Below are 40,424 nucleotides of genomic sequence, written 5' to 3' on the forward strand. Positions count from 1 at the left end.
TTACAACATCTATAGATATCAATGGAATTTTAAAAAGATAACTCCTGTTCAATACGGGAATCATCTTCTCAAAACAGCATAGTCTTTTTTTTATTGTCCTTGACAACGGGTACATTTTACTTTGCTTCTCGTACTTTAATTTAGGTACTCATTCTATCAACCGCCACTTTACTTATTGCACCAAATATGTCACAATAAAGTATAGGTTCTTAACCACTTTATAAATTCATCTGATTAGCGGCTATCACATTAACGATAGTCGCTGTATGTTTATGCGATGACTAAACCGCTCTAAGACTCCACCTTGTACAAGTGCGAGTTAAGAGCGTCTTAGTCCCTGCATAAGTGTGACTAAGACTGGCGGTGGAGTTAACACTCCTTTTGAATCAAGTCTTCTTTATGCAAAGTTATCAATTAATTCTGTAAATTTTATTATAAAGGAGCTGGTAACTATTTCAAAAGAAATTTTTATTACTAATTTGGACAAGAAGAAATTGCAAAGGCTAATTGTATTGGAAGAGGAATTTCAGCCAGGTAATAAAGATTACGTAGACGATCTAACCTATGAACTGGAACGAGCGGTTGTCACGCAGCCGGAAGAGATTCCTGCTGATGTCATCACAATGCATTCTCAGGTAGTATTAAAAGATTTGGATAATGATGAAGAATTGATCTATACTTTGGTGTACCCGGATGAAGCCAATATAGCTGAAGATAAAATTTCAGTACTGGCACCTATCGGGACAGCGATCTTAGGATACCGAGTCGGGGATACACTGGATTGGAAAATTCCCAACGGCACCTTAAGGCTGAAAGTGGATAAAATCCTTTTCCAACCTGAGTCTAGCGGTAATTTTGAACTATAATAGATATAAGGGACTTATTTGTTATAGGAATAGAAAAATCCCTGCCAAATTCTAAAATGAATGTGGCAGGGATTTTTCTATTCCTCTATTTACAGCTTTCCACTGTGTCATTGGTGGTGTTCTGCATCATCCCATGATTTTTCCTGATTTTCTCCATAATAGGAGCCACCTTTTCCATGCTTTCATTTAAGGTAGCAGCCTCATTGCTAGAAATAGTACCATCTTTCACAGCTTGCTGTATCATCTGCTGATGGTTGCCATTTACCGGCCCACACTGCTCCTCAGCCTGATCAGTGGTAGCTGCGAAAACTGGCACCGCAATCAATGCTGCTAATGCTGTTATGATTAACATTTTCTTTTTCATTGTCAACCCTCCTGTTGATTTAGTGTACTCTCGGAAAACAAGTATATCCTTTGCCGTCGTCCTAAATGAAACTTTCCGAGAGACTAATTTTATTTATATCTTACATCCTTATTATAAACAAAGATTGTGGATTTCTTATGAAGATCATATTACTTATTCTGCTTATCCCCGGCTGGGAGCTGCCGACCCACTCTTGGAAAAAACCTTGGAGTCACTGCCGCATAGGCGGCATAGTCCTCACCAAATTGTTCCAGTGACTCCCGTTCTTCTTGCCTGGCCAACCAAATATACATGCGCACAAGAATAGGAAACATAACCAGTGTTAACAACGTCGGCCACTGCAACAGGAAGCCTAACAGGATCACGATAAAAGCAACATATTGAGGATGGCGAACATAGGCATAAGGTCCATTCACTGCGATTACGCCTCTACGCTGGGCGCTGTGCAAAAATCTCCATGTAAAACCAAGAAAGATAAGCCCCCCCAAAATAAACCAGTTACTTAGTTCGTGAATAGGATTGTGGTGCGGGTCACCTGTCAGCCCTAACAACGTATACCAAAGGTGACCGGCATCGTGAGAAAAGAGATTGATTTCCGGATAGTGGCTGCCCAGCCATCCGGAAAGTAAATAAATACTCAAAGGAAAACCATACATTTCTGCAAATAGCGCTACAATAAAGGCTGAAAAGCTACCGAAGGTACGCCAATCCCGACCAGAACGCGGACGAGTAAAACTAAACGCAAAAATAATAAAGATAAGTGAATTGATGACCACAATTGGCCATAGTCCATAGTCTGACATGTTATTCAGTCTCTCCTTTCCGATACCACAGCCATAAGCTACTAGCAAGCATTGCCGTTAACAGCGCCGTCATTTGCGCCACTTTAAGACCGCCAAATACTAGACTATCAGTACGTAAAAATTCCAAGCCGAACCGAGCCAGCGAATAGAGAATGAAGTAGGTTAGTGCCACCTGTCCATCAAACTGTTTTCGACGGAATATATACAGTAGGATGGCTAGAATCATGAGATCAAGCCCAGCCTCAAATAATTCGGCCGGCACTAAGGGCATTGCTCCCCATGCTTGATATGCCGATGTTCCCGGCTGATAGACAACGCCATACCAGGCAGTTGTCGGTTTTCCATAGGCATCACCGTTTAATAAACAGCCAATACGTCCAATAGCCTGTCCTAGGATAAGACCTGGGGTGCTAATGTCGGCAAAACGTCGGAAGGATAACCCTTTGCGCCGAAAATACCATCCAGCCAGCAGTAAATTGGCTATCACCGCTCCCTGAATGGAGAGACCTCCTTGCCAAAACATCAAGGCATGTAGAGGATTGCTGGTATAGTCTTGCCAAGAGAAGACAACTTCCCAAAGGCGTGCTCCCAAAAATCCTGCTATTACGCCATATAAAACATATTCTTGCAACATCTCTGGCGAAAATTCACTGTTTTTTGCAAGACGCATCACCAGCCACAAACCGGCGAATACCCCCAAAGCTACCATAAGTCCCCAGGCGCGAAATTCAAAACTACCAATACTCAATAAGATGGGATACATAGTTCTTCCCCCCGTTCTATATCCTTCGCCTATTCTAGGCTACGTTAATTTCATCTATAATCAGGTGGAGTTATGCCCGGTTCCACCAGGAATACCGGACATCTCCATGTATATAAACGACCTCCTGGCAAACCAAGATAATCTGTCATGTCCATTACTATCAATCCACCGATTTCATTCCAAGATGGCGCTTTGCAACGCCAGCTTAGATGGACAAAGAAACTAGGATGAGTGGTGAGCATTATGATCCACAGCATTGGGTGCATTAGCTGGTGTACTGGACTGTGGAACGGGATTATCATTTTGGTCATTGGCGTCTACCGAATTAACCAAGTCACGCATGATCTTCCGCAGTGCTGGATCACTTGCAAGCATTTGCTTCATCGTGGCTTGCATTTCTGGTTCCTTCATCATCCCTTTCATTCTCTCTTGCATATCACTGCTTTTCATCATATCCAAGCATTGTTTTTGGATTTCAGGCGAGTTCATCATTTCCATATTATCCTTTTGCCCGCTTTCCATCATCTCGCCTTGCATAACTGGCGGTTTGTCAGCGTTTTTCTCCGCTGCACTCCCCATATTAGTGCCAATTAGAAAGCCAGCGGCAGAAATAGCAAATACCCCACTCATAATCCAGCCTGTCACTCTTTTTTTCATAGTTACTATATCCTCCTTCAAAATCTAACGTTTATTATTAATCAACTAAGCCCATAGTTATGGGCATACGGTAACTCAGATCAAAATTAGGTTCCCGCCAAACCATATTGAAACAAAAGGCCTCTGCGCTCTAAAATTCGCCGTACCTGTCCAGTAGTAATCAGGGTACGCGGGTCATACAGCGAATAGCGTTTTTTTAGCAAGCGCTCCAGTTTTGTTGTAATATCAAAGAAATACTTTGATTCTGCTTTTTCATACGCTTCAACAATTAATTCTTCCATAACCCTTTCCAACTCCCTTACGTCTTATATTTAATAATGTCCGTGTTCCAATCACTAACTAGATTGCTTTTCACCCTCCGCTTTTTTCCCCATGCTCCTCATCATGACAAAATGCATCAACGGACACATTAGAAGCACCAGGTAATTGGCTGATCCGTCATAGCCATTTTGTTTGAGCAACAGAACCAGACCTAGGGGAGCCAAACAGCATACCATCATCATCACCATATGCTTCCAACCACCACCGCAGCCCTGATGCTGCACGTGGCTGGGACCTTGTCCTTTGGCTAGAGGTACTTGTTTACTTTGTTCCATCGGTTTTCCTCCTTTAGTTAGAATGCATTATCATCACCATGGCTATAAAAACTGTGCCCCATGCACCCCATTGCAACAATGTCAGCACTCCCTTTTGCCATAGAGTATATTCTTCTACATTACCTTCGGTTATTTCCGGCGGTTTATTGTTTTCCATTTTGTATTCCTCCATCTAGCCGAGAACTTAGTATCTGCTTTTATTTTACCATGCTGTTATGAAGAACCTGTGAAGAACTCTTGAAGAACTTCTGATTTTTTAGGCTATTAAGAAAAACACTGTACTTTCTTTATAGAAAAGCCTCGGCAAGCCGAGGCTATGTTTTTGCAATATATATACTATGGAAACAACGAACCTATATTCACCAAACTCAGCGTAAAACTCTTCGTGCACCGATATAGCGCGGTCCCCATCACCCCAAAAAAAATGGGTTCCTCCGTACCTATAGGATTCGGCGTTATATCGATAAAATTACTAAATTCACCTCCTTTTTAAAGTACTGACTATCTTAGCAAAAAAAATCCTGGCACCAGAAGATGCCAGGTAGCTACGGTTTTTGCCTCAACCCAACACATGGATTTACCGGTTAAGGATTCTATACAACTAAGGAGCACTTTAATTATACACATAAATTATGAAGATCTTGTGAATTAGTTATGAAATATGTGTACTATTGATAACAATCATGTACATCCCACCTGTTAGTTTATTATGTTAGGGAGGCTCTTATTGATCTCAGTTAGTTGTTGTTTAAGATTTTCTGCATTTGCCCCTGTAATTCTTTTATTTGTTTTTGCACATCCGATTGCGTTTCTTCTTTCTGCACAACCAATGCTTGTTCTTGCGCAACTATCATTGTCATTAATGTTCCTACTGCGGCTAAGAAATTACCTAATACATTTGTTTGATTTCCATCTAATGATTTAGAAAAACCCAAAGCGACAAGAGCAGCTAATATTGTAAGTTCATCAGGAGACAATTCAAAAAAAAGCATTTGACACTCTGTTGTTTCCATCATGCCACCACTTTAATTTTTTTTTGCCAGTATTAAATTTAGCCTCTCGCTCAATTCATCTACATACTTTCGTGTCTTTTGTAGCTCAATTTCTATTTCTTGCATTTCAATCTCTACTTCTCTTATTTGTTGCCATTTAATCTTTTCTTCGTTTGGAAAGCACGAGAGTTTTGTTAATATACTTCCGATAACAATAAAAGCATTACCTAATATCTCCCGCTCATTGGCATCAAGTTCTTTTGCTACTATTATTCCAGTTTTACTAGCAGATTCCAGGGCTTGTTCTGGTTCTAATAATTTTAAATAGGCTATTATCGCTTTTATTGATTTCATTTGAGCAGAGAGTAAATCTATCATTGTTTAAACCGCCACCTTTTACCAATAGTTCGTTATCAGTAAATAATATTTAGAAAAATTATATAGTATTCCCATTTTATATTTTCACTGAATTTTAACAAAATGCTATAATGTAAAAATAGAGGCTGCGGTGGGCGATTGCCCTTTTATTATATAGGAAAATAAACGTCGCCAGCCGAAAGGTTGGCGACGTTTGCAGTTTATTAAATGAGTATTTAGTACCCACAAAATCTTGCCCTTCTATGTTAGGACTCCAAACAGACCGAGTATAGGTAAAACCACATTATTTGCGGATGCGGACATTTCAATAAAGGGTATAACTCTGGAAGAGTAAGTCCATAAATGATAATAATTCATTATCAGTATGCTTTGGCTAATGACAGTGACAACGAAAGAATCGACATTAAAACCGTTAGGATATAGAGGGGTTCTTCCAACCTATCTATTATCGACCTTGCCGGCTATACTGGGTTTTACTATCGGTAAATGACTGCTAGAGACACTCCTAACGTCCTTGATGACATAACGGTTACACTCGCGCCTTCCTCAACGAGCTGGTTTACAATCTGGTTATTAAATTTCCTGGAGTACTACTTTGCCCCCACTCCTCGTCACTTCCCAGTCAAAAACCCGGCATTATACTGGTCCACTGCAGGATGTTATGAAACATTATCACACCAGTCGCAATTAGGTTTTCTTTAACAAAGCTATTTCTTTATATAATTCTTGCAATTCCTTTTTTAGAGCTCGTTCTTTTTTATTATTCGCAGCTTCAGTTTCTCGCTGTCTTTTTTCACTTTCTTTTCGGCTTTTTATTGTTACGATAATTGCTAATAGAGTCGACAGTAATGAAAGGAACAGTGATAGTAATAGCAATCGATGGGTTTCGCTAGACGGGCTAATACTTTCATCAACCTCCAATTGCCTGCAAGACGGGCTAACCCCTTCAGGAAGCTCCAACTCCCTAGAATTTAGATCGTTAATCATTGCTCCTCCCCCCCCCTACACCATATCATATGCCAAGTTAAATTAGTGTGAAACCAAACTCAAGACAAATGGGTGGTATAACCACATTATTTGCAGGTGAGGACATCTCAATGAAGGGTAAGTCCATAAATAATAATAATAATAATTCATGGCAAGGTGACACCATGTACAGCATTGCCCTTTGTCAATTTTTGCGTCACTTAATCGAAGGTCTAACCGTTGTTGCAGTTTATAAATTAACTTGCCCTTGTAATTCCATCCGGGGCTGGAGTTATAACGGCGGCATTCCTAGCCAGACGATTAAAGTACAGCCTGGCGACTATGTAAACATCAGGGTATATAACTGCCGGAACCGACCAGCGTCCACTGGCACGGCATGGACGTTCCAGTCACAATAGATGGCGTTCCTGATGTGTACCCTCCCCCTAAAATTAAGCCTAACAATTATTTCGATTACCATTTTGAGATAACCAATCCCCCTGGCGTCCATATGTACCAGGCGCACCACAATACTGCCAAACAGGAAATGCTAAGGCTGGCTTTTTTTGTTGTTCCCCTCATCCTAAAAAGTAAATTGCCGTTTCCGCAAAAAGCTTGAGTAATGCAAACTATACGGAACCTATGAAGTTTGTCCGCAATCTAAGTCATATTGTCTGTATAACAGGACGCCGTTGGAGGGAATAATACTATCTGCAAATACTTAATTTGCGGAGGGGGAACCCGTATACCATGGAAATGAAAGAACTACTTCATACCATATCCGGAACACTACACATTCTGGCTGCCGTTACCTGGATTGGCAGCATAATATATAGCGAGTTTGCCGTGAAACCAGCGTTAAAGCCATTATCAGATATGAAAATCCATGCGATTAATGGCCTGGCCATGAAAAATTTCTCGACTCTTACCTGGACCAGCCTTATCGTTCTCATTCTAACTGGCAGCTATGCGATCTTCGACAAGCAAAAGGAACTCACCCCACTTCTTGAAGAACCGTCAGGTATTGTTTTGACGATAAAACTTATTTTAGTAGCAATCATGATTGGCATTCTGCTAATTCAGGTTTTTAGCTTAGGTCCCAAAATGAGCAGTCTGATTAATCCGTCAACACCGCAAAATCAAGAAAGTCAAATAAAAATGACGCAAGTCTCCAACACAGCCACCACTTTATCAAAAGTTCATTTATATGCCGGGGTTCTCATTGTCATTCTGGCGGTAATTCTGTCAGCGTTACTGGAAAAAAGTTAATGAACTACCGTTCGCTGATTTAGGGGGAAATGCTTTGGAATGGAAGTCCTTTTGGGAAGGAAGTAAGGATCTATCTACCTTAGCCTTGGTTATCCGGGCTATTATCCTTTATATTGCTCTGATTGTTGCTACTCGAATGATGGGTCACCGCCAGGTGGGCATCTTATCAGGTCATAACTATCTGGTCGCAGCCGGCATAGTGAGTTTGGCTGCCGTGCGGATGGTTTCACCGGAATCCTCGCTCATTTCCGGTATAGTAATTGTTTTTGTCTATGCCGGCGTGAATGTTTTATTATCCTATTTGGATACAAAATGGCCGAGAGGCATCGATCGGCAACCCACTGTCCTTATGCAAGGCGGACGATTGCTCAAAGCAAATTTGCTGGACTGCCATGTGACGCTTGACAACCTGTTAGGACAATTAAGACTTAAAGGAGCCCATAATCTTTCAGAAATTGATACGATTGTTTTAGAGCCTTACGGCAAAATCAGCGTTGTTAAGAAACCTGAGGCATTACCTGTTACCAGAAAGCAAATGAACCTGCCGCAGCAGCCAGCAGCACTACCCACTATTCTTATCTATGATGGAGTAATCGACGAAGTAAACCTTCATCAGTTGGGACTAGATCACAAATGGTTGTTAACAAAACTGGGAGAACAAGGCATCACTAGTCCGCAAGATGTATTTCTGGTCATGCTGGAGACCAATGGAACAGTCTACATAAGTGTATAAAGAAGGGATGAATTTGGAGCTATTAAAAGATGTATTCGGAACAGCTGAGAAAATTAGTCCGTTTATCTTTGTTCTACGGACAATTGTAGTGGGTGTCATGTTATATATTGAAGGTAAAGTGCTGCCCCACCGATCGGGCGGGCAGTTTGCCGGGTATGATTTCGCCTTTTTCTGGATGATGGGCGGTCTTACGGCAGCGCCCTTGTTTGAACCTAAGATAAGCATTATCAATACCGTTGCAGTCGTAACGGTGATTTACCTTCTGCACTATCTTATCTCCTATATTGCCGTAAAAAACAGGGTCTTTGCCAAATATGTGCTTGGACAAGCGGTGCCTTTAATTTCGGGGGGCAAGCTCCTTCGTCACAACATGGCTCAAAACTACTTTCCGCTGGAACTTCTGCTGTCGGACCTGCGAACGGTGGATGCCCCCAATCTCAGTGAGGTAGAGGTTGCCGTTCTGGAGACAAGCGGCCATGTAAGCGTTCTCAAAAAATCCGATTACCAGCCGGTAACTCCCAAGGACTTAACGATAGCAACCGGGGGAGGCGGGCTGCCGACAATTCTTGTGAATGACGGAAAGGTGATCAGAGAAAACTTACACAAATTAGGCTATGATGAGAAATGGTTAAGGGACCAATTACTGAAAAAGGGCATCACCGACATACAGGAGGTTTATGCCGCTATGGTTGATTCCGCCGGTGAATTGTATTATTCCGTAAAAACGCAAGGCTAAGGAGGTACATAACATGCTGACTGAACAGGAAATCATGAACAACGCTTTTAAAGAAATGCTCTCTCACGAAGAAAGTATGGCCAAAAAGTATGTCCAGCTTTCCGAACAAATTACCGACCCCAAGATCCAGCAAATGCTGAAAGGAATGGAGCAAGGAGCGCGCAATCATTACAGTACATTGTCACAAGCAATGTCTAAGCAGGGAATTGTGTAAAAAGGAGTGGTTCAAGATGAACACCATTGATATGTTGAATGATGCCCTCCAGGATGAGAAGATGCTGCAGTCCATGTACAATAAGTATATGACTGATATCAGCAACCCGGAAGTACGGCAGCTTTTTACCCAGTTAAGGGACGCTAAAATGCAGAACCTTTCGCAATTGCAGCAGGAAATCCAAACGTTGATGGGACAAGGTCAGAACCAATAAATTCTGCAGGAAGTACACTAGTGTCGAGAAGTATAGCAGGGTAATCAAATTAACTGCCAAACGCCAGTTTCTCTCCTGTCGCTCACCAGGCTAGCTAGAACCATGGTGGGCAGGAAAAACATTGTCTGAGCTAACCGGCTCGGACATCCGTAACACCGTCCATCGAAAATAATAATAATACGTAGTAGTATCTAAGTAATATAAATAATCAGCCAGTGAATGCGATTTTCACTGGCTGATTATTGTCTACGCCATACCTTGAATTTGTTTCAAGGAAAATTGACATTCCTCTATACATAGATCGAGATGATGAGCGCCTTCGGCCAACATCATACTTACTTGACTATTTGTTTCCTGACTTGCCATGGAACGTAGCTGTTGGGCCGTTTGCTGACATTGTTGGACGCACTGTTGAACATCATTAGCAGGATTAGTTGCCATAAATGATTCACCTCTTTTCTTTTGCAACTGCGATAAATTTTTCTATTATTGAGTTTGCATCGAAGCGTGTTCGCATTGACGAATACACATCTCAATGTGGGTTGCCCCAAATGTCATCATTTCCCTGGCACCGGCTTTGGGAACAGCATTAGCTGCCGTCCGAAGCATGTTGGCCGAGTTAGTGCAATTAGTAATACATTGTTGGATCTGCTGTTTATTTGCCATGGTATCACCTCCTCGACATTAGTATAATCAGAAGAGGAATCTTTATGTAGAACGTATCCACACCAGGACTCACCCACCACCCCAGCGATTTGTTCAAAGGCCTGTCCGGCGGTATTAACAACTTTTGATCCTGGATTTACTGAAAAAATTCCCAACAAAAAAGATGTCATCATTGACATCTTTTTTTATACCTACAAGCATGAACAGGTGCAGAAGATTTCTCTGAGCAGAACCGGCAAAACGGCGCAGCACCTATTTGGGGAGTATTTCTTAGATAATACTAGAAAAATAACACAAGTTCTTCATAGGTCCTTCACTAGATATTCATATTATTTGGGTAATATATGGGTAATAAGACTTAAGGGGGAATTAAAATTGAAAAAAACTTTTATAACTGCATCCTTATTGGTAATGAATGTGCTGGGGGTAAGTATGGTTTCCGCTAATGAGATTCTTCCGGAAATTGATCCCATTAAACCAGGCATTGAAACAATCGTTAGCGGAAGCGAAAACAGCCGACAATATACCATGATTGATCACAATCCTACTCTTTACAATAAACAGGTAGTTGGTGGTCGTACAATGGAAAGCTGGGTTAAGAACAATGTAGTCAATACCGCAGTTAACGGTATTGTCACAAAGTCTTATCCTATTAATGGGGATCTTGAAACGATCGTTAGTGGTAGCAAAAACAGCCGGCAATATACCGTGATTGATCACAATCCTACCCACTACACTAAAAAGGCCGTCGGCAATCATACGGTGGAATCCTGGGCCAAGGATGGTGTAGTCAGCACCAGAGTGGACGGAGTTGCTACTAAATTTTATCGCATCAATAAGGATCTTGAAACGATTGAAAGTGGTAGCAAAAACAGCCGACAATATACCGTGATTGACCACAACCCTACCCATTACAGTAAAAAGATCCTCGGCGGTCATACGGTGGAAGGCTGGATGGAAAATGGTGTAGTTAACACTAGAATTGACGGTGTTCTCTCTAAGCATTAAACTTCCATACATAAACTCTAACCACTCTATCATGAACTATGATAGAGTGGTTAGTTTTTATATTCATACATATTACTAATTGGTTATTTCTCAAACGATCTGTATAATCACTGGCTGGATTTTATCATCCATCCGAGCACGATTCACCCTATTGGGATCGCTATGTAACAGTTCAAGAATTTCCCAATATATTTTGTATTTTGCTAATACCAACTATAAAGAAGATCAGGCAACCTTTGGAGTGCCTGATCTTCTTTATCACAATACTCGTTTTGCACCATAATAGCGCTGCACAAAATATGGATCATTCATGTCACCAATGGCGACTACACCTTTTGAAAAAGAGGTATGAATAAATTTATCCCTGCCGATGTAAATCCCCACATGAGATGCGCCTGGTTCATAGGTAGTAAAATACACTAAATCTCCTGACAGTAAGGAAGCTGGCGATACGGTTCTGCCAACTAGAAACTGTAGATCAGCGGTACGAGGTAAATTGATCCCCGCTTGCCGATACACATATTGCACTAATCCGGAGCAATCAAACCCCTGGGCAGGTGAGGCTCCTCCCCACACTACTGGCTGACCAAGCATACCGCTGGCAAGTGTCAATATTTGTACTGACTGTCCAGACTGACCTATAGACAGAGCAGGTGAGCGAGCTGCTATCTGCTGCTCATCCACTACCGGCATGGTCGTGCCTACTATAGAATCTAACGACTGCATGAACTGATTATAACTAGAGGTTGGAGAAGCCTGAACCACTCCTGTGCCGTTAAAAAGAATCCCGGCAAATAGTATAACTATCCATCTTTTCATGAGCTGCTTCTCCTCTCCAGCCAACCTTTTTTAGTGTTGCATGGTTTGCAAGTGGGACATAGTTGTCTTCATAACATCTTGCATCGTCTTCACTTTACTTTCCATAGCACTCGGGTCCATTTTTCCGGAGTTAACAGTATTTTTAATGTCACCTGCCGCTTTGCGCAAACTGTCTTTTAAATTGGCATCCATCATATGGGGTACAATTTTTTCCACAGTACTCACGAGTTGTGCTGCACTCTTTTGCGCATCCATCGTCTGTCCAGCTTTGGCTTGTTTGACCACATCTTGTAAGGATTTATCCAAATCCTTCATCATCGGCATAGGGTCTTCCTTTGGCATCGCTGCGCTGTGCCCTTCATGTCCAATTGCTTGCTCTTGACTGGCAGTTGTCGGCTGAACAGTTGTTTTTTCACTCGATCCACACCCCGCCACTAGAAAAACAACTGCAATAATGGCTAGCATGCTAAAGAGTACTTTACTTTTTTTCATAATCTAAAACCTCCAATGATTGTCATTGCTTTATATTCTAATTTTTGCTGTAGTGAGATCATTTTACCACCACAGCTTCTTGCCATTAATGGCCTTTACTCAGTAGTATGGGATTTGCTAGATATAGCTGGATTCCTGCGCTCTTGCCACTGGTTCCACACCAGATAGATGCAAGGCAGTACGATCAATGTCAAAATGGTGGAAGTAACCAATCCTCCCACAACAACTGTAGCCATTGGTCGCTGTACCTCGGCACCAGTCCCTGTGGCAAAGAGTAATGGAAATAACCCTAAACTCGCAACTAATGCGGTAATCATAACCGGACGCAAGCGGGTAAATGCACCCTCGGTGATAGCTTCTTCCAAGGTTCGGTGATCCCGCAGATGCTTAATATAGGTAACCATGATGACCCCATTTTGCACAGCGATTCCAAAGAGAGCGATAAAACCGACAGCTGCAGCTACCGTCATGTAGGTGCCAGTAACATACATAGCTACAATACCACCCACTAAAGAGAAGGGAATGTTCATCAAAATGAGGAAAGCATCGCTGGCGGACTTAAAGGTCATATAGAGCAAGAAGAATGTGAGCACGATGACCGCTGGTACTACTAAAGAGAGTCGATCTTTCGCCCGCTGCTGATTTTCATACTGACCAGTCCACTTTAAGGAATAACCGGCAGGCAAGTCGACTTTTTCCTTAATGACTTGGTTGGCCTCATTCACAAAACTTACGACATCCCGTCCCCGGGTGTTCATCTGAACAATCATTCGATAGACCCCGTTTTCACTGCTGATCATCGATGGACCGTCCACAACCTGGAACTGAGCTACTTCACCCAGCTGTACATAAGCACCGCTACTAGCCGGTGCCGCTGCAGCAGTTGCGCCGCCACCCATACCTGCGCCCATTCCGCCACCGCTACTTTTCGCCGCGGCGCCGCCACCTGTTACCGGAATGAGGATGTTTTCCATAGCGTCAATGGTTTCTCGGTTTTCCCGATTGTAACGCACTAAGACATTAAAGCGTTTGCGTCCTTCAATGGTAGTGGTGGCATTTTTACCGCCTACCGCTAATTCAACAGCGTCTTCCACATCGGCAATGTTAAGTCCATACCGAGCTGCTTTTTCCCGGTTGACCTGAATCTCTAGATAGGATGCGCCAAAGACCCGCTCAGCCAAGAGATCGCTAACTCCTGGCACGGTCGCAAGTGCCTTTTCAATCTCAAAGGCCTTTTGCTGAAGCACCTGCAGGTCTTCTCCATAAAGTTTAATACCTAGTTCCGTACGAACTCCCGTTGTCAGCATGGATAACCGTCCGGCAATCGGCTGGGTAAAGGCTAAGTTAAGCCCAGGCATATTGGCAAGCTTAACCATCATTTCTTGTTCAATTTTTTGTTTTGTCATGCCGTCCCGCCATTGTTCTTTCGGTTTTAACGTGACAATCGTTTCAATCATACTAATCGGTGCCGGGTCCATAGCAGACTCAGCACGACCTACCTTCCCTACGGACATGTCGATTTCCGGAATATCCATAATGACTTTATCCATGGTTTTAGCTGCTTCCAGAGCCTCAGTTAAAGACACGCTAGGCAGCATGGTCGGCATGACTAGGAACGTTCCTTCATCCAATTCCGGCATAAAGGTAGTGCCAATGAGAGGCAGCAGAGAAAATCCGGCAATCATTACGACGACTGCGATACTAATCGTGATTTTACTGTGTTTTAATACTGATTTCAAAGTCGGTACATACCACCGATGTAGTTTAGCAACAACCCAGGTATCCCTTTCCTGAATTTTTCCTTTGAGCAGCAAGGTACACAACACAGGTACCAAGGTGAAAGCTAGCAGCAGTGACCCGCTCATGGCAAAGGATTTCGCCCAGGCCATCGGGGTATACATCTTGCCCTCCGTCCCAGTCATCGTAAATACGGGCAGGAAGGTAACAATGATAATCGTAATCGAAAAGAAAATAGGTGCGGCTACTTCCTTTGCCGCTTCCAGGGTCACATCCACAATGCTGCGTCGACCGCCGTCCTCTGCCAAATGGCGATAAATATTTTCCACCATAACAATAGCCGCGTCGGTCATGACTCCAATACCAATGGCAATGCCGCCAAGTGACATTAGGTTAGCCGACAGATGAATCTGCTTCATGGCAATCAGTGCAATTAGAATACCTATTGGAATGGCACTTGTTACAATCAGGCTAGACCGAACATTCCCTAAAAAGAGAATGACAATGATTGAGACTAAAATAAATTCTTCAATTAATGCCCGGGTCAGCGTATTGACTGCTTTTTTTACCAGATCCGTCTGGTCATAAAAAGGCACAATCCGCATGCCTTCCGGTAAGGTTGGCTGGATTTCAGCAATCTTGGCTTTCACCTGGTCAATTACGTCGAGGGTGTTTTCGCCCATACGCTGAATGACGATGCCCCCAGCCGCTTCATAACCAGATTTGGTTAGCACGCCCCGGCGAAAATCCGGCCCAGCAGTTACGTTGGCTACATCCTTGATGTAAATAGGTACATTGTTATTTTGAGAGATCACAATATTTTTAATATCATCAGGAGACTGGATTAATCCTAATCCTCGGATAATAAATTCTTGACCGTTTTGCTCGACAACTTTCGCACCAATATTAGCGTTGTTGGCACCAAGGGCACCAAATACCTGATTGAAGGTAATCCGATAGTTTTGCAGAAGATGAGGATCCAGGTTGATCTGGTACTGCATCACATAGCCGCCAATGCTGGCGACTTCTGCAACTCCAGGCACCGCACTGAGCTGCTGCTTGATGGTAAAATCCTCAATCGTACGCAGATCAGCCAGATTATGACGATCGCTTTCTATTGTATACATAAATACCTGCCCCATCGGCGTGCTGACTGGTCCCAAGGCAGGCTGCACACCCCGTGGCAATTGAGGAATGGCTTGCTGCACTTTTTCGTTTACCACTTGGCGGGCAAAGTAAGGCTCTACACCGTCTTCAAAGATGACGGTTATGAGTGACATCCCGAATGAGGAAGCTGAGCGTACTTCTTTCACCTTAGGCAGCCCCCGCAAGGCAGTCTCCAATGGATACGTGACCTGATCCTGGATTTCCTGAGGCCCACGCCCCATCCAGTCCGCCGAGACAAGCACCTGGTTTTCACTAAGATCAGGGAAAGCATCGATAGGGGTCTCCCGTACGACGAAGATTCCCCAGATAATAACCAATGCAGATAACACTAGGATAATCACGCGGTTTTTCAAGGAAAATTCGATTAATTGATTTAGCATGTTGCTCCTCCTTACTGACCGCCATGGCCGCTGTGTTCGCTCCCGGCAACAGGTGCCGGAGCAGCCGGGCCGCTATTTGTACCGTTCACGGGTGCTGGTGCACTCGTCTCTTTAGCGGCCCCGCCACCGTGACCGGCATGAGAGCCAAAGCTGCCTAATTTCGTTTGGGAATCAATGAGGAAGGTGGCGGCTGTTACTACTGTTTCACCTGCCTGCAGCCCAGAAAAGATCTGAACATAGCCATCGGCGTATTGCCCCGTGACTACATCCCGTTTGACAAATGTATCTTCACTTTGAGCGACAAAGACAATTTTACGGCTGCCAGAATCTAAGATGCTGGATTCCGGTATCACCACACTGTCCCCTAAAGGCAGTTGAACATTGGCATTAACAAACATATTGGGCTTCAGTATGCCCCCAGGATTATCCATTGCCACCCGAACTTTCACTGTTCGGGTGGCATCATCCAGCACCGGGTTAATAAAGGTTACTTGTCCGCTAAAAGTTTCTCCCGGATAGGCACCGCTGTTCACCACAACTCTTTGACCTAGTTTAATGCCTGCTATATCCTTTTCATAAATATCAATATACAGCCAAAGAGTAGATAAATCCGATAGACTGTACAGTTTATCCCCTGGCATAATGAATGCTCCTGGCAGCACTTGTTTTTCCAAAACCGTACCGCCAAACTGGGCATAGATGATCATATGATCCTTGGGTGTTCGGGTATGTTCCAGATGAGCAATCTCACTGTCTGGTACATTTAACAGCTGCAATTTGCGCTTTGCCGCCTCCCGCAGGCGATTATTGATCTGAACTACATCTTTGCCAGCGTTTTGCAGCTTCTGAACATTTTCCAGTGTTAATAAATATTCTTCCTGGGTCGCAATATAGGTAGGGCTGTATACAGCGGCGATGGCCTGCCCCGGGGCAATATATTCACCATCGGCAGTCACATATAGTTCATCAACCCGCCCTTCCACCCGGGAGGTAAGGTACGTACGTCCACTTTCATTCATAGCAAGTTTACCCGTGGTCTTAATTTCCTTCATAATATCTTTTACGACTGCTTGCGCCGTTTGCACTCCGGACAATTGCCTAGCCTTGGCATCCAGAGTAACAGTGTCACCCATAGCCATAACCGGAGTCGTTGTTTGATGACCGGTATGATCCACAGTCGGCTTTGCGTGCTGCGCAGCATAATAGTAACCGCCACCGCCAAATACTAGAACACCCGCTGTCACACCTATGATCATCTTTTTCTTAGTCTGTAGTTTTTCAATCATGCTGTCCTCTCCTTTTGCTTGCACATTATGGCTGGGTTCCACTCGTAAATAAAGGTTTTCCTACCGCTTTTTCCAGATCCGCCACTGCTTTCTCATAATTCACGCGGGCTTTATAGTAATCCAATCGCACATTACGGAGAGCATTTAGACTATCCAGGACAGCCATGAAATCCACTTTGCCATTTGTATAGCTCACAACTCCGGCTTGATAGGTTTGCTCCGCTTGGGGAATCACGGTATTCTTATACAGGTCAATCTGGCGCCAGGCAGACTGCGCTTCGGTCAGTGCCATCTGCAAATCCAGCTCCGTCATACTCTGCATAGTAGCCAATGAAGCCTGAGCTGCCTCCAAACTAGCTGCAGCAGATTTAATTTCTGCTTTATTTTTTCCCTGCCAAATAGGCAGCATGACCATAACTTCCATTTTCCAGGTATCAGGTGTCGTATCCATCATCGTTTGTTTTCTATCTTTATAGCCAATGCTGAATTGATAATCTGGTAACTGCTGTTTTTTTGCCAATTCCACACCATTCTTTGCCATTTCCACTTGTTGTTCCATGCCAACAACAGCTGGTTTTCCAGCTTGGACTTCTGTCTGCAAACTGGTCAAGTCAAAGTCAGGAGGCGGGGCACTGAACTCTTCTTTCACTGTGAAGGCGGTATCGGCTTTACGGCCGATAACAGTATTGACTTTCGCTTTTGCTACTGCCGCCATGGATGCCATGCTCAAAAGATCAGTAGTCATTTTAGAAAATTCAGTCTGAGCTCGCAAGGTATCTTGCAGAGGTACCATTCCAGTAGAATAGTTAACCTGAGCAATCTGCACCAGCTGGCCCATGAGTTGCTGATTTTCCTTGCCGATTTCTAGAGCTTTATCAGCATAGAGTAGATCATAATAGGCAGTTTTCGCCGCAGCATAGGCTTCCATCTGCTTATCTTGGTAATTCGCTTTAGTCATTGCAGCATCACTGCCAGCCATTTTACCCATGGCTTTCAATTTAGACGGATTCATAATGTCCTGGGTAAAAGTGTATTCCGTCATCATTGCATCAAAAGGATTTAAGGTACTCTTGGGTATATCATCTTTCATAATCCCAAACTGAGGATTCGCCCAGGCTTTTGCCAGGGGAATGCGAGCCTCTTTTTCTTCCCAGCGCTTTTGACTCTCAATGACCGCTGGATTATTCTTGACGGCAGTATCCACTATCTCTTTTAAAGACAGAGTCTCTTGGGCTTGTTCCGCCATAACTGGTATTATAATTCCCAATACGAGCATAGCAGTCAATGATAATACTTTGCATCGAAACCATTTTCCTACGTTCATATATCCCCCTTCGTCCCCTTATTGAAGACAATCATAACAAACTGACCTTAGATATTTTGGTTTATCCTTATTCTTCTTTAGCAACTAGCCCCTCAGCTCGATTTGTAAGATAGCACCATAAATACCCCATCACTGCCAATTCGATCATAAGTAAGTCCCACATTGTATTTCACCTCGATTGCATCTTTATATTGATGTCTATCATATCCAACTAATGTGAAGATTTTATGAAGAAAGTTTGAAGAACTCATATTATTTGTATTTCATAACGAATCAGTACTCTTTTCTTACTCATTGATATACAAGGGGCTGTCGCACTAAAACAGCCCTAAAAAAAACAAAAGACGGCAACCAGCAGTAGCCGGAAGCCGTCTTTTGTTGTAAAATCATGTTTGTGAAAAATCATCTTCTCTATGCCATGTTGCCATCTCACACCTCCATTAAAAAGTTACATATCCTCATTATAACCGCATAGCTTGAGTTTTAAAAAAATACCATATTTTCTCTCATAAGATTACAAAAGTATAAATGAGCCCCCACCAGCCATACTATTATTAGTTCCACAATGTATCAATGGAAGGAGATCCTTATGAGAGCCAAAAAAATGAATCAGACTATTTCTGTCGTCGTTATATTGGCGATAACGCTGATGCTTGCCGGTTGCTCCCAGCCTCAGAAAAAACCCGATCAATCACCAACAGCACCACAACCCCAGACCAACATGATGAACCAAGTCGACCCATCATCGATGATGCATAACAACCCTGAAGCCATGCAAAATGCCATGTCTGCTCCAGAAAACCGTCAAGCCATGATCAATATGATGAGTTCGTCCCAAATGCGCCCCGCCATGGTTGATATGATGAAAGACCCAGCCATGCAAAAAGCCATGACTGACATCATGGCCGACCCGACTATGAAAGACACTTTCGCAGCCATGGTGAAAGACCCACGCCTAGCCCCCACCGCTCGAGAAGCATTAAAACAATAACCGGATATTAAAATCCTAAGAATACACGGTGTTATATCCGTCATCTATTCTTAGGATTTTTTTGTACCGAATACCAGCTATCATTCATCTTTTTTGTGACCCAGTCATATAATAAAATCTACCATTTCCGATCAGCGCCGCCGCCCCTGATCCACCAAATTCTCTCATCATCTGCGTCCATGAAATGGCCAAATTCCCGGCAACAATTCTCTCGCTACAGGTTCAGCTACTAATTCAAAGCATTTTACACCATGCCGTATAACATAGGGTAGATTCAACAAATCCGGACTAGCGACCATTTTTTGCCACTCTCCTTATGCATTTACCCTATGCTATGCTCATAATGCTAAAAACGGCATCTCTCACCAACTAGTGGAAGAGCTGCCGCTAAACCAAAAAGACCAGGATTTTTTCCTGGTCTTTTCTCACATTACTTAGTGCTAGTGTTATTGCAATTCCCCGTCGCACCATTGTTTTGCATCATACCGTTCATCATACCGCCATTTTGCATAATTTTTTGCATAACAGGAGCCATTTGCTGCATATGCTCATTCATCTGAGTCGCTTCCTCAGTAGTAATAGTACCATTATCCACGGCTTGTTGCATCATTTGCCGATGATTCTGAGACATCTGATTGAACCAATCATTTTGTGTCTGAGTCTTGTCAGTCGTTGCGGCAAATACCGGCACAGCCATCAAGGCTGCTAACATCGTAAATATTAGAATTTTCTTTTTCATAGGGATTCCCTCCTGTTTCTTATTTGTCTTCATTGTATCCCATGATTGTGGAGAAATTATGGAGCCACTGTGAAAAATTTGTGTGGTTTTTATTCCAGTTCTTTTTTTATGTGCTGATACTCATCGGTAGTAATTTCTCCTTTGGCATACCGCTGTTTCAATATCTCCAAAGCGTCAGTCCGTGGCTCATTTTGGCTGCCACTACGGAACAACGTCTTAAATAGCCAAATCGCCGCCATAATAACAAGAGCGGTAAACGCCAAATGAACGAGTATCCCCAGGCCCATGCCCAGCCAACCGAAGGGACCGCTAAAACCGTACCCCATCATCATAGTTCATGCACCTCCTTTGTGTTAAGCATAGTATAACCTAACATTGTGGAGTTTTTATGGAGAAACTGTGCGTTTTTGATGGAGATCAGCCGGCAGCAGGACGGTAAAAGTACTACCTTTGTCTATTTTACTTTTGACCTTTACCTGTCCGCCATGGGCCAAAGCCATTTGCTTGACAAGAGCTAGGCCTAAACCAGTACCGCCGCTTGCTTTAGTCCTAGCCGGGTCGACGCGGTAAAAATAATCAAAAACATGTTCGACATCTTCTACTGCAATTCCAATTCCCGTATCCGTAACCGCAATTTCAATCATGCCATTTTTTGTGGTTGCCGCTATGGTAATCTGCCCACCGTCAGGTGTATATTTGATAGCATTTAAGACAAGATTATACACCATTTGGTTAACCATATCCCCATCCGCCCAAATAACTGATACCCTATCATCTGTTTCTATGCGCAGGCTGATGCGTTTTTCACTAGCTAGAAGCTTAATTTTCCCTACAATCTGACGTAGCAGTTGGGTTAAGTCTAAAAGAGCAAATTCCGGCTGTAGTTGTCCTGCCTCTAATAAAGAAAGATCTCTGAGTTCTCCGACCAACTTTGTCAGTCGGTCCACTTCCTCAGTCAGCGAACTCATCTGCTCCACGTCCGGAGTAATAACACCATCGGAGATTCCTTCCAGATTAGCCTTCAGTATTGTCAGCGGTGTTCTAAGCTCATGAGCTATCCCAGCCAGAAAGCGTTGACGCAAGACAGTATTTGATTTTAATTTGGCCGTCATGGCGTTAAACGCCATAGCCAATTGCCCCACTTCGTCTTGTCTTCCAACGGTAACGGCTGCATCCAGATTTCCTGCTGCCACTGCATTCACTGCTCGGTTCAAATCAATCACCGGAGTCGCAATATTACGGGCCAAATAATAGCTAACGCCAGCACCAATTAGTAGCATCCCGCCTGCAGCCAATAATAAAGACTGCTTTAACGATATCATAAACTGTTTTTCTGGTAACCCCATCATAGAAGCCATATTGCCATGATTCATCATCATGCCATGCATACCGCTCATATATAAATAGGAATTAAAATTTTCGGATACCTGATAGTTGACGACTAAGATGAGTCCCACCACAACAGTTACCGTTGTTACAAAGAAAGTGACCATTACCCGTATCAGAAGACTACCCATGCGGATCACCTGCCAATTTATACCCAACACCATAAACGGTTTTGATATAACGAGGCTCGCCAGAGGAATCGCCCAGCTTTTTGCGGAGGTTTTTAATATGAGAATCAACCGTCCGTTCATAGCCCTCATAGGCATAACCTTGTACCTTTTCAATCAACTGCAGCCGAGATAGGACCTGGTTTGGATGGGTCAAAAACAGTTCTAGTAGTTTATGCTCGGTAGGCGTTAGTTCGATAGGGTTACCTTGAACTGTTAAAGTGTGGTTATGCTGATGCAATGCTATCTCTCCAACCCGCAATTCATTCCCAACCTTGTCTCGCCGCCCTTCAGGCTTAACCCGCCGCAGGATCGCTCGTATCCGGGCAATCAGTTCCCGGGGACTAAAAGGCTTTGCTACATAGTCGTCAGCCCCGATTTCCAGCCCAATGACCCGATCATTCTCGGCATCCCGCGCCGTGAGCATAATAATCGGCACATCGCTATCCCGCCTAATTTCCTTGCATACTCCCCAGCCATCTAGTTCTGGCAGCATCACATCCAGCAATACCACATCAGGCTCCCATTGCCGTACCTTCTCAACTGCACTCCTGCCATCCATAGCTGTTTCCGTCATATATCCCTCTTTTGTCAGATAGGTTACCAGCACTTTTACAATTTTCTCATCATCATCCACTACTAACACTTTCATTTATCACACCTCCGCACCCATGACAACCAGTATAAAACCAACCACATCCTATAAGATACAACACGCTTATTGTAAAAAATATTATTTGCTCATATTGATGCTATTGTACCGCATTTTCTATTCTTTCTGCAATATCGGCAGTTACTGGCAGATATAATTGAGTAAAACTAGCCGTCCTTTCAGCCACTAAAGTGGAAAGGGCCACCAAGTAGACAAAAAAGCAAAGCAGCCCTTCCTGTAGGAGGGGCTGCTTTGTTGTCAATGAATTATCCCAAACTTCTATTGTCCCATATGCTGCATATGTTGCATATTTCCACCAACAGCATTGGGATTCCACCCCATAATCGTCGGATCCACCATCCCGAAAATCATAGCTACGTGAGCAACAACGAGAAATACGGTCAATAAAATGAAATGGAGTTTCATCTTTTCATCATCCGATTTCCCCTTGCCAATTACTCCGAGTTCCAATAAAGCAATACTAAACAGCGGAATTACACCACTGAGATAAGAACCTACTGCAAGTATATCAGCAATACCGCGCCATTGAATCGTAGGAATAACAGTGGTTATTAAATTGAGAAAGACTCCCAGGAAGTAAAATCCCAGAAAAATACCAATTGCCTTATTGGCTGTTTTCCATCCACCAGCATTGGATCCACGAAGGAAAACCGTAAAAAATTCAGTTGCAACAAGCGCTTCTGCCAGGGCTACAGGAATAACCATATACAAAATTAAATTCCATGGCTGGTTAACAGCCAGCAATTCCATATAGTGTGTCATAACCATAATCAACACTCTCCTCATATAAACTTATATTGATAGTATACAAAGAAAATGTGAAGATCTTGTGAAGATACTATAAAGAATTTATGAGAATTTCATCCTGCTGAACTTACCAAAGCACATAGTACTCTCTCATGTTCTTTGCATGTCTTCGCATCCTTTAAAACATATAAAACAGAATCGAACCGCAGAGACACAGAGAACACTGATAGGTCCAAATAATTCCCCTGGAAATATTTTAATAATATCGGCACCAGCCTCCATACCTTCCACGACTTCTTTAATCGTCATCGCTCCTGGCATTATCGGTACACGTAGCGATTACACATTTTGACTGTATTAATGTTCAAACAAAGAGAAACAACATATTGAGCACCGCTTAAAATTGCGATTCTAGCGGTCTCAGGATCAAGTACGGTACCCACTCCCAGCAGTATTTCCTCGGCGATTATAGTTTTGCCATAGTTTTGCCAATTCGCTGATGATCTCGTGAGCACCAGGAACCGTAAAGGTAAGCTAATCTTTATTGTATTTCTCTGTAGAAACCAGAACTCCTGTAAACAAAATATTTTGTAAGTTGACACCACCTGCTAACTTTGATACAATAGTCAAAATTTATATAGGAAGGCGGCAGTGTAACAATGGCATTCTATTATAAGGAAGTTTCTCGAACTTTTAGTGAATATCTTCTTGTACCTAATCTTACAAGAAAAGATTGTATCCCCAGCAAAGTGAATTTAAAAACACCCATTGCAAAATTTAGAAAAGATGAGCAGCCCCCAATTGAAATCAATATCCCTTTTGTTTCTGCAATCATGCAATCTGTATCCGATGACAATCTAGCCATCGCTCTTTCTAAATGCGGAGGCTTATCCTTTATTTTTGGATCCCAGCCTATTGAAGAGCAGGCAGAGATGGTGAGCAGAGTAAAGAATTTCAAAGCTGGCTTCGTGGTTAGCAATGCGAATCTATCACCAGATCAAACCTTAAAAGATGTTGTAGAATTAAAATCAAAATTAGGACATGCCACCATTGCCATTACAGAGGATGGAACGCTTAACACTAAATTAGTGGGAATCGTTACTAGCAGAGACTATCGAATGAGTCGGGATTCTTTAGACAGGAAAATCAAAGAATTCATGACACCATTTTCAAAACTCATCGTTAGTTCCATTCATACCAGCCTTAAAGAAGCCAATGATATTATCTGGGAGCATAAGCTGAATTGTCTGCCCATCATTGACGATCAGCAGCATTTGGTGTATTTTGTCTTCCGAAAAGATTATGAGGATCACAAAGAAAATCCTCTGCAGCTTTTAGACTCTGAAAAAAGATATATGGTGGGCGCAGGTATTAATACAAGAGATTACAAAGATCGAGTACCCGCATTAGTTAAGGCTGGAGTGGATGTATTATGTGTAGATTCTTCCGACGGCTTTAGCGAATGGCAGGCAGAAACTATAAAATATATAAAAGAAGAATATAAGGATACCGTTAAAATCGGCGGCGGAAACGTAGTCGACAAAGAAGGGTTCATGTACTTCGTAGAAGCCGGTGCGGATTTTGTAAAGGTTGGAATCGGCGGAGGGTCTATCTGTATTACAAGGGAAACCAAAGGGATTGGCAGAGGACAGGCTTCTGCCGTGATTGAAGTTGCACAGGCAAGAGATGATTATTTTAAAGAAACAGGCATCTACATTCCAATCTGTTCCGACGGCGGAGTCGTTCATGACTATCACACGGTATTAGCTTTAGCCATGGGCGCTGACTTTATTATGATGGGAAGATATTTTGCAAGATTCGATGAAAGCCCTGCTCCTAAAACAAAGCTTGGCAATAATTACGTGAAAGAATATTGGGGCGAAGGCTCAAAGCGTGCCCGTAACTGGGAACGGTATGACCTCGGAGAAGGCAGCAACCTTAAATTTGAAGAAGGTGTGGACAGCTATGTACCCTATGCAGGAAAACTAAAAGATAACATTGATGTTACTTTAAGCAAAATAAAATCAACCATGTGCAGCTGCGGTGCCATATCCATTAAAGAACTGCAAAGAGTTGCAAGAATAACTATCGTTTCCTCTACCAGCATTGTAGAAGGCGGAGCCCATGATGTAATACTAAAAGAAAACAACTACTAATATAGAAGTAAAACGGATTGAACCACAAAGACGCAAAGGACACAAAGGGTTTTATACTCTTCGTGCCCCCTTCGTGTGCCGCACAGCGGCATTGCGCCTTTGTGGTTCATTGTTTTTTGTCATTCTGTTCGCAATTTGGACTGATGATACTTCCCTAGTAATACCAGCAAAATGCTAATAAAGGATTTTTTTAGCGGCCAAATAGCAGCAACAGCCCGCCAAATATGGGTACAGCTACCATGGAAATCTTTAAAATAAATGGATCTAAGCGCCTGGTAAATTTTGCTCCAATATAAGTTCCAACGATCAGTCCTATGGTTACTTTAAAAAGCAGCATTACATCTAAGTGACCAGCTGTTAAATAGCCCAAGCCGCCCAATAATGCAATCGGCAGAATGACAAGCATGGTTGTACCCGCCGACTGGTGGATAGACATATGAAAGAAGATCAATAAGCCAATTTGAATAAACGGAGTAGCACCAATTCCAAAGGTTCCCGATAAAACTCCTGTAACAAGACCAAGACCGGAGGCCGTTAACCAGAAAGACATTCCAGTGGGACCAGCTTCACTTTCACTTCGAGAAAAAATTCCCCTATTAGCAAAAAAGATTCTTAGCCAAAGCAAAAGAGCTGATAACAGCAGCATGCAGGCCGTCATCCATTTAAGTTCTTTCGCCGGTAATCCAGCTGCAATCTGCGCTCCAATAAAAGCACCTATAGCACCAAAGATACCAATTGCTACGCCATTTTTCACCACCACATTCCCTTCTCGAAAATGGCTGTATGCACCAGATATCATAGTAAAAATCATAGCGCTAAGCGACGTTCCCAAAGCAGTATGTATAGGAATACCGAATACTACGGTTAAAACCGCAATCACCACACCGGCACCCCCGGCACCAATAAAACCAAGTAATAACCCTAATGCAAACATTACAAGAACAATCAGCATAATTTTAGACTCCTTAGATATAGCTAGTACCTCATCTGTATAGTTTTAACGCAGATGAGATACTAGTTGCTTATTATTTCTTTAATTTATCATTAAATAGAAAATTCCTGCACGATTTTCCTAAATGATAATTTGCTGCATTATATAATAACAATATCAAAATAATTGAGCAAAAATTCCCACTCACCAGACAAATAAGACCACAATTTGTTTTTAATGACAAAAGTGATCTTATTTATCATGAATTTTATAGAGTTGCACCATATTGCCTATTAGCCAATATACAAATGAAACCTATAAGCACCATCAGCGGAAGGGTCGCTCCAGCGGATCTTCAACGGGCTCAACAATCGTTGAAACAATTAACAGACAAATCATCGAACCAACAGCCATTGAGGCAAATACCGCATCCCAACTGAATTTGTCCAAAATGATTCCGACAATAAGGGGAAAACAAGCTCCGCCAAGCTGACCGCCCGTGTTAACAATCCCCCATGCGATTGGATAATTCTCTTTATCAACCCGTCCCATAGGATAGCAGGCAAAAGCCGAATATCCTAAGCTAAAGAACACGCCCGTGATAAAGAGCAACATAGCCAACAAAATAGGATCATTGGGCGCATGCACCAATGAATACATCATTAGACTTGCGGAAAAGGCGGTAACCATCATCAACGGCTTACGACGTTTATTTAAATATTTATCCGATAACCAACCACCAAGAAAATTACCTACTACTGTCCCGGCAAAAGGTGATGCCGCAACAAAAGCAGTTTTCATAATCGCGAATTTTTTTATAGTAACCAAGTATGTCGGCAGCCAAGACATCATAATGCTGGAAATACCAATAATAAAGAAATACCCCAGTGCTGCACCATATATATCCCAGGAACGAAACACCTGCCTAGAATTATTGAGCGGCACAACCTTTTTTGCACGAACCATTTTATCTAGCCACCAGAGTTTGTACTCTTTTTTTCGCACCGCCTTCGCTACAGCCGTTTCTTCTGTTTGTATATATTGAAGTTCTGACGCTGAAACAAATTTGCTTTCTCCTGGCTGACTTCTGACCATTAGATACCAGAATATCGACAACAACACTCCTGGTATCATGAAGAAAAGAAAAATTTCTCGCCAACCAAAGGTCATAATAATCCAAGCACATAATGGAGGAACAATCAAAGGACCTACTTTAGATCCCGCCAAAAATATCCCCGTAGCCGTTCCCTTTTCTTTTGCAGGGAACCAATTGTTGATCGTTGCTGTGCAACCAATCACAACTGGAGATTCTGCCAACCCCACCATCGTACGAAGAATTTTGAGATGAAAGGCAGAGTCTACAACTCCCATCATTCCTGTAAAGGCAGACGTTAAAAACATGCCCGCAGTAAACATTTTGCGAATGCCAAATCGGCTCGTCAAAAATCCTGAAGGGATTTGCCCAAGGGAATATCCGATAAAAAATAAACTAATAAGAGCTCCCGCCTCCGTATTGCTCATGGCAAACTCTTCGCGGATATAGGGTAGAGCAAAACCGATATTTGCCCTGTCAGCATTGGCAACTGTGTAGATTACAAAGATAAACATCATCACCCACCAGCGATAATTTGTCATTTTTCCCATAGTCGCTTTTGCTGTGGTAGTCGTTTTTTCAGCTAGGGCCATTATGAATCCTCCTCTTATAATTGCACCAAATGCATTTTTTTATATATCATCATATTGACGGGCATATGCCATGTGCCCCGTCAACACGGCTTGAATTCTTTCTCGCACCATTTGAACCACGGTTAAATATCGTTCCAGATGGATACCAGTAGAGATCCCCATACCATGAAACATATTTACCAAATCTTCTGTAGCTGTATTGCCAGCAGCTCCCGGAGCAAAGGGGCATCCGCCTAAACCGCCGATGGAAGACTCAAATATGGTAATGCCAGCATCCAGACCCGCCAGCGTATTGGCAAGCCCCATACCACGAGTATCATGAAGGTGCAGACCAAAAGATACATCTGAGAATCTATTTTTCACGGTTCTCGCCCGCTCATATACCTGCTTAGGATGGGCAACTCCAATGGTATCGCATAAAACTACTGACTGCACGCCAATTTGTAGCGCCGACTCAATCAGGCTAACTACCATTTCATCGTCTACCTTCCCCCCCAGAGGGCAGCCGAAGGCTGTCGCAACATCCAGCCTCACTGCCAGCTCCGGTACTTGAGTAACAATCTTTTGAAGATCTTCCAAAGACTGTTCTCTTGTTCGATTTATATTCGCAAGATTGTGCTGTTCACTTGCCGATATCACATAGGTAACTTCTCCAATGCCGCACTCATAGGCTTTTTTTGCCCCTGTTAAATTAGGTACAAGAGCGAGTCCCTTAAAGGTGTCTCCCGCTGCCTGAGCAGCTGTTTTTGCTATCTGGGCCGCATCCACCATCTGAGGAATCGCCTTAGGATGGACAAAAGACGTCACTTCCATAACTTGTACTCCCGCAGCGATCATACCGTCTATTACCTGTTGCTTCACTTTTGTTTCAATAAAAGTTTTAATATTTTGAAAACCATCCCGAGGACCAACCTCAACGATTTGAACTTGGTTAGGAAACGCTAACATATCCTTACCTCCTCTCTTATAATAGACCATCGTTTTTCATAGCCGCGATTTCATCTGCATTCAGACCTAGAAAATCCTTATATACCTCTTCATTATGCTGACCAAGCAGGGGAGCCGGTGTTTTAATACAAGGTTTCGTATCCGAAAGTTTTATATGGCTGCCCGTGATTTTCATCTTGCCAGCCTTGGGATGATCCACTTCTACAAACATTTCCCGAGCACCAGCAATATGCGGATCATTGACAACTTGTTCGATATTATTAATTGGAGCTGCTGGAATACCAACTGCAAGTAATGCATCAACAATTTCCTTCACAGGTTTAGTAATTGTCCAAGCTTCGACAAGGACTTTTACCTCCTCATGCCGCTGTACCCGTTTCCAGTTTGTATCAAATTCAGCCTTTTCCCCTAATTCCGGCTGTCCCATAATGACACATAGTTTTTGCCATAACTTATCATTGGCAGCGCCAATAACCAAACTCCCATCATTTGCTTTAAAAGAATCATAGGGATAGGTGGACTCATATCGATTGCCAATCCGCTGAGGCAGACGCCCTTCTACTAAGTAAATTTGATTAATAATTTCCATGCTTGCCACTGTTGCATCCACTAAGGAAACATCTACTTTCTGCCCATGTCCTGTAACATCTCGATGACGCAAGGCAGCTAAAAGACCGATAGCAACGGAAAGTCCAGCCAAAATATCCGACATAGCAGTCCCCGTCCTTGTTGGTTCACCACCAGGCCAGCCTGTCGTACTCATAAGCCCGCTCATAGCCTGACCAATGATGTCATATCCCGCCCGATCCTTATACGGTCCATAATGACCAAACCCAGACACCGCTCCATAAACAATCTTTGGATTAATTTTTTTCAACTCTTCATAGCCAAGCCCAAGCTTTTCCATGGTTCCTGGACGATAATTTTCTACTACAATATCAGCCTTTTTTACCATCTCTAAGAAAATCTCTTTGCCCCGTCCCTTTAAGTTCAAAGTGACACCTTTTTTATTACGATTCAAATTCATGTAATAAGAACTTTCTCCATTAACAAATGGTCCAAATTGTCTACTATCATCTCCACTTCCGGGAACCTCAATTTTTATTACCTCTGCTCCCATATCCGCCAGCATCATCGTGGCAAATGGTCCGGCAAGCACCCTCGTCAAATCTAAAACTTTTACTCCTGCTAATGCGCCATTGTACTGCATCTGTAACTCCTCCTACATGTTTAGTTTTTTTGAAAGGACTTCCCAATGTTCTTACTTCTTCAGGCCGCCTATCACTATATGTTGCAAAAAGCATGCCAATACTAAAACCCTTTAGTATTGGCATGCTTACAAAAAATCATATTTCATTATTGAAACGAAACTTTCATTTTTCAGTCCTAATCTTCTTTGTTTCTTATAATGTTATTCCGTATCATTTTAGAAACATCAAATTCCACTATTGAAACTTTTTTTTAACTACCGTTAATTTTACCCTTTCGCCACAAAGTAGTACGTCCAATCCCTAACTTTTTTGCCGCCAATTCTTGTCTTTGATCACATCTTGCCAGCATAGTATCAATGATTATTTTTTCCACTTGTTCAATTGCAGACTTTAATCCCTGGTCTAAATCCACTTTAATAGCAATGGAATCAAGATTGGGATTAGAGATGGAATCATACATCACTTTTTGCAGCATTTTTTCCAGGCTCCATTTTTTTTCTGAAATACTAATCATCAAGGATAAACGTTCCATAATATTATATAATTCCCGAATGTTGCCCGGCCAATCATATACAACCAATGAGGATTTTAGTTCCCGTGCTATGGCAGGGGAATCTAAATCTGTAGAAAACCGTTCCAAAAATGCCATGGCAAGCACAATAATATCCTCTTTTCGTTCCCTAAGAGGAGGTATTTTTAAATTAAATACATTCAAACGATAGTACAAATCCTCGCGAAATTCGCCTTGTTCCATTTTTTTCTCAAGATTTTTATTCGTGGCACTAATGATTCGAATATCAATGGGTATGATTTTATCCCCGCCAACTCGCATAATTTCTTTTTCCTGCAGCACTCGAAGCAGCCTTGACTGCAAAGCTTTCGGAATTTCCCCAATCTCATCTAAGAAGATGGTACCTTTATGAGCTAATTCAAATAATCCTTGTTTACCTTCTTTTTTGGCCCCCGTAAAAGCTCCGCCTTCATAGCCAAATAGTTCACTTTCCAGCAAATGCTCTGGTATGGCAGCACAGTTAACAGCTACGAAGGGTCCGCTGCTGCGCCTGCTGTGACAATGGATGCTTTGTGAAAACAGCTCTTTTCCTGTGCCAGACTCCCCCTGGATCAGTACAGACGAGTCCGTGGTGGCATACAAGGCAGCCATCTCCTTTAGCTCAATCATGATAGGACTTTTCGTCAAAATATCCTTGAATGTGTATTTGGCGATAAAGCCTTTGGCATGCATTTGTTTCCGAATTTGCTGCTCCAAATATTGAATTTTAGTCACATCTTCAAAGGTACTAACAACACCGAACCGTTTGCTGCCGACCATAATCGGAATTCGGCTCGTTGCAATAATGCCGCCATTTACATCCTGTAATTCGGCCATTTGCACCTCACCGCTCTCTAACACTTTATGCATTTGCGTATTGGGAATCACATCCTGTACCTTTCTTCCAAGTACCTGTTCACTTGGGATGTTAAATATCCTCTGGGCTGCAGGGTTATATATGGTTACATATCCCATCTCATCCGTTGCAATAACCCCCTGAACAACAGAATCCAATACCACTTTAATCCGAGCGGCTCTGCTGCGTTCCACACGCCTCAACTCAGCTAGATTTACAGCTTCATACATGGAACGGTACAGCGCTTCCTCGCCGCACTCAATCAAAATACTTTCTAGATTATAGGTTTTTGCTAATTGTATCGCTAAAATTCCTCCCATAACAAGGGCAATTCCTTTTTCCTTTGCATCTTGGATACCTGCTTCTATATCTTCCTGCAAATGAAACGTATATTCATAAATCTCTAATCCAAGCATTCTTTCAATATCGCGGATACCAGACATTTTTTCTTTATAAGAAAACAGTGCAATTTTTTTATATACTTTTTCCATACAATTTTTATTTTCAGATATAGAGCACATTACATCAAATGGCGTAACAGGAATTGCCACCACCGGAATTTCAACTGCTTCTTTTATATATTCAGCAGTTCCGCCTCTGCTCAAAATCACATCGATCTGCGGCTCAATACTCTTTGCAATTAGCGCCGCCTCGCCAAGAGCAGCTACTGTAATATACGGATCGAATCCAGCCCGTTCTGCTACCTGTTTAAATATTATGGACATCCCTGGATAGGTTGAAATTAAAGCCAGCCTTACTTTACTGCTATCTTGAACATCTTTCACCGTCTTTTGCCTCCCTGGGTTTTCCCCATTATATCCTTCGTCGATGTTACAAAAAAACCTTCCGATCATGTTCTTTAAAAATAATAAAAAGCAGGCTCCAGGAGAGCCTACTTTTTATTCATTCTTTTTGTTTTTCACGAAATGCGCGGTCCATTTCTCGTTTGGCATCTCGCTCAGCCATATCTTGGCGCTTATCAAAATTTTTCTTCCCTGTAGCCAATCCTAATTGCAATTTTGCTAAACCATGAGCAAAATACATTTTCAAAGGCACCAATGTATATCCTTTTTCTTTGGTTTTACCAAGCAATTTATCAATTTCGCTGCGGTGCATTAACAACTTCCGAACGCGCAACGGTTCGTGATTAAAGCGATTCCCTGCATCATAGGGACTAATATGGGCATTATGCAACATGAGCTCGGATTTCTCAATCCTAGCATAGGCATCCTTTAAATTGGCCTTGCCCGCCCGCAGAGATTTCACCTCTGTCCCTGTTAGCACAATACCTGTCTCATAACTTTCATGTATATGAAAGTCATGTCTGGCTTTCCTGTTTTCTGTAATTATTTTAATACTGGCTGTTGCATCTTTCAAAAAACTCACCTCGATACCACATTATCTCTTTACTTCTTTTTGGGCTTATTTCTTCTTGGTTTCGGTTTGGCACGGCTTACCACAGCCTTCCTCGCCTTACTGCTCTTATTCGCGGCAGAGACAGTTCTTCGACCATTGCCAGAGCCTTCACTCTTCACTCCATTTCCTTGGGGTCTTCCTCCGCTCGGTCTTCGATTTATCGATCGTTCAATCCAGGCGCTATTGGATTCTAAGACAAAGTCGATATTGCGCTCTTCTGGGCTGACTCTGGTGAGGATGACTTTCACTGCATCACCTAGACGATATATCTTATGACTGCGCTCACCAATTAATGAATATTGTTCTTCCACATATTGATAATAGTCATCTTCCATACTGGATACACGTACTAAACCCTCTACTCCATTATCCAGCTCCACAAAAATCCCAAAAGCCGTAACGCCGTTAATGATTCCGTCAAAATGCTCTCCTACAAACTGCGCCATGTATTCTACGGTTTTCAGAGAAACAGTTTCCCGTTCTGCTTCTGCAGCCGCCCGCTCTCTTTCAGAGGAATGCAGGGCAATCTCTGGGAGCATGGCTGCTAGTTTTGCTTTGCGTTTTGTTGATATATCTCCTGAATTAAAGGTCTCCCGCAGAATGCGATGTACAATTAAATCAGGATAACGTCGTATGGGGGATGTAAAATGAGTATAGTAGGTTGCAGCCAATCCAAAGTGTCCCAGGTTCTGTGCTTCATAGCGAGCTTGTTTTAATGAGCGCAGCATAACCGTACTGATAATCCTTTCTTCTGGACGTCCTGAAATATGATTTAAAATTTTCTGCAAGGCAGCGGGCTGTACTTCATCCACCTTGGATAAACTCTGCCCAAAATTATGCAATAGATTATTTAATTTTACCATTTTTTCCGAATCCGGTTCTTCATGGACGCGGAAAACAAAAGGAACCTTTAACTTATGCATATGTTCAGCCACAGTTTCATTTGCCACCAGCATAAATTCTTCAATGATGGATTCGGCTAGACTGCGGACTCGTTTTATAATCTCAATGGGTTTTCCCGTTTCATCTAATTTCACTTTTAGTTCCGGGAAGTCAAAATCGATGGCACCGCGGCGCATCCTTCGTTCTCGCAGGATTCGGCACAGTCGTTCCATATTTTCTAATTGTCCAAGCAATTCCTGATGTTCATGAATTAATTCTTCATCATGTTCCACCAAAATTTTACGTACTACCGTATAAGAAAAACGTTTCTGTACTCTTATGACGCTGGGGAATAATTCATACTTAACCACTTGTCCCTTATGATCAATTTCCATATGAGCCGACATGGCCAAACGATCTTCCCCGGCATTGAGACTGCAGATACCGTTTGACAAGCGACGAGGCAGCATGGGCAATACCCGGTCTACCAAATACACGCTGGTTCCCCGCTCACTGGCTTCTTTATCCAGTACCGTATTTTCACGAACATAATAACTGACATCTGCAATGTAGACTCCCAGAAGATAATTGCCATTCTTCAAACGTTCGACATATACCCCATCATCCAAATCCTTGGCATCTTCTCCATCAATGGTTACAATAGGCAAATGCCGCAGGTCACGCCGACCGGAGATTTCATCTTCACTAATGGTATCTGGAGCATTCTCGGCAGCCTGCGCAACTTCAGCGGGAAAATCGATAGGCAAATTGTGCCTTTTGATAATGGAGAGAATTTCAATCCCGCTATCTCCCGTATTCCCCAAGACTTCCATAATCTTGCCTTCAGCACTCCGTTTTTTCTCTGGCCATTTGGTGACTTCTACTACTACTTTTGCACCACTCGGGACGATATTTTGTCCATCCTTCGGAATAAAAATATCCTGACCTAAGCGAAGGTCATCAGGAGTTACAAAACCAAAATTGCGGCTGGCTTCATAAGTTCCTACAATACGGGTATTGGCCCGTTTTACAATGCGGATGATTTCCCCATCCCGGGATTTGCCCTGCCCACTCTGGGTGTGGACACGAACGACTACCCGATCATGATGCATGGCACTCATCATCCCGTCGGGAGGAATGAAAATATCTGTTTCATTAGGTGTTCTAACTTTTTCAGGAATCACAAAGCCATATCCCTTATTGCTGGCGCTTAACTTCCCTACTACCAAATTCATACGTTCAGGTACACCGTATTTGTCATAGCGAGTTTTAATAATATCTGCATTACTTTCTAGCTCTTCAATAACCTTCCATAGTTCACTTAATTCTGTCCCTTTGAGCTCCATATGCTCGGCTAATTCTTCCGCGGTCAAAGGTTTATATGCTTCCGTTCTCATGAACTCTAAGATTTTGTCTTTTAATACTATCATGATGCTGTATCCTCCACCACTGCAATGGTGGCTTTACCTTCTGCGGTAACAGTCCCATCCGGCAGTGATAATTCACTCTTTATTTCATACAGTTTCCCACGCTGAGAGATGATTTTAGCCCTTACTGTCAGTTGCTGCCCAAGGGGAGTCGGCTGGCGAAATCGTACTTCCAAACGTGCTGTCACTGCATTAAAACCTTTCATGTTAATGTAACGAGCCATGACTTCATCTAAAAGAGTACTGACAAGGCCGCCATGCATAATGCCATCATATCCTTGGTGTTCTGGCTTTGCTGTAAATGTCGTACGATAGGTGTCTTCCTCTTCTACAAATTCAAGCTTTAACCCGATTGGATTGTCCTTACCGCAAGCAAAGCACCACTGATCCTTTAATTCCATTTGCATCACCTCAATTCTTTATTCAAAACCGTTACAAAGTAAACCTAGAGATGTACTATGTCGTCATTTTTTCATTCTGTAGAAAATCAATTATTTCCTCAAATACCTGTTCACGTTCTATGTCAAGAGTAACAATATGACCGGATTTCTCCAGCCAGACTAGTTTTTTTTCTGTACTGCCCACTTGCTCGAAAATATAAGTCGCACTTCTTGGCTGTACGGTATGTTCAAAGCGAGCTTGTACTACTAATAAAGGCGTCTTTATTGTAGGTAAACGCACATCTACATCTTCAATTAAATCCAATAAACTGCTTAGACTGCTAAGAGGGGTCGCATTATAACCTACACAGTACTGTGAGCCAATACCTGCAAAGGATTTACGTTTCTTCGGAACAAATTGATATAATACACGATATAGAGGCAGCATGTCCAAACGTTTGTCAGCAATGTAAATAGGAGTACTAAGAGATACTGCCTTATTGACAGGATATTCTGCTGCCAGTTTTAAGGCTAATAACCCTCCCATGGATAATCCTACAACTGAGATTTCCTTACATACTGATCTTACTATATGATACCCATCTTCGACTCCGCTATACCAATGAGGCCATTTTGTTTTTGCTAATTCTTCCACTGTTGTTCCATGTCCGCTGATTCTTGGCGCAAAAACAGTATAGCCTTCCTGATGCAATTTTTCGCCAAGCAAACGCATCTCAGCAGGTGAACCCGTAAAACCATGTAACAATAAAACACCTTTTTCGCCGCCGAGTAAAAAAAATGGTTCTGCTCCCTCCATTATTGTCAAAAGCAAACCCCCCTAAAGTTATTGCTATTATTACAATTATACCATTTTATAGAATAAAAATTCTACCTGCCAGAAAGAAAACTTAATTAGATTCCAAATTATAGAAGGAATTGAGTTTCTCCTATTATTTTTCCTGTAGTCGGATTATTCGGTGTATTTACATAGCGGCAGGATAAAAATATATCCTCGTCGAAGTGAGAAATTGTTATTTTTTTCATAATGTTCTTAGCTAAGTAACGGGTACGTATATAGACAGCATTTTTATTATTGCCATTTATCTTCGCAATAATAATCTTAATTGGGTTAACATATAAATATACGGCAAGTACTATTAGAAAAAGGAAGGAATCATGATGCAGGTTTTAGAGCAAGTATTAGCTGCAAATCAAACTTTTACTAAGAATTTATCTGATCAATTTGTGCACTATTTTTCTGAGCCCAGCAAAATGCCTAAACGCCAATTGGCCATTTTTACCTGTATGGATACCAGGCTGGTGGACTTCTTAGAACCAGCAATGGGAATCAAACGTGGTGAAGCAAAAGTAATAAAAAATGCGGGTAATTCAGTTACTGGTCCTTTTGAGGCCACGATTCGCAGCTTAATTGTAGGAATTTTTGAGCTAGGCGTAAAAGAAGTATTCGTCATCGGTCATTTAGACTGCGGTGTTTCCCACACAACATCCCAGGGTCTTACGGAAAAAATGCTGGCTCGGGGAATATCGCCTGATGCAATCAAAATGATCGAAAAAGAATTAGAAGATTGGCTGGACCATTTTCATCATCCTATTAACAATGTAAAAGAAGTCGTTGACAAAATCCGTAAAAACCCCCTCATTCCAAAAGATGTCCCCATCCACGGACTCATGTTTAATCCACACACAGGAGAGCTAGAGGTTGTTGTGAACGGCTATTAGATAAAAAAATAATCGAACCACAGAGGCGCAGAGAACACAGAGAAAAGATATATCGAGTAAGACATAATATCCCCTCAGCGTATACCCTCTGTGCACTCTGTGTTCTCTGCGGTTCACTATCCTCCTAAAAAGCTTTCTCTACTTACAAAAAAGGTTATTCATCCGCTAAAGATGAATAACCTTTTTATCTATGATAATAATAGGGGCGCAATGATTAGTGATATCGTACCGGCTACTTTGATTAGCGGATTCATGGCCGGTCCGGAGGTATCCTTAAAGGGATCGCCCACTGTATCACCAATAACAGCTGCAGCATGGGCAGGTGTACCCTTACCTCCATATTTTCCTGTTTCAATATACTTTTTAGCATTATCCCAAGCCCCACCAGCATTAGACATAAACAAGGCTAACAGAACCCCTGTTGCTGTTGCCCCTGCCAAAAAGCCAGCTAGCGCTTTAGCACCCATAAGAAAACCAACTACTAAAGGCATTCCTACGGCAAAGATACCTGGCATGAGCATCTCACGAAGGGCAGCTTTGGTACTAATATCCACGCAAGCTGCATAATCAGGACGACCAGTGCCTTCCATAATTCCAGGAATTTCTCTAAACTGACGACGAACCTCTTCGATCATCTCAAATGCAGCTTTCCCTACTGCTTCCATGGTCATTGCACATACTAAGAAAGGTAGAGTTGCACCAAGGAAAAGTCCAATGATAACAGTAGGTTCTGTTAGATTGATAACCAAATGACCATTTACCAATAATCCGGATAATTTAGGATTCTTAGCAACTTCTTCACCAAAAGCTGTGAAAAGAGCCAATGCTGTTAAGGCCGCTGAGCCAATGGCGAAGCCTTTAGCAATTGCAGCGGTAGTATTACCTACTGCATCAAGTTTATCCGTTGTTTTACGCACCTCTGGTCCCAATTCTGCCATTTCAGCAATACCGCCTGCATTATCGGCAACTGGACCAAAAGAATCTACAGCAACTACCATACCTGCCGTACACAACATGCCCATGGCTGCCATGGCAATGCCATAAATCCCTGCTTGATTAAACGCTACCCAAATTGCTGCAGAGAATACCACCATAGGAAGACCTGTGCTTCTAAGACCAGTGGCAATACCTGCGATGATATTCGTGGCAGCCCCCGTCTGGCAGGCATCGGCAATATGCTGCGTTGGTGCTTTGGCACTGGAAGTATAATATTCGGTAATCATACCGACCAGTACATTGACCACTAAACCTGCTACAATGGCGATAAATATACCAAAACCTTTGTCACCAAAGATCATGGTGGATAAGGCATAAGCCATGATCGCTGTCAAAAAGTTGGTGCTCCATAAACCCCGATTCAGAGCAGCCTGGGGATCTCCATCTTCGCCTGTCCGTACTAAAAATATACTAACAATAGCAGCAAAGATACCAGCTGCACCAATTAATAAAGGAAACAATACTCCATTAACACCAAATAAGGTATTTCCGATTAACATGGCGGCAATGGCTGTAGCACCATAGGATTCAAATAAATCGGCTCCCATGCCTGCTGTATCGCCTACATTGTCACCTACATTATCAGCAATAACGGCAGGATTGCGAGGATCATCCTCTGGAATACCTGCTTCAACTTTACCAACTAAATCCGCTCCCACATCTGCTGCTTTAGTAAAAATACCACCGCCAATACGAGCAAAGAATGCAATGGCACTGGCACCAAAAGCAAAGCTATTAATCACCACAGGATCACCGAAAATTATGTACAGTACGGATACACCTAATAAACCAAGACCTACGACAGACAGACCCATAACTGCTCCCGCTCTAAATGAAACGCTCAATGCTTTATTGAGACTATGGCGAGCAGCTTCTGTCGTCCTTGCGTTGGCCTTGGTTGTTGAAGTCATTCCCACATAACCGGCAACTGCTGAAAATACAGCCCCTACTAAAAAAGATACCGCTAATTTATAACCATCAACAAAGAATAAAACGGCAAAAATAATGACAGTAAAAGGAATTAGCGTCTTATACTGTCGATTGAGATAGGCCATTGCCCCTTCAAAAATAGCCTGGGACAACTCCTGCATTCTTTCATTACCAGAACTTTCACTAAGCACGCTATTCATAAAATATGCCGCAAATAGTAATGCTACTATTCCGGCCAGTGGCGCAATATACAATAATTCCATTATAACAATTCCTCCCTTTATTAAACAAATTTCTTCGTCACTAAGGTCCGGTGCTAAATGGTTAGGCATATACTTCTACATACTTTAATTGTACTGCATTACTTGTTCTATAAATTGTCGCATATCTGGTCCCGTATTAAAATGTTTAGTGCATCAGTCTTACTAAAATCAAAGTGATAACAGCAAACAGACCGCCAAGGAACATGGTGATTTTGGATAAGGCTGCATCCAATCCTTTTTTCTGGCCGCCTCCGAGTACACTATCAGCTCCTCCACCGATTGAACCTGCTAGTCCTCCCCCTTTGCCTGACTGCAACACAACAACAGCAATCAATGCGATACAAATAATGGCTTCTAAAATCATTAAAAATGTAACCAATGTAATTATAACCCCCTAACATCTCTAGTAATTTTATTGTAACATACTCAAAATCAAATTGACAATGTTTTAACCACTTATTATTAAAATCTCCAGTATTTTGAATACATTTACTGCTACTTCTCCCATTATAGACAAAAAGCGCGTTCTCTATACCTTATTATTCCATTTGAAGAAATTCAAATAAACATATAACGAGGAACCACAAAGGCGCAAAGTACACAAAGGGTTTATTTATATTTTTTGTGTTCTCCTTTGTGTGCCGCGAACAGCGGCATTGTGCCTTTGCGGTTCATAAACTCTTGTATTTTTCCTCTTCCCCCTTTTTCATTGTAACTAGGAAGAGCTACCGTGCGTTAATTTCGCCGCTGTAAACTAATCCGCGAGCCGCATCTACTGTCACAACCGCACCATCGGTTAAGCGTTCGGTAGCACCATCTGCACCCACAATCACCGGTATGCCTGCACTAATGCCTACAATTGCCGCATGAGAAGTCAAGCCGCCTTCTTCTGCTATCACAGCTGACGCTTTGGCTGCAT

General features: G+C 42.5%; 48 protein-coding genes. 12 read left to right on the forward strand and 36 right to left on the reverse strand.

Features of this window, described 5'->3' with window-relative positions; genetic code table 11:
• Window positions 1-494: 494 nt before the first annotated feature.
• On the forward strand, window positions 495-866 hold the full coding sequence (gene rnk, locus LMF89_RS20965) for a nucleoside diphosphate kinase regulator (protein ID WP_229536784.1): 372 nt from the start codon (window positions 495-497) through the stop codon (window positions 864-866).
• An 85-nt stretch (window positions 867-951) separates the two neighbouring features.
• Here rnk and LMF89_RS20970 read toward each other — a convergent pair whose 3' ends face one another.
• From LMF89_RS20970 to LMF89_RS21015, 10 genes are all read right to left on the reverse strand, one after another.
• Window positions 952-1,230 carry a hypothetical protein gene (locus LMF89_RS20970; protein ID WP_229536785.1) on the reverse strand — a complete coding sequence of 93 codons (279 nt, stop codon included), beginning with the start codon at window positions 1,228-1,230 and terminating at the stop codon, window positions 952-954.
• 149 nt (window positions 1,231-1,379) lie between these two features.
• Window positions 1,380-2,033 carry a methyltransferase family protein gene (locus LMF89_RS20975; RefSeq protein ID WP_229536786.1) on the reverse strand — a complete coding sequence of 218 codons (654 nt, stop codon included), beginning with the start codon at window positions 2,031-2,033 and terminating at the stop codon, window positions 1,380-1,382.
• Between the two features lies 1 nt (window position 2,034).
• Window positions 2,035-2,796, reverse strand: a complete 762-nt coding sequence (gene lgt, locus LMF89_RS20980) for a prolipoprotein diacylglyceryl transferase (protein WP_229536787.1) — start codon at window positions 2,794-2,796, stop codon at window positions 2,035-2,037.
• A 222-nt stretch (window positions 2,797-3,018) separates the two neighbouring features.
• Window positions 3,019-3,453, reverse strand: coding sequence for a hypothetical protein (locus LMF89_RS20985; protein ID WP_229536788.1), 435 nt, complete (start codon window positions 3,451-3,453; stop codon window positions 3,019-3,021).
• Between the two features lie 86 nt (window positions 3,454-3,539).
• A complete protein-coding gene (locus LMF89_RS20990; RefSeq protein WP_229536789.1) occupies window positions 3,540-3,734 on the reverse strand; it encodes a hypothetical protein in 195 nt (64 codons plus the stop codon).
• 54 nt (window positions 3,735-3,788) lie between these two features.
• Entirely contained in the window at window positions 3,789-4,049 is a 261-nt protein-coding gene (locus LMF89_RS20995; RefSeq protein WP_229536790.1) for a DUF2933 domain-containing protein, read from the reverse strand.
• Window positions 4,050-4,062: 13 nt separating this feature from the next.
• Window positions 4,063-4,206 carry a hypothetical protein gene (locus tag LMF89_RS21000; protein ID WP_229536791.1) on the reverse strand — a complete coding sequence of 48 codons (144 nt, stop codon included), beginning with the start codon at window positions 4,204-4,206 and terminating at the stop codon, window positions 4,063-4,065.
• 580 nt (window positions 4,207-4,786) lie between these two features.
• Window positions 4,787-5,065, reverse strand: coding sequence for a hypothetical protein (locus LMF89_RS21005; RefSeq protein ID WP_229536792.1), 279 nt, complete (start codon window positions 5,063-5,065; stop codon window positions 4,787-4,789).
• Between the two features lie 9 nt (window positions 5,066-5,074).
• A complete protein-coding gene (locus LMF89_RS21010; protein ID WP_229536793.1) occupies window positions 5,075-5,419 on the reverse strand; it encodes a hypothetical protein in 345 nt (114 codons plus the stop codon).
• 687 nt (window positions 5,420-6,106) lie between these two features.
• A complete protein-coding gene (locus tag LMF89_RS21015) occupies window positions 6,107-6,406 on the reverse strand; it encodes a hypothetical protein (protein WP_229536794.1) in 300 nt (99 codons plus the stop codon).
• A gap of 110 nt (window positions 6,407-6,516) precedes the next feature.
• Here LMF89_RS21015 and LMF89_RS21020 point away from each other — a divergent pair, with 110 nt between their 5' ends.
• The 7 genes from LMF89_RS21020 to LMF89_RS21045 all read left to right on the forward strand — a co-directional run bounded on the left by LMF89_RS21020 (window position 6,517) and on the right by LMF89_RS21045 (window position 9,551).
• Entirely contained in the window at window positions 6,517-6,804 is a 288-nt protein-coding gene (locus tag LMF89_RS21020) for a cupredoxin domain-containing protein (protein WP_229536795.1), read from the forward strand.
• The gene (locus LMF89_RS26335) at window positions 6,783-7,004 is read left to right on the forward strand and encodes a multicopper oxidase domain-containing protein (protein WP_369412670.1); all 222 of its coding nucleotides are present in this window, start codon (window positions 6,783-6,785) and stop codon (window positions 7,002-7,004) included. The genes LMF89_RS21020 and LMF89_RS26335 overlap by 22 nt, the downstream gene beginning before the upstream one ends.
• A gap of 131 nt (window positions 7,005-7,135) precedes the next feature.
• Window positions 7,136-7,654 (forward strand): CopD family protein, encoded by a 519-nt coding sequence (locus LMF89_RS21025; protein ID WP_229536796.1) that lies wholly within the window; start codon window positions 7,136-7,138, stop codon window positions 7,652-7,654.
• Between the two features lie 34 nt (window positions 7,655-7,688).
• Window positions 7,689-8,387: a YetF domain-containing protein gene (locus tag LMF89_RS21030; protein ID WP_229536797.1), complete on the forward strand. Its 699-nt coding sequence runs from the start codon at window positions 7,689-7,691 to the stop codon at window positions 8,385-8,387.
• A gap of 13 nt (window positions 8,388-8,400) precedes the next feature.
• On the forward strand, window positions 8,401-9,123 hold the full coding sequence (locus tag LMF89_RS21035; protein WP_229536798.1) for a YetF domain-containing protein: 723 nt from the start codon (window positions 8,401-8,403) through the stop codon (window positions 9,121-9,123).
• A gap of 13 nt (window positions 9,124-9,136) precedes the next feature.
• The gene (locus LMF89_RS21040; RefSeq protein WP_229536799.1) at window positions 9,137-9,337 is read left to right on the forward strand and encodes a hypothetical protein; all 201 of its coding nucleotides are present in this window, start codon (window positions 9,137-9,139) and stop codon (window positions 9,335-9,337) included.
• 16 nt (window positions 9,338-9,353) lie between these two features.
• On the forward strand, window positions 9,354-9,551 hold the full coding sequence (locus tag LMF89_RS21045; RefSeq protein ID WP_229536800.1) for a DUF2383 domain-containing protein: 198 nt from the start codon (window positions 9,354-9,356) through the stop codon (window positions 9,549-9,551).
• Between the two features lie 246 nt (window positions 9,552-9,797).
• Here LMF89_RS21045 and LMF89_RS21050 read toward each other — a convergent pair whose 3' ends face one another.
• Window positions 9,798-9,992, reverse strand: a complete 195-nt coding sequence (locus LMF89_RS21050; protein ID WP_229536801.1) for a hypothetical protein — start codon at window positions 9,990-9,992, stop codon at window positions 9,798-9,800.
• Between the two features lie 45 nt (window positions 9,993-10,037).
• Entirely contained in the window at window positions 10,038-10,217 is a 180-nt protein-coding gene (locus LMF89_RS21055) for a hypothetical protein (RefSeq protein WP_229536802.1), read from the reverse strand.
• 375 nt (window positions 10,218-10,592) lie between these two features.
• On the opposite strand from LMF89_RS21055, the gene LMF89_RS21060 reads away from it, so the two are divergent.
• A complete protein-coding gene (locus LMF89_RS21060) occupies window positions 10,593-11,225 on the forward strand; it encodes a hypothetical protein (RefSeq protein ID WP_229536803.1) in 633 nt (210 codons plus the stop codon).
• A 258-nt stretch (window positions 11,226-11,483) separates the two neighbouring features.
• On the opposite strand, the gene LMF89_RS21065 is transcribed toward LMF89_RS21060, so the two are convergent.
• The 5 genes from LMF89_RS21065 to LMF89_RS21085 all read right to left on the reverse strand — a co-directional run bounded on the left by LMF89_RS21065 (window position 11,484) and on the right by LMF89_RS21085 (window position 18,430).
• A complete protein-coding gene (locus tag LMF89_RS21065; RefSeq protein WP_229536804.1) occupies window positions 11,484-12,044 on the reverse strand; it encodes a C40 family peptidase in 561 nt (186 codons plus the stop codon).
• A gap of 30 nt (window positions 12,045-12,074) precedes the next feature.
• Window positions 12,075-12,536 carry a hypothetical protein gene (locus LMF89_RS21070; protein ID WP_229536805.1) on the reverse strand — a complete coding sequence of 154 codons (462 nt, stop codon included), beginning with the start codon at window positions 12,534-12,536 and terminating at the stop codon, window positions 12,075-12,077.
• A gap of 95 nt (window positions 12,537-12,631) precedes the next feature.
• Entirely contained in the window at window positions 12,632-15,820 is a 3,189-nt protein-coding gene (locus tag LMF89_RS21075) for an efflux RND transporter permease subunit (protein WP_007955576.1), read from the reverse strand.
• Between the two features lie 11 nt (window positions 15,821-15,831).
• On the reverse strand, window positions 15,832-17,106 hold the full coding sequence (locus LMF89_RS21080; protein WP_229536806.1) for an efflux RND transporter periplasmic adaptor subunit: 1,275 nt from the start codon (window positions 17,104-17,106) through the stop codon (window positions 15,832-15,834).
• 25 nt (window positions 17,107-17,131) lie between these two features.
• On the reverse strand, window positions 17,132-18,430 hold the full coding sequence (locus LMF89_RS21085) for a TolC family protein (protein ID WP_229536807.1): 1,299 nt from the start codon (window positions 18,428-18,430) through the stop codon (window positions 17,132-17,134).
• Window positions 18,431-19,019: 589 nt separating this feature from the next.
• On the opposite strand from LMF89_RS21085, the gene LMF89_RS21090 reads away from it, so the two are divergent.
• On the forward strand, window positions 19,020-19,421 hold the full coding sequence (locus LMF89_RS21090) for a YajG family lipoprotein (RefSeq protein ID WP_229536808.1): 402 nt from the start codon (window positions 19,020-19,022) through the stop codon (window positions 19,419-19,421).
• A gap of 167 nt (window positions 19,422-19,588) precedes the next feature.
• On the opposite strand, the gene LMF89_RS25940 is transcribed toward LMF89_RS21090, so the two are convergent.
• The 7 genes from LMF89_RS25940 to LMF89_RS21120 all read right to left on the reverse strand — a co-directional run bounded on the left by LMF89_RS25940 (window position 19,589) and on the right by LMF89_RS21120 (window position 23,154).
• Window positions 19,589-19,720 (reverse strand): hypothetical protein, encoded by a 132-nt coding sequence (locus LMF89_RS25940; RefSeq protein ID WP_255711566.1) that lies wholly within the window; start codon window positions 19,718-19,720, stop codon window positions 19,589-19,591.
• Between the two features lie 131 nt (window positions 19,721-19,851).
• Window positions 19,852-20,160 carry a hypothetical protein gene (locus tag LMF89_RS21095; protein WP_229536809.1) on the reverse strand — a complete coding sequence of 103 codons (309 nt, stop codon included), beginning with the start codon at window positions 20,158-20,160 and terminating at the stop codon, window positions 19,852-19,854.
• An 89-nt stretch (window positions 20,161-20,249) separates the two neighbouring features.
• Window positions 20,250-20,492 carry an SHOCT domain-containing protein gene (locus LMF89_RS21100; RefSeq protein WP_007955586.1) on the reverse strand — a complete coding sequence of 81 codons (243 nt, stop codon included), beginning with the start codon at window positions 20,490-20,492 and terminating at the stop codon, window positions 20,250-20,252.
• Window positions 20,493-20,546: 54 nt separating this feature from the next.
• Window positions 20,547-21,677 carry a sensor histidine kinase gene (locus LMF89_RS21105; protein WP_229536810.1) on the reverse strand — a complete coding sequence of 377 codons (1,131 nt, stop codon included), beginning with the start codon at window positions 21,675-21,677 and terminating at the stop codon, window positions 20,547-20,549.
• Window positions 21,670-22,365, reverse strand: coding sequence for a response regulator transcription factor (locus LMF89_RS21110; RefSeq protein WP_007955590.1), 696 nt, complete (start codon window positions 22,363-22,365; stop codon window positions 21,670-21,672). Before LMF89_RS21110 ends, LMF89_RS21105 begins: the two co-directional genes overlap by 8 nt.
• 100 nt (window positions 22,366-22,465) lie before the next feature.
• The gene (locus LMF89_RS21115; RefSeq protein ID WP_229536811.1) at window positions 22,466-22,627 is read right to left on the reverse strand and encodes a hypothetical protein; all 162 of its coding nucleotides are present in this window, start codon (window positions 22,625-22,627) and stop codon (window positions 22,466-22,468) included.
• 17 nt (window positions 22,628-22,644) lie between these two features.
• Window positions 22,645-23,154 carry a DUF6803 family protein gene (locus LMF89_RS21120; protein ID WP_229536812.1) on the reverse strand — a complete coding sequence of 170 codons (510 nt, stop codon included), beginning with the start codon at window positions 23,152-23,154 and terminating at the stop codon, window positions 22,645-22,647.
• Between the two features lie 638 nt (window positions 23,155-23,792).
• Between LMF89_RS21120 and LMF89_RS21125 the strand changes: the two genes are divergently transcribed.
• Window positions 23,793-25,289 carry an IMP dehydrogenase gene (locus tag LMF89_RS21125; RefSeq protein ID WP_229536813.1) on the forward strand — a complete coding sequence of 499 codons (1,497 nt, stop codon included), beginning with the start codon at window positions 23,793-23,795 and terminating at the stop codon, window positions 25,287-25,289.
• 190 nt (window positions 25,290-25,479) lie between these two features.
• On the opposite strand, the gene LMF89_RS21130 is transcribed toward LMF89_RS21125, so the two are convergent.
• The 9 genes from LMF89_RS21130 to LMF89_RS21170 form a co-directional block, all read right to left on the reverse strand.
• The gene (locus LMF89_RS21130) at window positions 25,480-26,241 is read right to left on the reverse strand and encodes a sulfite exporter TauE/SafE family protein (protein ID WP_229536814.1); all 762 of its coding nucleotides are present in this window, start codon (window positions 26,239-26,241) and stop codon (window positions 25,480-25,482) included.
• A 306-nt stretch (window positions 26,242-26,547) separates the two neighbouring features.
• Window positions 26,548-27,906: an MFS transporter gene (locus LMF89_RS21135; protein WP_229536815.1), complete on the reverse strand. Its 1,359-nt coding sequence runs from the start codon at window positions 27,904-27,906 to the stop codon at window positions 26,548-26,550.
• 39 nt (window positions 27,907-27,945) lie between these two features.
• Complete coding sequence (locus tag LMF89_RS21140) at window positions 27,946-28,854, reverse strand: hydroxymethylglutaryl-CoA lyase (protein ID WP_229536816.1); 909 nt, start codon at window positions 28,852-28,854, stop codon at window positions 27,946-27,948.
• 16 nt (window positions 28,855-28,870) lie between these two features.
• Window positions 28,871-30,064 (reverse strand): CaiB/BaiF CoA transferase family protein, encoded by a 1,194-nt coding sequence (locus LMF89_RS21145; protein ID WP_229536817.1) that lies wholly within the window; start codon window positions 30,062-30,064, stop codon window positions 28,871-28,873.
• 251 nt (window positions 30,065-30,315) lie between these two features.
• Window positions 30,316-32,256 carry a sigma 54-interacting transcriptional regulator gene (locus LMF89_RS21150; RefSeq protein ID WP_229536818.1) on the reverse strand — a complete coding sequence of 647 codons (1,941 nt, stop codon included), beginning with the start codon at window positions 32,254-32,256 and terminating at the stop codon, window positions 30,316-30,318.
• Window positions 32,257-32,374: 118 nt separating this feature from the next.
• A complete protein-coding gene (smpB, locus tag LMF89_RS21155) occupies window positions 32,375-32,848 on the reverse strand; it encodes an SsrA-binding protein SmpB (RefSeq protein ID WP_229536819.1) in 474 nt (157 codons plus the stop codon).
• A 29-nt stretch (window positions 32,849-32,877) separates the two neighbouring features.
• A complete protein-coding gene (gene rnr / locus LMF89_RS21160) occupies window positions 32,878-35,199 on the reverse strand; it encodes a ribonuclease R (RefSeq protein WP_229536820.1) in 2,322 nt (773 codons plus the stop codon).
• Window positions 35,196-35,597 carry a PaaI family thioesterase gene (locus LMF89_RS21165; RefSeq protein WP_229536821.1) on the reverse strand — a complete coding sequence of 134 codons (402 nt, stop codon included), beginning with the start codon at window positions 35,595-35,597 and terminating at the stop codon, window positions 35,196-35,198. Before LMF89_RS21165 ends, rnr begins: the two co-directional genes overlap by 4 nt.
• Window positions 35,598-35,652: 55 nt before the next feature.
• On the reverse strand, window positions 35,653-36,393 hold the full coding sequence (locus LMF89_RS21170) for an alpha/beta hydrolase (protein ID WP_229536824.1): 741 nt from the start codon (window positions 36,391-36,393) through the stop codon (window positions 35,653-35,655).
• 362 nt (window positions 36,394-36,755) lie between these two features.
• Here LMF89_RS21170 and LMF89_RS21175 point away from each other — a divergent pair, with 362 nt between their 5' ends.
• Window positions 36,756-37,316, forward strand: coding sequence for a beta-class carbonic anhydrase (locus LMF89_RS21175; protein WP_229536825.1), 561 nt, complete (start codon window positions 36,756-36,758; stop codon window positions 37,314-37,316).
• Between the two features lie 188 nt (window positions 37,317-37,504).
• Here LMF89_RS21175 and LMF89_RS21180 read toward each other — a convergent pair whose 3' ends face one another.
• From LMF89_RS21180 to LMF89_RS21190, 3 genes are all read right to left on the reverse strand, one after another.
• Window positions 37,505-39,505, reverse strand: coding sequence for a sodium-translocating pyrophosphatase (locus tag LMF89_RS21180; protein WP_229536822.1), 2,001 nt, complete (start codon window positions 39,503-39,505; stop codon window positions 37,505-37,507).
• Between the two features lie 145 nt (window positions 39,506-39,650).
• On the reverse strand, window positions 39,651-39,884 hold the full coding sequence (secG, locus tag LMF89_RS21185; RefSeq protein WP_229536823.1) for a preprotein translocase subunit SecG: 234 nt from the start codon (window positions 39,882-39,884) through the stop codon (window positions 39,651-39,653).
• Between the two features lie 346 nt (window positions 39,885-40,230).
• On the reverse strand, window positions 40,231-40,424 hold a 194-nt coding region (locus LMF89_RS21190), incomplete at its 5' end, for a PEP-utilizing enzyme (protein WP_255711567.1).

Source organism: Pelosinus baikalensis (assembly GCF_020819555.1).
Taxonomy (GTDB): domain Bacteria; phylum Bacillota; class Negativicutes; order DSM-13327; family DSM-13327; genus Pelosinus; species Pelosinus baikalensis.

Excerpts from the sequence above, each read along its gene's own strand:
- LMF89_RS20970 (WP_229536785.1), bottom strand. The coding sequence starts at position 1,230 with ATGAAAAAGAAAATGTTAATCATAACAGCATTAGCAGCATTGATTGCG.
- LMF89_RS20975 (WP_229536786.1), bottom strand. The coding sequence starts at position 2,033 with ATGTCAGACTATGGACTATGGCCAATTGTGGTCATCAATTCACTTATC.
- lgt (WP_229536787.1), bottom strand. The coding sequence starts at position 2,796 with ATGTATCCCATCTTATTGAGTATTGGTAGTTTTGAATTTCGCGCCTGG.
- LMF89_RS20985 (WP_229536788.1), bottom strand. The coding sequence starts at position 3,453 with ATGAAAAAAAGAGTGACAGGCTGGATTATGAGTGGGGTATTTGCTATT.
- LMF89_RS20990 (WP_229536789.1), bottom strand. The coding sequence starts at position 3,734 with ATGGAAGAATTAATTGTTGAAGCGTATGAAAAAGCAGAATCAAAGTAT.
- LMF89_RS20995 (WP_229536790.1), bottom strand. The coding sequence starts at position 4,049 with ATGGAACAAAGTAAACAAGTACCTCTAGCCAAAGGACAAGGTCCCAGC.
- LMF89_RS21000 (WP_229536791.1), bottom strand. The coding sequence starts at position 4,206 with ATGGAAAACAATAAACCGCCGGAAATAACCGAAGGTAATGTAGAAGAA.
- LMF89_RS21005 (WP_229536792.1), bottom strand. The coding sequence starts at position 5,065 with ATGATGGAAACAACAGAGTGTCAAATGCTTTTTTTTGAATTGTCTCCT.
- LMF89_RS21010 (WP_229536793.1), bottom strand. The coding sequence starts at position 5,419 with ATGATAGATTTACTCTCTGCTCAAATGAAATCAATAAAAGCGATAATA.
- LMF89_RS21015 (WP_229536794.1), bottom strand. The coding sequence starts at position 6,406 with ATGATTAACGATCTAAATTCTAGGGAGTTGGAGCTTCCTGAAGGGGTT.
- LMF89_RS21020 (WP_229536795.1), top strand. The coding sequence starts at position 6,517 with ATGAAGGGTAAGTCCATAAATAATAATAATAATAATTCATGGCAAGGT.
- LMF89_RS26335 (WP_369412670.1), top strand. The coding sequence starts at position 6,783 with ATGGACGTTCCAGTCACAATAGATGGCGTTCCTGATGTGTACCCTCCC.
- LMF89_RS21025 (WP_229536796.1), top strand. The coding sequence starts at position 7,136 with ATGGAAATGAAAGAACTACTTCATACCATATCCGGAACACTACACATT.
- LMF89_RS21040 (WP_229536799.1), top strand. The coding sequence starts at position 9,137 with ATGCTGACTGAACAGGAAATCATGAACAACGCTTTTAAAGAAATGCTC.
- LMF89_RS21045 (WP_229536800.1), top strand. The coding sequence starts at position 9,354 with ATGAACACCATTGATATGTTGAATGATGCCCTCCAGGATGAGAAGATG.
- LMF89_RS21050 (WP_229536801.1), bottom strand. The coding sequence starts at position 9,992 with ATGGCAACTAATCCTGCTAATGATGTTCAACAGTGCGTCCAACAATGT.
- LMF89_RS21055 (WP_229536802.1), bottom strand. The coding sequence starts at position 10,217 with ATGGCAAATAAACAGCAGATCCAACAATGTATTACTAATTGCACTAAC.
- LMF89_RS21065 (WP_229536804.1), bottom strand. The coding sequence starts at position 12,044 with ATGAAAAGATGGATAGTTATACTATTTGCCGGGATTCTTTTTAACGGC.
- LMF89_RS21070 (WP_229536805.1), bottom strand. The coding sequence starts at position 12,536 with ATGAAAAAAAGTAAAGTACTCTTTAGCATGCTAGCCATTATTGCAGTT.
- LMF89_RS21075 (WP_007955576.1), bottom strand. The coding sequence starts at position 15,820 with ATGCTAAATCAATTAATCGAATTTTCCTTGAAAAACCGCGTGATTATC.
- LMF89_RS21080 (WP_229536806.1), bottom strand. The coding sequence starts at position 17,106 with ATGATTGAAAAACTACAGACTAAGAAAAAGATGATCATAGGTGTGACA.
- LMF89_RS21085 (WP_229536807.1), bottom strand. The coding sequence starts at position 18,430 with ATGAACGTAGGAAAATGGTTTCGATGCAAAGTATTATCATTGACTGCT.
- LMF89_RS21090 (WP_229536808.1), top strand. The coding sequence starts at position 19,020 with ATGAGAGCCAAAAAAATGAATCAGACTATTTCTGTCGTCGTTATATTG.
- LMF89_RS25940 (WP_255711566.1), bottom strand. The coding sequence starts at position 19,720 with ATGGTCGCTAGTCCGGATTTGTTGAATCTACCCTATGTTATACGGCAT.
- LMF89_RS21095 (WP_229536809.1), bottom strand. The coding sequence starts at position 20,160 with ATGAAAAAGAAAATTCTAATATTTACGATGTTAGCAGCCTTGATGGCT.
- LMF89_RS21100 (WP_007955586.1), bottom strand. The coding sequence starts at position 20,492 with ATGATGATGGGGTACGGTTTTAGCGGTCCCTTCGGTTGGCTGGGCATG.
- LMF89_RS21105 (WP_229536810.1), bottom strand. The coding sequence starts at position 21,677 with ATGGGTAGTCTTCTGATACGGGTAATGGTCACTTTCTTTGTAACAACG.
- LMF89_RS21110 (WP_007955590.1), bottom strand. The coding sequence starts at position 22,365 with ATGAAAGTGTTAGTAGTGGATGATGATGAGAAAATTGTAAAAGTGCTG.
- LMF89_RS21120 (WP_229536812.1), bottom strand. The coding sequence starts at position 23,154 with ATGGTTATGACACACTATATGGAATTGCTGGCTGTTAACCAGCCATGG.
- LMF89_RS21125 (WP_229536813.1), top strand. The coding sequence starts at position 23,793 with ATGGCATTCTATTATAAGGAAGTTTCTCGAACTTTTAGTGAATATCTT.
- LMF89_RS21130 (WP_229536814.1), bottom strand. The coding sequence starts at position 26,241 with ATGCTGATTGTTCTTGTAATGTTTGCATTAGGGTTATTACTTGGTTTT.
- LMF89_RS21135 (WP_229536815.1), bottom strand. The coding sequence starts at position 27,906 with ATGGCCCTAGCTGAAAAAACGACTACCACAGCAAAAGCGACTATGGGA.
- LMF89_RS21140 (WP_229536816.1), bottom strand. The coding sequence starts at position 28,854 with ATGTTAGCGTTTCCTAACCAAGTTCAAATCGTTGAGGTTGGTCCTCGG.
- LMF89_RS21145 (WP_229536817.1), bottom strand. The coding sequence starts at position 30,064 with ATGCAGTACAATGGCGCATTAGCAGGAGTAAAAGTTTTAGATTTGACG.
- rnr (WP_229536820.1), bottom strand. The coding sequence starts at position 35,199 with ATGATAGTATTAAAAGACAAAATCTTAGAGTTCATGAGAACGGAAGCA.
- LMF89_RS21165 (WP_229536821.1), bottom strand. The coding sequence starts at position 35,597 with ATGGAATTAAAGGATCAGTGGTGCTTTGCTTGCGGTAAGGACAATCCA.
- LMF89_RS21170 (WP_229536824.1), bottom strand. The coding sequence starts at position 36,393 with ATGGAGGGAGCAGAACCATTTTTTTTACTCGGCGGCGAAAAAGGTGTT.
- LMF89_RS21175 (WP_229536825.1), top strand. The coding sequence starts at position 36,756 with ATGCAGGTTTTAGAGCAAGTATTAGCTGCAAATCAAACTTTTACTAAG.
- LMF89_RS21180 (WP_229536822.1), bottom strand. The coding sequence starts at position 39,505 with ATGGAATTATTGTATATTGCGCCACTGGCCGGAATAGTAGCATTACTA.